47 protein-coding genes and 3 rRNA genes (2 of these 50 running past the window's edge) are annotated in these 57671 nt (G+C 69.5%); 38 read left to right on the top strand and 12 right to left on the bottom strand.

Translation table 11 applies throughout. The features are described 5' to 3' along the window. From pheT to ABC270_RS16835, 23 genes are all read left to right on the top strand, one after another. A protein-coding gene (gene pheT, locus ABC270_RS16945) for a phenylalanine--tRNA ligase subunit beta (protein ID WP_412881885.1) crosses the window boundary here: on the top strand, positions 1-1996 show its 3' portion. Its footprint begins 497 nt before the window's first position; only the last 1996 of its 2493 coding nucleotides appear in the window; its start codon lies beyond the left edge, outside the window; it ends in the stop codon at positions 1994-1996. A gap of 74 nt (positions 1997-2070) precedes the next feature. Then, positions 2071-3168: an N-acetyl-gamma-glutamyl-phosphate reductase gene (locus tag ABC270_RS16940; protein WP_412881884.1), complete on the top strand. Its 1098-nt coding sequence runs from the start codon at positions 2071-2073 to the stop codon at positions 3166-3168. Between the two features lie 62 nt (positions 3169-3230). Continuing rightward, complete coding sequence (gene argJ, locus ABC270_RS16935) at positions 3231-4397, top strand: bifunctional glutamate N-acetyltransferase/amino-acid acetyltransferase ArgJ (RefSeq protein ID WP_412882114.1); 1167 nt, start codon at positions 3231-3233, stop codon at positions 4395-4397. Next, the gene (gene argB, locus ABC270_RS16930) at positions 4397-5470 is read left to right on the top strand and encodes an acetylglutamate kinase (protein WP_412881883.1); all 1074 of its coding nucleotides are present in this window, start codon (positions 4397-4399) and stop codon (positions 5468-5470) included. The genes argJ and argB overlap by 1 nt, the downstream gene beginning before the upstream one ends. After that, positions 5467-6690: an acetylornithine transaminase gene (locus ABC270_RS16925; RefSeq protein ID WP_459562656.1), complete on the top strand. Its 1224-nt coding sequence runs from the start codon at positions 5467-5469 to the stop codon at positions 6688-6690. Before argB ends, ABC270_RS16925 begins: the two co-directional genes overlap by 4 nt. Then, on the top strand, positions 6687-7703 hold the full coding sequence (gene argF / locus ABC270_RS16920; protein ID WP_412881882.1) for an ornithine carbamoyltransferase: 1017 nt from the start codon (positions 6687-6689) through the stop codon (positions 7701-7703). The genes ABC270_RS16925 and argF overlap by 4 nt, the downstream gene beginning before the upstream one ends. 24 nt (positions 7704-7727) lie before the next feature. Continuing rightward, positions 7728-8924 (top strand): argininosuccinate synthase, encoded by a 1197-nt coding sequence (locus ABC270_RS16915; RefSeq protein WP_058726105.1) that lies wholly within the window; start codon positions 7728-7730, stop codon positions 8922-8924. A gap of 175 nt (positions 8925-9099) precedes the next feature. After that, positions 9100-10548: an argininosuccinate lyase gene (argH, locus tag ABC270_RS16910; protein ID WP_412881881.1), complete on the top strand. Its 1449-nt coding sequence runs from the start codon at positions 9100-9102 to the stop codon at positions 10546-10548. After that, positions 10545-11225 (top strand): DNA-3-methyladenine glycosylase, encoded by a 681-nt coding sequence (locus ABC270_RS16905; protein WP_412881880.1) that lies wholly within the window; start codon positions 10545-10547, stop codon positions 11223-11225. The genes argH and ABC270_RS16905 overlap by 4 nt, the downstream gene beginning before the upstream one ends. A 39-nt stretch (positions 11226-11264) precedes the next feature. Continuing rightward, positions 11265-12578 carry a tyrosine--tRNA ligase gene (gene tyrS / locus ABC270_RS16900; protein ID WP_412881879.1) on the top strand — a complete coding sequence of 438 codons (1314 nt, stop codon included), beginning with the start codon at positions 11265-11267 and terminating at the stop codon, positions 12576-12578. Positions 12579-13152: 574 nt separating this feature from the next. Continuing rightward, positions 13153-14674: ribosomal RNA gene (locus tag ABC270_RS16895) — 16S ribosomal RNA — on the top strand. Between the two features lie 477 nt (positions 14675-15151). Then, positions 15152-18279, top strand: a 23S ribosomal RNA gene (locus tag ABC270_RS16890). 155 nt (positions 18280-18434) lie between these two features. Beyond that, positions 18435-18551: ribosomal RNA gene (rrf, locus tag ABC270_RS16885) — 5S ribosomal RNA — on the top strand. The 16S, 23S and 5S rRNA genes sit together here, the layout of an rRNA operon. Positions 18552-18745: 194 nt before the next feature. Then, entirely contained in the window at positions 18746-19867 is a 1122-nt protein-coding gene (locus tag ABC270_RS16880; RefSeq protein WP_412881878.1) for a hypothetical protein, read from the top strand. Continuing rightward, positions 19825-20664, top strand: coding sequence for a tetratricopeptide repeat protein (locus ABC270_RS16875; protein ID WP_412881877.1), 840 nt, complete (start codon positions 19825-19827; stop codon positions 20662-20664). Before ABC270_RS16880 ends, ABC270_RS16875 begins: the two co-directional genes overlap by 43 nt. Before the next feature lie 22 nt (positions 20665-20686). Then, positions 20687-21709: an HAD-IIA family hydrolase gene (locus tag ABC270_RS16870; protein WP_412881876.1), complete on the top strand. Its 1023-nt coding sequence runs from the start codon at positions 20687-20689 to the stop codon at positions 21707-21709. Positions 21710-21719: 10 nt separating this feature from the next. Next, on the top strand, positions 21720-21947 hold the full coding sequence (locus ABC270_RS16865; protein WP_412881875.1) for a hypothetical protein: 228 nt from the start codon (positions 21720-21722) through the stop codon (positions 21945-21947). Then, positions 21940-22779 (top strand): TlyA family RNA methyltransferase, encoded by an 840-nt coding sequence (locus ABC270_RS16860; protein ID WP_412881874.1) that lies wholly within the window; start codon positions 21940-21942, stop codon positions 22777-22779. The genes ABC270_RS16865 and ABC270_RS16860 overlap by 8 nt, the downstream gene beginning before the upstream one ends. Continuing rightward, positions 22776-23702, top strand: coding sequence for an NAD kinase (locus ABC270_RS16855; RefSeq protein WP_412881873.1), 927 nt, complete (start codon positions 22776-22778; stop codon positions 23700-23702). Before ABC270_RS16860 ends, ABC270_RS16855 begins: the two co-directional genes overlap by 4 nt. Continuing rightward, a complete protein-coding gene (gene recN, locus ABC270_RS16850) occupies positions 23699-25393 on the top strand; it encodes a DNA repair protein RecN (protein WP_412881872.1) in 1695 nt (564 codons plus the stop codon). Before ABC270_RS16855 ends, recN begins: the two co-directional genes overlap by 4 nt. Positions 25394-26085: 692 nt before the next feature. Then, entirely contained in the window at positions 26086-27795 is a 1710-nt protein-coding gene (pyrG, locus tag ABC270_RS16845) for a CTP synthase (RefSeq protein WP_290133806.1), read from the top strand. 211 nt (positions 27796-28006) lie between these two features. After that, positions 28007-28576, top strand: a complete 570-nt coding sequence (locus ABC270_RS16840) for an NUDIX domain-containing protein (RefSeq protein ID WP_412881871.1) — start codon at positions 28007-28009, stop codon at positions 28574-28576. Positions 28577-28600: 24 nt separating this feature from the next. Next, positions 28601-29572, top strand: coding sequence for a site-specific tyrosine recombinase XerD (locus ABC270_RS16835; protein ID WP_412881870.1), 972 nt, complete (start codon positions 28601-28603; stop codon positions 29570-29572). 206 nt (positions 29573-29778) lie between these two features. Here ABC270_RS16835 and ABC270_RS16830 read toward each other — a convergent pair whose 3' ends face one another. Further along, on the bottom strand, positions 29779-30225 hold the full coding sequence (locus ABC270_RS16830; RefSeq protein ID WP_412881869.1) for a DUF2510 domain-containing protein: 447 nt from the start codon (positions 30223-30225) through the stop codon (positions 29779-29781). Between the two features lie 110 nt (positions 30226-30335). After that, entirely contained in the window at positions 30336-31367 is a 1032-nt protein-coding gene (locus ABC270_RS16825; RefSeq protein ID WP_412881868.1) for an LLM class flavin-dependent oxidoreductase, read from the bottom strand. Between the two features lie 80 nt (positions 31368-31447). Between ABC270_RS16825 and ABC270_RS16820 the strand changes: the two genes are divergently transcribed. Both ABC270_RS16820 and ABC270_RS16815 read left to right on the top strand, forming a co-directional pair. Beyond that, positions 31448-31780 carry a TraR/DksA family transcriptional regulator gene (locus tag ABC270_RS16820; protein ID WP_412881867.1) on the top strand — a complete coding sequence of 111 codons (333 nt, stop codon included), beginning with the start codon at positions 31448-31450 and terminating at the stop codon, positions 31778-31780. 227 nt (positions 31781-32007) lie between these two features. Beyond that, positions 32008-32469 carry a TIGR02611 family protein gene (locus ABC270_RS16815; RefSeq protein ID WP_412881866.1) on the top strand — a complete coding sequence of 154 codons (462 nt, stop codon included), beginning with the start codon at positions 32008-32010 and terminating at the stop codon, positions 32467-32469. Positions 32470-32512: 43 nt separating this feature from the next. On the opposite strand, the gene ABC270_RS16810 is transcribed toward ABC270_RS16815, so the two are convergent. After that, a complete protein-coding gene (locus tag ABC270_RS16810; protein ID WP_412881865.1) occupies positions 32513-33787 on the bottom strand; it encodes an MFS transporter in 1275 nt (424 codons plus the stop codon). 100 nt (positions 33788-33887) lie between these two features. Here ABC270_RS16810 and ABC270_RS16805 point away from each other — a divergent pair, with 100 nt between their 5' ends. Further along, positions 33888-34253: an ArsR/SmtB family transcription factor gene (locus ABC270_RS16805; protein WP_412881864.1), complete on the top strand. Its 366-nt coding sequence runs from the start codon at positions 33888-33890 to the stop codon at positions 34251-34253. After that, on the top strand, positions 34250-35866 hold the full coding sequence (locus ABC270_RS16800; protein ID WP_412881863.1) for a DUF7059 domain-containing protein: 1617 nt from the start codon (positions 34250-34252) through the stop codon (positions 35864-35866). The genes ABC270_RS16805 and ABC270_RS16800 overlap by 4 nt, the downstream gene beginning before the upstream one ends. 27 nt (positions 35867-35893) lie before the next feature. Here ABC270_RS16800 and ABC270_RS16795 read toward each other — a convergent pair whose 3' ends face one another. Continuing rightward, positions 35894-36757, bottom strand: coding sequence for an NAD-dependent epimerase/dehydratase family protein (locus tag ABC270_RS16795; protein WP_412881862.1), 864 nt, complete (start codon positions 36755-36757; stop codon positions 35894-35896). Between the two features lie 152 nt (positions 36758-36909). Here ABC270_RS16795 and ABC270_RS16790 point away from each other — a divergent pair, with 152 nt between their 5' ends. Continuing rightward, positions 36910-38622 (top strand): AMP-binding protein, encoded by a 1713-nt coding sequence (locus ABC270_RS16790; RefSeq protein ID WP_412881861.1) that lies wholly within the window; start codon positions 36910-36912, stop codon positions 38620-38622. 53 nt (positions 38623-38675) lie between these two features. Here the strand turns inward: ABC270_RS16790 and ABC270_RS16785 are convergent, their stop codons facing one another. Further along, positions 38676-39272 carry a TetR/AcrR family transcriptional regulator gene (locus ABC270_RS16785; protein WP_412881860.1) on the bottom strand — a complete coding sequence of 199 codons (597 nt, stop codon included), beginning with the start codon at positions 39270-39272 and terminating at the stop codon, positions 38676-38678. Positions 39273-39404: 132 nt separating this feature from the next. Between ABC270_RS16785 and ABC270_RS16780 the strand changes: the two genes are divergently transcribed. Together ABC270_RS16780 and ABC270_RS16775 are read left to right on the top strand one after the other, a co-directional pair. Beyond that, a complete protein-coding gene (locus ABC270_RS16780; RefSeq protein ID WP_412881859.1) occupies positions 39405-40673 on the top strand; it encodes an MFS transporter in 1269 nt (422 codons plus the stop codon). A gap of 29 nt (positions 40674-40702) precedes the next feature. Further along, a complete protein-coding gene (locus tag ABC270_RS16775; RefSeq protein ID WP_412881858.1) occupies positions 40703-43177 on the top strand; it encodes a glycoside hydrolase family 3 protein in 2475 nt (824 codons plus the stop codon). Between the two features lie 457 nt (positions 43178-43634). On the opposite strand, the gene ABC270_RS16770 is transcribed toward ABC270_RS16775, so the two are convergent. Next, complete coding sequence (locus tag ABC270_RS16770; RefSeq protein ID WP_412881857.1) at positions 43635-44648, bottom strand: LLM class flavin-dependent oxidoreductase; 1014 nt, start codon at positions 44646-44648, stop codon at positions 43635-43637. A 129-nt stretch (positions 44649-44777) separates the two neighbouring features. Here ABC270_RS16770 and ABC270_RS16765 point away from each other — a divergent pair, with 129 nt between their 5' ends. Both ABC270_RS16765 and ABC270_RS16760 read left to right on the top strand, forming a co-directional pair. Continuing rightward, positions 44778-47339: a DEAD/DEAH box helicase gene (locus ABC270_RS16765; RefSeq protein ID WP_412881856.1), complete on the top strand. Its 2562-nt coding sequence runs from the start codon at positions 44778-44780 to the stop codon at positions 47337-47339. 124 nt (positions 47340-47463) lie between these two features. After that, positions 47464-47715: a DUF6458 family protein gene (locus ABC270_RS16760; RefSeq protein ID WP_412881855.1), complete on the top strand. Its 252-nt coding sequence runs from the start codon at positions 47464-47466 to the stop codon at positions 47713-47715. Between the two features lie 28 nt (positions 47716-47743). Here the strand turns inward: ABC270_RS16760 and ABC270_RS16755 are convergent, their stop codons facing one another. Genes ABC270_RS16755 through ABC270_RS16745 form a run of 3 tightly spaced genes read right to left on the bottom strand, consistent with a single transcriptional unit; the run spans position 47744 to position 49741 of the window. Next, positions 47744-48328, bottom strand: a complete 585-nt coding sequence (locus ABC270_RS16755) for a hypothetical protein (RefSeq protein WP_412881854.1) — start codon at positions 48326-48328, stop codon at positions 47744-47746. Next, positions 48328-48849 (bottom strand): ribonuclease H family protein, encoded by a 522-nt coding sequence (locus ABC270_RS16750; RefSeq protein WP_290133825.1) that lies wholly within the window; start codon positions 48847-48849, stop codon positions 48328-48330. The genes ABC270_RS16755 and ABC270_RS16750 overlap by 1 nt, the downstream gene beginning before the upstream one ends. A 55-nt stretch (positions 48850-48904) precedes the next feature. After that, positions 48905-49741, bottom strand: a complete 837-nt coding sequence (locus tag ABC270_RS16745) for a hypothetical protein (protein ID WP_412881853.1) — start codon at positions 49739-49741, stop codon at positions 48905-48907. 119 nt (positions 49742-49860) lie between these two features. Between ABC270_RS16745 and ABC270_RS16740 the strand changes: the two genes are divergently transcribed. Next, a complete protein-coding gene (locus ABC270_RS16740; protein WP_412881852.1) occupies positions 49861-50199 on the top strand; it encodes a hypothetical protein in 339 nt (112 codons plus the stop codon). Between the two features lie 7 nt (positions 50200-50206). On the opposite strand, the gene ABC270_RS16735 is transcribed toward ABC270_RS16740, so the two are convergent. Next, on the bottom strand, positions 50207-50779 hold the full coding sequence (locus ABC270_RS16735; protein WP_412881851.1) for a hypothetical protein: 573 nt from the start codon (positions 50777-50779) through the stop codon (positions 50207-50209). Positions 50780-50915: 136 nt separating this feature from the next. On the opposite strand from ABC270_RS16735, the gene ABC270_RS16730 reads away from it, so the two are divergent. Beyond that, positions 50916-51368 carry an acetyltransferase gene (locus ABC270_RS16730; RefSeq protein ID WP_412881850.1) on the top strand — a complete coding sequence of 151 codons (453 nt, stop codon included), beginning with the start codon at positions 50916-50918 and terminating at the stop codon, positions 51366-51368. Between the two features lie 33 nt (positions 51369-51401). Here the strand turns inward: ABC270_RS16730 and ABC270_RS16725 are convergent, their stop codons facing one another. Beyond that, positions 51402-52220: an aldo/keto reductase gene (locus ABC270_RS16725; RefSeq protein ID WP_412881849.1), complete on the bottom strand. Its 819-nt coding sequence runs from the start codon at positions 52218-52220 to the stop codon at positions 51402-51404. A gap of 125 nt (positions 52221-52345) precedes the next feature. Then, positions 52346-53551: an MFS transporter gene (locus tag ABC270_RS16720; protein WP_412881848.1), complete on the bottom strand. Its 1206-nt coding sequence runs from the start codon at positions 53549-53551 to the stop codon at positions 52346-52348. A gap of 412 nt (positions 53552-53963) precedes the next feature. Between ABC270_RS16720 and nrdH the strand changes: the two genes are divergently transcribed. From nrdH to nrdF, 4 genes are all read left to right on the top strand, one after another. Beyond that, complete coding sequence (gene nrdH / locus ABC270_RS16715) at positions 53964-54197, top strand: glutaredoxin-like protein NrdH (RefSeq protein WP_022904483.1); 234 nt, start codon at positions 53964-53966, stop codon at positions 54195-54197. A gap of 108 nt (positions 54198-54305) precedes the next feature. Then, positions 54306-54722: a class Ib ribonucleoside-diphosphate reductase assembly flavoprotein NrdI gene (nrdI, locus tag ABC270_RS16710; protein ID WP_412881847.1), complete on the top strand. Its 417-nt coding sequence runs from the start codon at positions 54306-54308 to the stop codon at positions 54720-54722. Positions 54723-54739: 17 nt separating this feature from the next. Beyond that, positions 54740-56845 carry a class 1b ribonucleoside-diphosphate reductase subunit alpha gene (gene nrdE, locus ABC270_RS16705; protein ID WP_412881846.1) on the top strand — a complete coding sequence of 702 codons (2106 nt, stop codon included), beginning with the start codon at positions 54740-54742 and terminating at the stop codon, positions 56843-56845. Positions 56846-56946: 101 nt separating this feature from the next. Continuing rightward, positions 56947-57671 carry the 5' portion of a class 1b ribonucleoside-diphosphate reductase subunit beta gene (gene nrdF, locus ABC270_RS16700; protein ID WP_058725585.1) on the top strand. Its footprint extends 277 nt past the window's final position, so the window shows 725 of its 1002 coding nt (coding positions 1-725); the start codon lies at positions 56947-56949; its stop codon lies beyond the right edge, outside the window.

Here is a 57671-nt window from a genome sequence, read left to right as displayed (position 1 = left end):
CAACGTCACGCCGGACCGCGGCTACGCGATGAGCATGCGCGGGGTCGCCCGCGAGTACGCGCACGCCACCGGCGCCTCGTTCCACGACCCGGTCGACCGCGTGACGCCCCGCACCGCAGAGGGCTTCCCGGTGACCATCGACGACCAGGCGCCGATCCGTGGCCGCCAGGGTGCGACGACCTTCGTCACCCGGGTCGTCCGGGGCATCGACCCGAGCGTGAAGACACCGGCGTGGATGGTGTCGCGCCTGGCGCTCGCCGGCGTGCGTTCGATCTCGCTCCCAGTCGACATCACCAACTACGTCATGTTCGAGCTCGGTCAGCCGCTCCACGGGTACGACCTCGCGAAGGTCGTCGGTGGCCTCGGCGTCCGCCGTGCGCACATGGGGGAGACCCTCGTCACGCTGGACGACGTCACCCGGAAGCTCGATCCGGAAGACCTCGTGATCACCGACGGCGAGGGCCCGGTCGGCCTCGCCGGCGTGATGGGTGGTGCCCGGACGGAGATCTCCGCCTCGACCACCGACGTCCTCATCGAGGCCGCCGTGTTCGACCAGGTCTCGATCGCCCGGACCGCCAGGCGGCACAAGCTCCCGAGCGAGGCGTCCCGTCGGTTCGAGCGCGGCGTCGACCCGCTCGTGTCCGAGGCAGCGGCCAACCGCGCCGTGGGACTCCTCGTCGAACTCGCCGGGGGCACCGCGGACCCGCTCGGCTCGACCCTCGTCGACACGGCACCCCGCCCGACCATCGCCATGCGGATCGCTCGCCCCGCCGAGCTGATCGGCGTCGAGTACACCGACGCCGAGGTCATCGACACGCTCCGCGCGATCGGCGCCACGGTCGAGGTCGACGGCGAGCTGCTGTCGGTCACGCCGCCCACGTGGCGCCCGGACCTCGGCGACGACACCACCCTGGTCGAGGAGATCGCACGGATCGTCGGCTACGGCCGCATCCCGAGCGTCCTCCCCGTCGCACCACCCGGACGCGGGCTCACCGTCCACCAGCAGGCTCGTCGTCGGGTCGCGAACGCCCTCGCCGCCGCCGGGCTGGTCGAGGTCGTCACCGCGCCGTTCGTGTCCGCCGCCACGCAGGACGCCTACCCGGGCATCGACGGCGACGGCGGCCCGAGCGTCGTCCTCGCGAACGCCCTCGACAGCGAGCAGAACCGGCTGCGACGCAGCGGCGTGCCCGCGCTCGTCGACGTCGCGCGGCGCAACGTGTCGCGCGGCCTCGTCGACGTCGCGGTGTACGAGACCTCGCGCGTCTTCCTCCCGGAGGACGGACACGAGCTCGGCACCGACGTCGTCCCCGCCGGTGCAGCCCTGCCCGACCGCGAGACCCTTGCCGCCCTCGACGCCTCCCTGCCGGCCCAGCCGTTCCACGTCTCGGCGCTCCTGACGGGCAACCGGGTCCCGAAGCAGCCGGGCACCGCGGCGGAGCCGTACGGCATCGCGGACGCGCTCGACGCCGCGCGCGAGGTCGCCTGGGCCGTCGGCGTGGAACTGACGGTGGCCCAGACGACCCACCCGTCCCTGCACCCGGGCCGCGCGGCGTCGCTCCTCGTCCGTGGCACCGTCGTCGGCGTCGCGGGCGAGCTGCTGCCGGAGCTGAGCGAGGCCGCGGTGCTGCCGCGCGTGGTCGCCGTGCTCGAGCTCGACCTCGACGCCCTCGTCGCGGCCGCGCCGGAGCTCGTGTCGGTCGCCCCGATCGAGTCGTACCCGGCGGCGACGCAGGACCTCTCGCTCGTGGTGGACGCGGACGTGGCGGCGGGTGACGTCCTCGACGCCGTCCGCTCTGGTGCCGGAGAGCTGTTGGAGTATGCTCGCCTCGTGGACGACTACCGGGGCACCGGCGTGAGCGAGGGACAGAAGTCCCTGACGTTCGCGCTGCGCTTCCGTGCCACGGACCGCACGCTGACCGCTGCCGAGGCCTCCGAGGCCCGTGACGGCGCTGTCCGACGTGCCGGCGAGCGATTCGGGGCGACCCTGCGCGACTGATCCCACAGGATCACCGCCCGGGGCCGCCGCCTCCGACTCTCTCGACGACCAGTCCGACCCAAAGGTGGAATCCCATGTCCGTATCCGTCGCCGTGGCGGGAGCCTCCGGCTACGCGGGCGGTGAGCTCCTGCGCGTGCTCTCCGCCCACCCCGAGTTCGAGGTCAGGACGGTGACGGCGTTCTCGAACGCCGGACAACCGCTCATCGCCACGCAGCCGCACCTCCGGTCGTTGGCGCACCTGACCCTCGTGGAGACGACGGCAGAGAACCTCCGCGGACACGACGTGGTGTTCCTCGCCCTCCCGCACGGGCAGTCCGGGGCGATCACCGCCGAGCTCGACGACGACACCCTCGTGGTCGACTGCGGGGCGGACCACCGGCTGACGGACCCGGCGGCGTGGGAGTCCTTCTACGGGGGCGACTGGTTCGGAGCATGGACCTACGGGCTCCCGGAACTCCTGCACGCCGCGCCCGCGCCGGGCTCCGCGGAGGAGTGGCGCGACGAGGAGGACATCGCCTCCCAGGGTCGGCAGCGGTCCGAGCTGGCCGGCACGAAGCGGATCGCGGTGCCGGGGTGCAACGTCACCGCCGTCACGCTCGGCATCCAGCCGGGCATCCAGGCCGGGCTCGTCGAGGCGGACGACATCGTCGCGGTGCTCGCGGTCGGGCCGAGCGGGGCCGGCAAGAAGCTCGCGACGACGTACCTCGCCTCCGAGATCATGGGGTCCGCGAGCGCCTACCAGGTCGGCGGCAAGCACCGGCACATCCCGGAGATCCAGCAGAACCTCCAGGTCGCCGGCGCCGCGGACGTCACGATCTCGTTCACGCCGGTGCTCGTCCCGATGTCGCGCGGGATCCTCGCGACCACGACCGCGAAGCTCGCACCAGGGGTGAGCGCCCGCGACGTCCGGCTGGCATGGGAGCAGGCCTACGCGGACGAGCCCTTCGTGCACCTCCTGCCCGAGGGCGAGTTCCCGCGCGTCGCCGACACGATCGGGGCGAACACGTGCCTGGTCGGCATCGCCGTCGACGAAGCCGCCGGCCGCGTGGTGGCCGTGAGCGCGCTCGACAACCTCGTGAAGGGCACCGCCGGGGCTGCGGTCCAGTCCACCAACATCGCCCTGGGTTTCCCCGAGACCCTCGGCCTCAGCGTGGACGGAGTCGCCCCGTGACCGAGACGAACCAGCCCGGGACGAGCCAGCCTGCCGGAGCCGAGCGGGGCCTCCGATCAGGGGTGACCGGCAAGGGGGTGACCGCAGCGGCGGGGTTCCGCGCCGCGGGCGTGACCGCCGGACTCAAGGCGAGCGGCAAGCCGGACGTGGCGCTCGTCGTCAACGACGGACCGGAGGCAGCGGTCGCCGCGGTCTTCACGAGCAACCGTGCACAGGCGCACCCCGTGATCTGGTCCCGCCAGGCCGTGGGTGACGGCACCGCCCGCGCAGTGGTCCTGAACTCGGGGGGTGCGAACTGCTTCACGGGTCCCTTCGGGTTCCAGACCACGCACATGACGGCGGAGGCCGTCGCCGCCGCGCTCGGGATCGGGGCCGGCGACGTCGTCGTGTGCTCGACGGGCCTCATCGGCGTCGGCGACCAGACCTTCCGCGACAACGTGCTGAAGGGCGTCGACCTCGCGACGGACGCCCTGTCCGCCGACGGCGGCGCCGACGCCGCCACGGCGATCATGACGACCGACACGAAGCCGAAGCAGTCCGTCGTGACCGAGGACGGCTGGACGGTCGGCGGCATGGCGAAGGGCGCGGGCATGCTCGCACCGGGCCTCGCGACGATGCTCGTCGTGATCACGACCGACGCACTGCTGTCCTCCGACGAGCTCGACCAGGCACTCCGCGCGGCCACCCGCGTGACGTTCGACCGTGTCGACTCCGACGGCTGCATGTCGACGAACGACACGGTCGTCCTGATGTCGTCGGGTGCGAGCGGGACGACGCCGGAGGTCGGCGACTTCCAGGAAGCCCTGACCGCGGTCTGTGCCGACCTCGCCAAGCAGCTGCAGCAGGACGCCGAGGGCGCGAGCCACGACATCGCCATCGAGGTCGTCGGTGCCGCGAGCGAGGACGACGCCGTGACCGTCGGCCGGAGCGTCGCACGGAACAACCTCTTCAAGGCGGCCGTGTTCGGCAACGACCCCAACTGGGGCAGGGTGCTGGCGGCGATCGGCACCACCGACGCCGACTTCGACCCGTACGCGGTCGACGTCAGCATGAACGGCGTCCGGGTGTGCCACGCGGGCGCGCCCGACGAGCCGAGCGACACCGTCGACCTGACCGGTCGCGAGACCCACGTGCTCATCGACCTCGGGGTGGGGCCGCACGCGGCGACGATCCTGACGAACGACCTGACGCACGACTACGTCCACGAGAACAGCGCGTACTCCAGCTGATGAGCGACCACGACCTCACCAAGGAAGAAGAGCACGAGCTCGCCGCCGTCAAGGCCGCGACGCTCATCGAGTCCCTGCCCTGGCTGAAGCGGTTCTCGGGCAAGGTCGTCGTCGTCAAGTTCGGCGGCAACGCGATGATCAACGAGGACCTCAAGCGGGCCTTCGCGGAGGACATGGTGTACCTGCGCTACGCGGGGCTGCACCCGGTCGTCGTGCACGGCGGTGGGCCGCAGATCTCGGCTGCGCTCAAGGAGCAGGGCATCGAGTCCGAGTTCCGGGGCGGGTACCGCGTCACCACGACCGAGGCGATCACGGTCGTCCGCGACGTCCTGGCCGGCGAGGTCAACCGCGAGATCGTCGAGCTGGTGAACGAGCACGGCGACGGGCTCGCGGTCGGCGTCTTCGGCGACGGCGGTTCGCTCTTCACCGGCGAGAAGAAGGGCGTCGTCGTCGACGGCGAGCACTTCGACCTCGGCCACGTGGGCGACATCACGCACGTCGATCCGTCCGGCGTGCTCGCCGCGATCGAGGCCGGCCGGATCCCGGTCGTCTCGAGCATCGCGATCGACGACGCCCACCCGGACCAAGCCCTGAACGTGAACGCCGACGCCGCCGCCGGTGCGCTCGCGATCGCACTCAAGGCCGCGAAGCTGATGATGCTGACCGACGTCCCGGGCCTGTACCGGAACTGGCCCGATCGCGACTCCATCGTCGACCTCATCGCGGTCGAGGAGCTCCGCGAGCTCCTGCCGTCGCTCGAGTCGGGGATGATCCCGAAGATGACCGCGTGCCTCGACGCCGTGGTCGGCGGCGTCGGCGGCGCGACCATCATCGACGGTCGGATCCCGCACTCGATCCTGCTCGAGGTCTTCACCCTCCGCGGCGCCGGCACCGAGGTCATCCCGGATCCGAGTCGACGCACCGAGAACCAGATGACCCACGCCGAGATCGGGCGCCGGGTCGCGGCGTCCGCGTCGTCGAGCGCGACGGACGACGGCACCACAACGTCCAGCGCCGCGGACCGCACCGCGGGCAAGCACGAAGCCACGACCGAGAAGGGGCACGAGCAGTGAGCACCGAGACGCAGACCCAGACCTGGAACGACCGGTTCGGGGCGTCGCTCATGCGATCCCTGACCCCGCCGAAGATCATGCTCGAGCGTGGTCAGGGCTGCCGGGTGTGGGACGTCGACGGCAACGAGTACCTCGACTTCCTCGCCGGCATCGCCGTGAACTCGCTCGGGCACGCGCACCCTGCGCTCGTGGAGGCCGTCGCCGACCAGGCGGCGAAGCTCGTGCACGTCTCCAACTACTTCGCGACGCCGCCGCAGCTGGAGCTCGCCGAACGCCTGAAGCGCATCACGGGTGCCGGTGACGCCGGTCGCGTGTACTTCGGCAACTCCGGCGCGGAGGCGAACGAGGCCGCGTTCAAGCTCGCTCGCCTGAACAAGGGCGCCGACGGGAGCAAGACCCGGATCCTCGCGCTGAAACAGGGGTTCCACGGCCGGACCATGGGCGCGCTCGCGCTCACCGGCAAGCCCGCGCTGCAGGAGGACTTCCTGCCGATGGTCCCCGGCGTCGAGCACGTCGACTCCACGGTCGAGGCGCTCGAGTCCGCGTTCGACGACCACGTCGCGGCGCTCATCCTCGAGCCGATCAAGGGCGAGGCCGGGGTGGTGGACCTGCCCGAGGGCTTCCTGCTCGCCGCACGTCGCCTGACCGAGGAGCACGGCGCGCTGCTCATCCTCGACGAGATCCAGACCGGGGTCGGCCGCACGGGCAACTGGTTCACCTACCAGGGGCACGGCTTCACCCCGGACGCGATCACCATCGCGAAGGGCATCGCCGGCGGCTTCCCGATCGGTGCCCTCGTCACGTTCGGCTGGGCGTCCGACCTGTTCTCGGCCGGCCAGCACGGGTCGACGTTCGGTGGCAACCCGCTCGGCACCCGTGTCGCGAACGCCGTCCTCGAGGAGATCGAGCGCGCCGACCTCGTCGCCGGAGCCGTGACGAAGGGCGAGCGGATCCGTGCGGGCATCGCCTCCATCGACTCGCCGCTCGTGCAGGAGGTGCGCGGCACCGGCCTGCTCATCGGCGTCGGCCTGACCGCGCCGGTCGGTCCCGCCGTCAACCAGGCCGCGCTCGAGCGGGGCCTCATCATCAACGCACCGAACGAGTCGAGCCTGCGCATCGCGCCCCCGCTCGTGGTGTCCGACACCGAGATCGACGAGTTCGTGTCGATCCTCGCCGAGAGCCTGGCGGCCGTCGCCAGCACCCAGGAGCCGTCCGCATGACCCGCCACTTCCTCCGCGACGACGACCTGAGCCAGGCCGAGCAGTCCGCGATCCTCGACCTCGCGGCGCAGATGAAGGCCGACCGCTGGGCCGCGAAGCCCCTCGCCGGGCCGCAGTCCGTCGCGGTCATCTTCGACAAGTCCTCCACCCGGACCCGGGTCTCGTTCCACGTCGGTATCTCCGACCTCGGCGGCAGCCCGCTCGTCATCACGACGGCGAACAGCCAGCTCGGCGGCAAGGAGACCCCGTCTGACACGGCGCGCGTGCTCGAGCGCATGGTGTCCGCGATCGTGTGGCGCACCTACGCCCAGTCCGGTCTCGAGGAGATGGCTGCGGGCACCCGGGTGCCCGTGGTGAACGCGCTGTCCGACGACTTCCACCCGTGCCAGCTCCTCGCCGACCTCCTCACCATCCGTGAGCACCGTGGGACGCTCGCGGGTCAGACCGTGGCGTTCGTCGGGGACGGCGCGAGCAACATGGCCCAGTCGTACCTGCTGGCCGGAGCGACCGCGGGCATGCACGTCCGCGTGGCCGCGCCGGAGTCCTTCGCACCCGCAGCGTCGGTCGTCTCGGACGCCGAGCAGCGCGCTGCCGTCACGGGCGGTTCGGTCCTCGTCGTCACCGACCCGGTCGCTGCCGTCGCCGGCGCGGACGTCGTCGTCACCGACACCTGGGTCTCGATGGGCAAGGAGGACGAGAAGCAGGCGCGGCTCGACACCTTCGCCGGCTACCGCGTGGACGACGCGCTGATGGCGCACGCCGTCGACGATGCCGTCTTCATGCACTGTCTGCCCGCCGACCGTGGCTTCGAGGTCACGGCCGAGGTCATCGACGGTCCGCGCAGCATCATCTGGGACGAGGCGGAGAACCGTCTCCACGCCCAGAAGGCCCTCCTCGCCTGGCTCCTGGCCGCGAACTCCGCCGGAGCGGCCGCGAACACGGCCGGAGCGGCCGCGAACACGGCCGAAGCGGCCGCGAACACGGCCGAAGCGGCCGCGAGCCCCACCAACTGACACCCCCACCCAAGGAGAAACCACATGGCAGACCGCGTCGTACTGGCGTACTCCGGAGGCCTCGACACCTCCGTCGGCATCGGCTGGCTCAAGGACGCCACCGGCAAGGACGTCGTCGCACTGGCGGTCGACGTCGGCCAGGGCGGCGAGGACATGGACGCCATCCGTCAGCGCGCGCTCGACTGCGGCGCGGTGGAGTCGGTCGTCGTGGACGCGAAGGACGAGTTCGCCGACGACTACCTGGTGCCCGCCCTCAAGGCGAACGCGCTGTACCAGAAGCGCTACCCGCTGGTGTCCGCGCTGAGCCGCCCGCTCATCGCGAAGCACCTCGCCCTCACCGCGAAGCAGCTCGGAGCCGACAGCGTCGCGCACGGCTGCACCGGCAAGGGCAACGACCAGGTCCGCTTCGAGGCCGCCGTCGCCGCCATCGCCCCCGACCTCACGAGCGTCGCCCCCGTCCGCGACCTCGCGCTCACCCGCGACAAGGCGATCGTCTACGCGAACGAGCACAACCTGCCGATCGAGCAGTCGAAGAAGTCGCCCTACTCGGTCGACCAGAACGTCTGGGGCCGCGCGGTCGAGACCGGCTTCCTCGAGGACCCGTGGAACGCGCCGATCGAGGACCTCTACTCGTACACGCAGGACCCGTCGGTCCCGCGCGACGCCGACGAGGTCACGATCACCTTCGAGCAGGGCGTCCCGGTCGCGATCGACGGCCAGCGCTTCAGCGTCCTCCGGATCGTGCAGGAGCTCAACGCCCTCGCCGGCAAGCACGGCGTCGGCCGCATCGACGTCGTCGAGGACCGCCTGGTCGGCATCAAGTCGCGCGAGGTGTACGAGGCTCCGGCCGCGATGGCGCTCATCGCCGCGCACGAGGAGCTCGAGAGCCTGACCCTCGAGCGCGACGTGAACCGCTACAAGCGCGGCATCGAGTCGGAGTGGGCCGACCTGGTCTACGACGGCCTGTGGTTCGGCGGCCTGAAGCGCAGCCTCGACGCGTTCATCGACCACACCCAGCAGCACGTGTCCGGCGACATCCGCCTGCAGCTGCACGGCGGCCGTGCGACGGTCACGGGCCGGAAGTCGGAGCAGAGCCTCTACGACTTCGACCTCGCGACCTACGACACCGGCGACACGTTCGACCAGTCGCTCTCGAAGGGCTTCATCGAGCTGTGGTCGCTGCCGTCGAAGATCTCGGCCCGGCGCGACGCCGCCAACTAGAGCACCCCGGTGGGACGGGACACGCCGGTCCCGTCCCACCACCGGCCGGCCCCGCCCCACCACCGCCGGCCGGTCCCGCCCCACCACCGGCCTGGAGGCACGACCCGACTCCGCCCCGCCGCCCGCGTCCGACCGACGGGGGCCCCGCACCACCCGCCACGACCAGCAGGACGACATGACCGACGCAGCCCCGCACGCCAAGACCGACGCCACCAACACCGGCGCCCTCTGGGGCGGCCGCTTCGCGGACGGCCCGAGCGCCGAGCTCGCCGCACTGTCGAAGTCGACGCACTTCGACTGGCAGCTCGCGCCGTACGACATCGCCGGCTCGCGCGCCCACGCACGGGCGCTGCACGCTGCGGGGTACCTGACCGAGGACGAGCTGGAGCGCATGCTCGCCGGCCTCGACCGCCTCGCCGACGCCCACGCGACCGGCGAGCTGCAGCCCGACGAATCCGACGAGGACGTCCACGGCGCGCTCGAACGCCTGCTCATCGCCGACCTCGGCCCGGAACTCGGCGGGAAGCTCCGCGCCGGCCGGAGCCGCAACGACCAGATCGCCACGCTCGGCCGCATGCACATGCTCGACCACGGTCGCCGCATCGGCCACCTCGTCATCGACCTCGTGGACGCGCTCAGCCAACAGGCGAACGAGCACCCCGGCGCGATCATGCCCGGTCGCACGCACCTGCAGCACGCGCAGCCGGTCCTCCTCGCACACCACCTGCTCGCCCACGCCTGGCCGCTCGTGCGCGACCTCGAGCGCCTGCGCGACTGGTCGGCCCGTGCGAGCGTGAGCCCGTACGGAGCCGGAGCCCTCGCGGGCAGCTCGCTCGGACTCGACCCGACGGCGATCGCCCACGAGCTCGGCTTCGCCCGGCCCGCCGAGAACTCGATCGACGCGACCGCCGGCCGTGACGTGGTGGCAGAGTTCGCGTTCGTCCTCGCGCAGATCGGCATCGATGTCTCGCGCCTGGCCGAAGAGATCATCCTCTGGAACACGAAGGAGTTCGGCTTCGTCCGGCTCCACGACGCGTTCTCGACCGGGTCGAGCATCATGCCGCAGAAGAAGAACCCGGACATCGCCGAGCTCGCTCGCGGCAAGTCCGGCCGCCTCCTCGGCAACCTCTCGGGCCTGCTCGCGACGTTCAAGGGCCTGCCGCTCGCGTACAACCGCGACCTGCAGGAGGACAAGGAACCCGTGTTCGACTCGGTCGAGCAACTCGAGGTCCTGCTCCCGGCGTTCACGGGCATGATCGCGACGCTGACGTTCGACACCGACCGGATGGCCGCGCTCGCACCGCAGGGGTTCTCGCTCGCGACCGACGTGGCCGAGTGGCTCGTCCGCCAGGGCGTGCCCTTCCGTGACGCCCACGAGGTCTCCGGCGCCCTCGTCCGGTACTGCGAGGAACGCGGCACGGAGCTCGACGACCCGACCGACGAGGAGTACCTCGCCGTCTCGGAGCACCTCACGCCCGAGGTCCGCTCGGTCCTCACGATCGGCGGCAGTGTCGCGTCCCGTGCCGGGGCCGGCGGTACCGCACCGGCCCGGGTCGCGGAGCAGCTCACGTCCCTGACCCAGCGCGTCCGCGAGCTGGCGGAGGGCGTGCCCTTCACCCGATGACCGATGTGCTGCGGGCGTTGCTCGCCGAGCCCGCTCCGACGTCAGCCCCGGCCCTGCTCGGCGCGACGATCGCCGGACGTGGCGTCGCGATCCGCATCACCGAGGTCGAGGCCTACCACGGCCCGACGGACCCGGGCTCGCACGGCCACCGCGGGATGACCCAGCGCAACCGCCACCTCTTCGGTCCACCGGGCACGCTCTACGCCTACCGCTCGTACGGCATCCACACGTGCGTCAACGTGGTCAGCGGCGCCGAGGGCACGTCGGCCGGGACGCTCCTCCGCGGCGGCGAGGTCGTGGCGGGCACGGCCGTGGCCCGTGAGCGCCGCGGCGCACGACCCGCCGACGTCGCGCTCGCCCGCGGACCGGGCAACCTCGGCGTCGCGCTCGGCGCCGTGCTCGGCACGGACGACGGCACGTCGCTCCTCGACGGATCGGGACCGTTCGTGCTCACCCTGGCACCCGGCCTGGAGGCGCGGCTCGCCGCCGCCCCGCCGGCTGCGGTCGTCGACGACCTCCTCGCGGAGACGGACGCCGCAGGCGTGCCCCGCATCTCGCGGGGACCGCGCACCGGCGTCGGTGGCGTCGCCGGCGGCGCGCGCTTCCCCTGGCGGTTCTGGCTGACGGCTGACCCGACGGTCTCGACGTACCGACGGCACAAGGGTGCCATCGACTAGCGGACCCGGCCCGCGCCTCCCGGCCGCTACGATTGCCGGGTGTCCAGTGATACCGCGCTCGATGTCCTGACGCGCCAGCAGAACGACCCCACCTTCGCCTCGGTGTGGGACGAACTGCGCTGGCGTGGTCTGGTGCACGTCTCGACCGACGAGACGGCACTCAAGGAGGCCCTCGACGGCGAGCCGATCACGTACTACTGCGGCTTCGACCCGACCGCACCGTCACTGCACTGCGGCAACCTGCTGCAGCTGCTGACCCTTCGGCGGATCCAGCTCGCCGGGCACAAGCCGTTGGCGCTGGTGGGCGGGTCGACCGGTCTGATCGGCGATCCGCGCCCGACCGCGGAGCGCACGCTGAACACCCCGGAGACCGTCGCCGACTGGGTCGAGCGCCTGCGCGCACAGGTGTCACGCTTCCTGAGTCCGGACGGTGACAACGGCGTCCGCCTGGTGAACAACCTCGACTGGACCGCGCCGCTCTCCGCCATCGACTTCCTGCGCGACATCGGCAAGTACTTCCGCGTGAACTCGATGCTCAAGAAGGACGCCGTCGCGGCGCGGCTGAACTCCGACGCCGGGATCAGCTACACCGAGTTCAGCTACCAGATCCTCCAGGGGCTCGACTACCGCGAGCTGTTCCTGCAGTACGGGTGCACGCTGCAGACCGGTGGGTCCGACCAGTGGGGCAACCTGACCTCGGGGACGGAGTTGATCCGACGCACCGAGGGGGCCACGGTCCACGCGCTCGGGACGCCCCTGATCGTGAACTCCGACGGCACGAAGTTCGGCAAGAGCGAGGGCAACGCGATCTGGCTCGACCCGGAGATGACCTCGCCGTACGCGTTCTACCAGTTCTGGCTCAACACCTCGGACGCCGACGTCGTCGAACGGCTGCGCCAGTTCACGTTCCTGTCGCGGGCGGAGATCGAGCGGCTCGAGCAGGCCGTCGCCGACGAACCGTTCCGCAGGGAGGCCCAGCGCGCCCTGGCCTTCGAGGTCACCGCGGTGGTCCACGGGGTCGAGGCGACGCAGGCTTCGATCGACGCGGCCGCAGCGCTGTTCGGCAACGGAGACCTCGGCTCGCTCGACGAGCACACCCTCCGGTCCGCGATCGCCGAGCTCCCGGGGTCGACCACGCTGCCCGGGGATGCCGACGTGGCGAAGGCCCTCGTCGAGACCGAGCTCGTCAAGTCCCTCGGAGAGGCCCGCCGTGCGATCGACCAGGGCGGCGTGTACGTGAACAACGCCCGGGCCGAGGACGCCTCCGCGCGCCTGGCAGACCTCGCGCTGCCCGGGGGAGTGGTCGTGCTCCGACGCGGCAAGAAGACCCTCGCCGGCGTGACGATCGCCTGATCGACGCCGACACCCGACGCCCGGTTCCCCCTCGTGGGAGCCGGGCGTCGCTGCGTTCCGGGCCGGTGTTGCAGAACGCGACACGCCCGGGAGGTGCGACCGGTTGGCGCTCCCGCCGGTCCGCACGTAGAGTTCTTACTCGTCACCCCAAAGGTGCGGCGGAGCGGCTGGAGCGAAAGCCCAGAGCCTGCCGGCCTCAAGCGGGACCATCCTCCACTGAAGTTCAGAATCGGCCTTGCGCTGGATTGCTTCGACGCCTAGGATGACTACTCCACCGGTTCTCTCCCGACAGGGATGAGCCACTGGACCTCCTGGTCCGACGACACACCGGTGGTCAAACCAAGATCGAAAGCCTCTCTGGCGAAGCCTCGTGTTCGGGGTGGAGTGGGGAGTGCGTCTGGTCCTTGAGAACTCAACAGCGTGCACATTGTCAATGCCAATTTATTGACCCCGTGCGTGATCAGCTTCGGCTGTGATCGTCGGAGACAATTCCTTTTGGATTGAAGATTGTCAGTAGACAGTCAACAGTCAAGATCAACTCGGCTGTGTTCTTCGGAGCATGGTTGGTAATTTTTTTACGGAGAGTTTGATCCTGGCTCAGGACGAACGCTGGCGGCGTGCTTAACACATGCAAGTCGAACGATGAAGCCCAGCTTGCTGGGTGGATTAGTGGCGAACGGGTGAGTAACACGTGAGTAACCTGCCCCTGACTCTGGGATAAGCGTTGGAAACGACGTCTAATACTGGATATGACTACTGGTCGCATGGCCTGGTGGTGGAAAGATTTTTTGGTTGGGGATGGACTCGCGGCCTATCAGCTTGTTGGTGAGGTAATGGCTCACCAAGGCGACGACGGGTAGCCGGCCTGAGAGGGTGACCGGCCACACTGGGACTGAGACACGGCCCAGACTCCTACGGGAGGCAGCAGTGGGGAATATTGCACAATGGGCGAAAGCCTGATGCAGCAACGCCGCGTGAGGGATGACGGCCTTCGGGTTGTAAACCTCTTTTAGTAGGGAAGAAGCGAAAGTGACGGTACCTGCAGAAAAAGCACCGGCTAACTACGTGCCAGCAGCCGCGGTAATACGTAGGGTGCAAGCGTTGTCCGGAATTATTGGGCGTAAAGAGCTCGTAGGCGGTTTGTCGCGTCTGCTGTGAAATCCCGAGGCTCAACCTCGGGCTTGCAGTGGGTACGGGCAGACTAGAGTGCGGTAGGGGAGATTGGAATTCCTGGTGTAGCGGTGGAATGCGCAGATATCAGGAGGAACACCGATGGCGAAGGCAGATCTCTGGGCCGTAACTGACGCTGAGGAGCGAAAGCGTGGGGAGCGAACAGGATTAGATACCCTGGTAGTCCACGCCGTAAACGTTGGGCGCTAGATGTAGGGACCTTTCCACGGTTTCTGTGTCGTAGCTAACGCATTAAGCGCCCCGCCTGGGGAGTACGGCCGCAAGGCTAAAACTCAAAGGAATTGACGGGGGCCCGCACAAGCGGCGGAGCATGCGGATTAATTCGATGCAACGCGAAGAACCTTACCAAGGCTTGACATACACCGGAAACGGCCAGAGATGGTCGCCCCCTTGTGGTCGGTGTACAGGTGGTGCATGGTTGTCGTCAGCTCGTGTCGTGAGATGTTGGGTTAAGTCCCGCAACGAGCGCAACCCTCGTTCTATGTTGCCAGCGCGTTATGGCGGGGACTCATAGGAGACTGCCGGGGTCAACTCGGAGGAAGGTGGGGATGACGTCAAATCATCATGCCCCTTATGTCTTGGGCTTCACGCATGCTACAATGGCCGGTACAAAGGGCTGCGATACCGTAAGGTGGAGCGAATCCCAAAAAGCCGGTCTCAGTTCGGATTGAGGTCTGCAACTCGACCTCATGAAGTCGGAGTCGCTAGTAATCGCAGATCAGCAACGCTGCGGTGAATACGTTCCCGGGCCTTGTACACACCGCCCGTCAAGTCATGAAAGTCGGTAACACCCGAAGCCGGTGGCCTAACCCTTGTGGAAGGAGCCGTCGAAGGTGGGATCGGTGATTAGGACTAAGTCGTAACAAGGTAGCCGTACCGGAAGGTGCGGCTGGATCACCTCCTTTCTAAGGAGCATCTGACCACTGTGTTGATTCAACGCAGGCTGGTTCAGGCGCCGATGCAACCCGAGTGTGGTTGCCGGTAGCTCATGGGTGGAACATTGACAGTGCAGTCGTCGGCGCGTCTGCCGACCCTAGTACGGCTGGTCCTTCGGGGCTGGTCGGGAACGGGTTGGTGGGAAGCGCAGGTGGCTGGTGCACGTTGTTGGGTCCTGAGGGACCAGGCTTCCCATGCCTCATCCGGTGTTTGCTGGTGGGTGTGGGGGTTGAGCCGTGACAGTCGGTTCCCTGTATGGGGTGGCTGGGTGTTGCTGGTTCTTCGGTGGGCCACATGAAGCGAGCGGGTTGTCTGCTCGGGGAGTGTGGTGCCGATCGTATGTTGAGAACTACACAGTGGACGCGAGCATCTTAGATCGCTCGTGACGATGACGAGGCTTTCGGGCTGATGTTGTTGTTCGAGTCGATCGCAATTTTAATCTTTGTGGTCAAGTTTCTAAGAGCAAACGGTGGATGCCTTGGCATCTGGAGCCGAAGAAGGACGTAGAAATCTGCGATAAGCCTCGGGGAGCTGATAATCGAGCTGTGAGCCGAGGATTTCCGAATGGGGAAACCCCGCCAGGCGACTTGTCGACCTGGTGACTCCCGCCTGAATATATAGGGCGGGTAGAGGGAACGTGGGGAAGTGAAACATCTCAGTACCCACAGGAAGAGAAAACAACATGTGATTCCGTGAGTAGTGGCGAGCGAAAGCGGATGAGGCTAAACCGATCATGTGTGATAGCCGGCGGGCGTTGCATGGTCGGGGTTGTGGGACACGTCGCTCAGTTCTGCCGGACTGGGGCGGTTACAGCGCATCATAGTCGAACCGGTTTGAAAGCCGGGCCGTAGTGGGTGCCAGCCCCGTAGACGAAATGGTGTTATGGCCGGATGTGTATCCCAAGTAGCACGGGGCCCGAGAAATCCCGTGTGAATCTGTCAGGACCACCTGATAAGCCTAAATACTCCCAGATGACCGATAGCGGACAAGTACCGTGAGGGAAAGGTGAAAAGTACCCCGGGAGGGGAGTGAAATAGTACCTGAAACCGTTTGCTTACAAACCGTCGGAGCCTCCTTGTAGGGGTGACGGCGTGCCTTTTGAAGAATGAGCCTGCGAGTTAGTGATATGTGGCGAGGTTAACCCGTGTGGGGTAGCCGTAGCGAAAGCGAGTCTGAATAGGGCGGTTCAGTCGCATGTCCTAGACCCGAAGCGAAGTGATCTATCCATGGCCAGGTTGAAGCGACGGTAAGACGTCGTGGAGGACCGAACCCACTTCAGTTGAAAATGGAGGGGATGAGCTGTGGATAGGGGTGAAAGGCCAATCAAACTTCGTGATAGCTGGTTCTCTCCGAAATGCATTTAGGTGCAGCGTTGCGTGTTTCTCGCCGGAGGTAGAGCTACTGGATGGCCGATGGGCCTCAACAGGTTACTGACGTCAGCCAAACTCCGAATGCCGGTGAGTGAGAGCGCAGCAGTGAGACGGTGGGGGATAAGCTTCATCGTCGAGAGGGAAACAACCCAGACTACCAACTAAGGCCCCTAAGCGTGTGCTAAGTGGGAAAGGATGTGGAGTTGCACAGACAACCAGGAGGTTGGCTTAGAAGCAGCCACCCTTGAAAGAGTGCGTAATAGCTCACTGGTCAAGTGATTCCGCGCCGACAATGTAACGGGGCTCAAGCACACCGCCGAAGTTGTAGATTTCGCACACTCGATAAGCCTTCGTGGTTCAGTCGTGCGGAGTGGTAGGAGAGCGTCGTGTGGCGAGTGAAGCGGCGGAGGAATCCAGCCGTGGACGCTACACGAGTGAGAATGCAGGCATGAGTAGCGAAAGACGGGTGAGAAACCCGTCCTCCGAAAGACCAAGGGTTCCAGGGCCAGGTTAATCCGCCCTGGGTAAGTCGGGACCTAAGGCGAGGCCGACAGGCGTAGTCGATGGACAACGGGTTGATATTCCCGTACCGGCGAACAACCGCCCAAGCTAATCCAGTGGTGCTAAGAGTCCTAACCCGGACCAGCGGATCCCTTCGGGGTGATGCGGGCCGGTCTAACGCTCGACCCCATGCTGGTGCGGCTAGCGTATGAACAGGTGTGACGCAGGAAGGTAGCTGAGCCAGGCGATGGTATCCGTAAGGTGAACCTGGTGTAAGGATGTAGGGCTGACGATAGGCAAATCCGTCGTCTGCATGCCTGAGATCCGACGCGTACCCGTTTTGGGGAAATCAGTGATCCTATGCTGCCGAGAAAAGCATCGACGCGAGGTTGCAGCCGCCCGTACCCGAAACCGACTCAGGTGGTCAGGTAGAGAATACCAAGGAGATCGAGAGAATCGTGGTTAAGGAACTCGGCAAAATGCCCCCGTAACTTCGGGAGAAGGGGGGCCGGAACCGTGACCGGACTTGCTCCGTGAGCGGTGAAGGCCGCAGAGACCAGTGGGAAGCGACTGTTTACTAAAAACACAGGTCCGTGCGAAGTCGCAAGACGATGTATACGGACTGACGCCTGCCCGGTGCTGGAAGGTTAAGAGGAAGGGTTAGCCTTTGGGCGAAGCTCTGAATTTAAGCCCCAGTAAACGGCGGTGGTAACTATAACCATCCTAAGGTAGCGAAATTCCTTGTCGGGTAAGTTCCGACCTGCACGAATGGCGTAACGACTTCCCAGCTGTCTCAACCGCGAACTCGGCGAAATTGCACTACGAGTAAAGATGCTCGTTACGCGCAGCAGGACGGAAAGACCCCGTGACCTTTACTACAGCTTGGTATTGGTGTTCGGTGTGGCTTGTGTAGGATAGGTGGGAGACTGTGAAGCGGGCACGCTAGTGTTCGTGGAGTCATTGTTGAAATACCACTCTGGTCACTCTGGATGTCTAACGTAGGACCCTGATCGGGTTCATGGACAGTGCCTGGTGGGTAGTTTAACTGGGGCGGTTGCCTCCCAAAGAGTAACGGAGGCGCCCAAAGGTTCCCTCAACCTGGTTGGCAATCAGGTGGCGAGTGTAAGTGCACAAGGGAGCTTGACTGTGAGACTGACAGGTCGAGCAGGGACGAAAGTCGGGACTAGTGATCCGGCAGTGGCTTGTGGAAGCGCTGTCGCTCAACGGATAAAAGGTACCTCGGGGATAACAGGCTGATCTTGCCCAAGAGTCCATATCGACGGCATGGTTTGGCACCTCGATGTCGGCTCGTCGCATCCTGGGGCTGGAGTAGGTCCCAAGGGTTGGGCTGTTCGCCCATTAAAGCGGTACGCGAGCTGGGTTTAGAACGTCGTGAGACAGTTCGGTCCCTATCCGCTGCGCGCGTTGGAAATTTGAGAAGATCTATCCCTAGTACGAGAGGACCGGGATGGACGAACCTCTGGTGTGTCAGTTGTTCTGCCAAGGGCACCGCTGATTAGCTACGTTCGGACCGGATAACCGCTGAAAGCATCTAAGCGGGAAGCCGTCTTCGAGATGAGATTTCCATGCACCTTGAGTGTGAGAGGCTCCCAGCAGACTACTGGGTTGATAGGCCGGATGTGGAAGCGGGGACCAACGACCCGTGGAGCTGACCGGTACTAATAAGCCGAAGACTTGACAACACACTGATTTCCCACACCTTCACGGGTGTGGGGCTCGCGTCCACTTTGTGGTTCCCGACAGACGATCGGGAACACGAAACTGAACACCGCGCTGTGCTCGATACGGGCACCCGCGGAACAGCTTTCGAGATTTCCCTTGATTGGGTCGAGAGTGTTCCGGTGGTCATAGCGAGAGGGAAACGCCCGGTCACATTCCGAACCCGGAAGCTAAGCCTCTCAGCGCCGATGGTACTGCAAGGGGGACCTTGTGGGAGAGTAGGACGCCGCCGGACTTATTTTGCAAGAAGACGTGGCCATCGGCCCTCCGTCGAGAGTTGGGGAAACCCAACGCTCGGCCGGGGCCGGTGGCCATTTCTGTTTGTGGTGGTCGCTCGCCTCGACGCGCGGCGCGGTTCGTGATGGACTGGGCGTGTGTCGTGATCGAGGCCGGCACGCAACGACAACGACACAGCGGACGACAGCTCGGGTGACCGGGCGCGCAGACGAGGAGCGACGGTGGCGAACGACGACGAACAGCGACGAGACGGCGAGGGCCGGTCGGGCCGCCCGCGTCGGGATGGAGACCGCGGCCCGCGTCGTGATGGCGGCCAAGGTGGTCGCTGGTCGTCCGGGCCGCGCGACTTCGAGCGTCGTGAAGGTGATCGTCGTGGTGACGGGGCTCGTCGCGAGGGTGGTCGTCCGTTCCGCGACGGTTCCCAACGTGGCGACCGACCCGCGTGGCGCGGCGATCGTCCCGACAGCGGGCGCCCGGCCCGCGGTGACGGTCCGCGCGGTGCGGATCGTTCGGCGCGTGACGGTGTTCGTCCGTTCCGCGGTGGCGCCGATCGTCCGCGGCGTGATGGCGACCGTCCGTTCCGGTCAGATCGCCCGGCCCGTGATGGTGATCGCCCGTTCCGCGGTGGCGCCGATCGTCCGCGGCGTGATGGCGACCGTCCGTTCCGGTCGGGTCGTCCTGCACGTGATGGTGACCGCCCGTACCGGTCGGATCGTCCGGCGCGTGATGGTGACCGTCCGTACCGTTCTGACCGTCCGGCGCGTGATGGTGACCGTCCGTACCGCTCTGACCGTCCGGCGCGGGATGGTGATCGCCCGTTCCGCGGTGGCGCCGATCGTCCGCGTCGTGACGGTGATCGTCCGTTCCGGTCGGATCGTCCTGCGCGCGATGGGGATCGTCCGTTCCGGTCTGATCGTCCTGCGCGGGATGGCGACCGTCCGTACCGTGGTGGCGCGGACCGCCCTCGACGGGATGGGGATCGGTCGTACCGGTCGGATCGTCCTGCGCGTGACGGCGACCGTCCGTACCGTTCCGATGGAGCGGCGCGCGACGGCGGTCGTGCCGAGCGCCGCGACGGCAACCGGCCGTTCCGCGGAGACGCCGACCGTTCGCGTCGTGACGGTGGCGACGAGCGTCGTCGCTTCGGTGACGGCTCCCGTCATGCCGGTGCGCGTTTCGGTGAGGCCGCCCGGGACGACTGGGAGGACCGCGACCCCTACGGCACGAAGTCGATCCGGCCCCGCCACGACGACCCGGAGATCCCGGACGGCGTGCAGGCGCGCGACCTCGACCCTGCTGCCCGCGCGGAACTGAAGACCCTCAGCAAGGACAACGCCGACTGGGTGGCGAAGCACCTCGTCTCGGCGGCGCTCCTCGTGGACGTCGACCCCGAGACGGCGAACCAGCACGCGCTGAGCGCTGCGCGTCGCGCCGGTCGCGTGGCCGTGGTCCGGGAGACCGCTGCGATCACCGCGTACCGCCTCGGCGACTTCGCCACGGCGCTGCGTGAACTGCGGACCTACCGGCGCATCGCCGGCAAGAACGACCAGCTGCCGATGATGGTCGATTGCGAGCGCGGCCTCGGCCGGCCCGAGCGTGCGCTCGAGCTCGGTCGTTCGGTCGATCGTGCCGCCCTCGACACCCCCGTCCAGGTCGAGCTCGCCATCGCGATGTCCGGTGCGCGTCTCGACCTCGGCAATCCACAGGCGGCGCTCGGTGAGCTGGAGATTCCACAGCTCGACCCCTCCACTGCCTACAGCTGGTCCCCGGCGCTCTACAGTGCTTACGCGGCCACGCTCGAGGAGCTGGGTCGCCAGGACGAGGCCGACGAGTGGTGGGCCCGTGTCGATCACGCGACCGCGGCGCTGGCCGAGGCCGCTGATGAGGATGCTTGGGAGACGGTTGATGTGGTCGAGGAAGCGATCGAGGACGAAGGACACCGAGGGGACGACGCCGAGCAGCTCGACGAGCCCGCAGTCGAGCAGGACGCCGACGACGAACTCGAGCCTGCCGACGAGCCCGCGCCCCTCGACGAACCCGGCCCCGCCGACGAGCCCGGAGAGATCGACGACGACAACCCCGTCGACGTCGACGGCTCCGCAGCCGACTGACGCGCCTGCGCAGTCGTTTGGCGTGTCGGCGCAGCCGTCCGACGCTCCGGTCCCGCCGACACACGGCGTCGACCTCGTCCTGACGGACCTCGACGGTGTTGTGTACCGCGGACGCAACGCGATCCCGCACGCCGTCGAGTCCCTCACACGAGCGTCGCTCGGCGCCCGCGTCGGCTACATCACGAACAACGCGTCCCGCCGTCCGGTGGACGTGGCCGACCACCTCGAGGCATTCGGCCTCGAGGTGCGCGCGGACGACGTGGTGACCTCCTCGCAGGCCGGCGTGCGGTTGCTGTCGACGCTCGTGCCGGCCGGGTCCACGGTCCTGGTGACCGGCGGGCTCGGTCTCACGAGCATCGTCGAGGAAGCCGGCTTCACGGTCACGAACAGCGCCGAGGACTCCCCGGCGGCGGTCATCCAGGGCTTCTCACCCGACCTCGGATGGAAGGAACTCGCGGAGGCGTCCTTCGCCCTCGCCGACCCGGACGTGCCGTGGGTGGCCACGAACATGGACTGGTCGATCCCGGTCGAGCGTGGGATCGCGCCCGGCAACGGCACCCTCGTGTCGGCCGTGCACCAGGCGGTCGGCCGCATGCCGGTCGTCGCGGGCAAGCCCGAACGCCCGATCTTCGACGCGGCACTCGCCCGCTTCGGCGGTGAGCACCCGCTGTTCATCGGCGACCGACTCGACACCGACATCAAGGGGGCGAACGACGCCGGCATCCCGAGCGTCCTCGTCCTGACGGGGATCGACCAGGCGAAGCAGGTCCTCGCGGCCGATCCGAAGTCGCGCCCGACCTTCATCCTCGGTGACCTCCGCGGCCTGTCGACCCCGTACCCGGTGGCGGTCCGGCGCGAGGACGAGGACGGCACCCGCTACGTCACGGTCGGCGACTCAACGGTCGCGATGCGCGGGCACGTCGTCCGGGTGCTCGACGCCGGTGACGACCTCGACCGACTGCGCGCGGGTGCGACGATCATCTGGGAGTCCGGCCTGGCCATCTACGGTCTGGACGTGGACCCGAAGCTGTACGGCGGCGAGTAGCGTGACGGACGTGCCGAACGAGGACCGCCCGACGCCGCCGCAGCCCGGCGTCGTCCCGGCGCGTCCGAAGCCGGGCGGTGTTCCCGGTGGTCCCGTGTCCGGTCAGGACCACGACGACTTCGCGGCGCGGACCGCAGCGGCCGAGGCCCTCGACCTCGCGGACCGGGCAGACGCCTTCTCGGCACTGCACGACGAACTCCGGACCCGACTCGAGAGCGGCGGCACGGCGAGTGCCTGAGTCCGCCGGAGCACCCGAGGGCGCTCGCGGCGGTCCCGTCCGTCTCGATGCGCTCGTCGCCGAACGCGGACTCGCGCGGTCACGCACAGCGGCGGCGAAGCTCATCCAGGACGGGCGCGTCACCGTCGCCGGGATCACGATCGTCAAGCCGTCGCACCCGACTCGAGCGGACGCGGCGATCGTCGTCGACGCCGGCGACGAGTGGGTCTCGCGTGCTGCGGTGAAGCTCGTCGGCGCCCTCGACGCCTTCGGCATCGACCCGACCGGTCGCGTGGCGCTCGACGTCGGCGCGAGCACGGGCGGCTTCACGCAGGTGCTCCTGGCCCGCGGTGCCCGTCGGGTCGTCGCGCTCGACGTCGGCCACGGGCAGCTCGACCCCGTGGTCGCCCTCGACGACCGCGTCGCCGTGGTCGAAGGGTGCAACGCGCGCAACCTCACGGCCGAGTCGTACGCCGCGCTCGATCCGGCAGCAGCCGAGACGTCGCTGGTGGTCGGCGATCTGTCGTTCATCTCCCTCCGGATCGTGCTGCCCGTGCTCGCCTCCGCGGTGCCGTCCGACGACTTCGTCCTCCTGGTGAAGCCGCAGTTCGAGGTCGGCCGCGGCGGGGTCCGCGAGGGCATCGTGCGTGACCCAGGGCTCCGCAACGACGCACTGATGAACGTGCTGTGGTCGGCATGGGACGCGGGGCTCGGCACCTCCGGACTCGCGTCCTCGCCCATCGTCGGCACGCACGGGAACCACGAGTACCTCGCGCGCTTCCAGCGTGGTGTCGAAACCAATCCGACAGAATGGATCGACCGGGCGACGAGCCTGGCGGAAGGGGTGGCATGAGCGACGAACGGCACATCCTGCTCGTCTCGCACACCGGGCGGCAAGACTCCATCGACGCCGCGGTCGAGGTCTGCGACATCCTGCACGCCGCAGGGGTGACCCCGGTGATGCCATTCGACGAGTACGCCGACGTCCGGCGGGCGGAAGCGTCCGTGGGCAAGGTCGACATCCTCGGGGTCGACGTCCAGGCGGACCAGCTCGAGATCGTCATCGTGCTCGGCGGCGACGGGACGATCCTCCGCGCGGCGGAGCTCGTCCGAGGGACCCGCGCGGCGCTCGTCGGCGTGAACCTCGGCCACGTCGGGTTCCTCGCCGAGAGCGAGCGCCCCGACCTCGAGGAGACCGTCCAGCGCACGCTGCGTGGTGAGTACCACGTCGAGGAGCGCGTGGCCCTGCAGGTCGACGTCGTGGTCGGACAGGAGACCGTGTACTCGTCGTGGGCACTCAACGAGGCCACCATCGAGAAGGCCTCGCGCGAACGCATGCTCGAGGTCGTCACCGAGGTCGACGGTCGCCCCCTGTCGTCCTTCGGTTGTGACGGGGTGGTCGTCTCGACCCCGACCGGGTCCACGGCGTACTCGTTCTCCGGCGGTGGGCCGATCGTGTGGCCCGACGTCGACGCGATCCTCATGGTGCCGCTCAGCGCACACGCGCTGTTCTCCCGCCCGATCGTCGTCGGCCCTGACTGCACGCTCGCGGTCGAGGTGCTCCGTCGGACGAGCGGCGTCGGCGTGCTGTGGTGCGACGGACGGCGGGCGCACGACCTGCCGCCGGGCGCACGGGTCGAGGTGCACCGGTCGTCCGAGCCCGTCCGGGTGGCGCGGCTCAAGGACGCCCCGTTCACCGACCGGCTGGTGGCGAAGTTCCGCCTGCCCGTCACCGGGTGGCGCGGACCGCAGCGAGACGACGAGGTCGATCAGTGATCGAGGAGATCTCGATCGCCGACCTCGGGGTCATCGGCGAAGCCACGCTCGAACTCGGTCCGGGCTTCACCGTCGTGACCGGGGAGACCGGTGCGGGCAAGACGATGATCGTCACCGCGCTCGGTCTCCTGCTCGGAGCGCGCGCGGACGCCGGTGCCGTCCGCCGCGGCGCATCCTCGGCCGTCGTCGAGGGGCGCTGGCACGTGCCCGACCACGACGCCGTCGCCGAGCGCGTCGAGGACGCCGGGGGAGCGGTCGAGGACGGCGAGCTGATCCTCACCCGTACCGTGTCTGCAGAGGGCCGCAGCCGCGCGACGGTCGGCGGTCGCAGCGCGCCGGTCGCGGTGCTCGGCGAGCTCGCCGACCAGCTCGTCACCGTGCACGGGCAGTCCGACCAGATCCGGCTCACGTCGGCCGCGGCGCAGCGAGCTGCCCTCGACGGCTTCGGTGGAACGAAGCTGCAGAAGGCGTTCGACGCCTACGTCGCCGCGTACGACAGGTGGCAGCAGCACGCCGGCGAGCTCGAGACGCTCACACGCGACCGGGACGACCGCATCGCCGAAGCGGAGCGGATCCGCGCGGCCTCGGACGAGATCGAGGCCGCCGACCCCCAGCCGGGCGAAGACGTCGAACTCGCCGAACGCGCCGAACGGCTCGGCAACCTCGAGGAGCTGCGGCTGTCCGCCGGGCTCGCGCACGAAGCGCTGTCGAGCGAGTCGCTCGAGGGCGCTCCGGACGTCGTCGGTCTCGTCGAGTCGGCCCGCCGCGCGATCGAACGAGTCGCGGGCTCGGACGCCGCACTGCAGCCGATGCTCGAGCAGCTGACGGAGTTGAGCATCCAGGCGACGGAGGCTTCGGCGAGTCTGTCGAGCTACCTCGGCTCGCTCGAACCGGACGCCGGTCACGACCTCGAGCTCATCAACGAACGACGCGCCCTGCTCGCGGGACTCACACGGAAGTACGGCGAGACCGTCGACGACGTCATCGCGTACGGTCAGCGGGCCGGTGAACGGCTCCTGGAACTCGACGGCGACGACGACCGGATCGCCGCGCTGCAGCAGGCCGTCGAGCAGGACGAACGGACCCTGGCGGACGCTGCCGCTGCCTTGACCGCTGCCCGGACCAAGGCTGCTGGCGACCTCGCGAAGCGCGTCACCGCGGAGCTGAAGTCGCTCGCGATGGCGGGCGCCACCCTCGTGGTCGAGGTCACCGACGCGGGGGAGTACCGGCGGCACGGCCGCGACCAGGTGGCGATCCTCCTGCAGCCGCACTCGGGCACCGACCCGCGTCCGATCGGCAAGGGCGCCTCCGGGGGTGAGCTCTCGCGGGTGATGCTCGCGATCGAAGTCGTGATGGCCGGCAGCACCACCGTCCCGACGTTCGTCTTCGACGAGGTCGACGCCGGCGTGGGCGGTGCGGCGGCGATCGAGATCGGGCGGCGGCTCGCGCAGCTCGCGGAGCGGACGCAGGTCATCGTCGTGACACACCTCGCGCAGGTCGCGGCCTTCGCGAACAACCACCTCAACGTCGTGAAGGACGCCAGCGGCGCGGTCACGTCGTCGAGCGTGCGGCGGCTGGACGGCGAGGAGCGGCTGCAGGAGATGGCCCGGCTGCTCTCCGGCCTCGGCGACAGTGCGAGCGGCATCGAGCACGCTCGCGAGCTGCTCGAGGTGGCCGGCCAGTCGGTCTGAGGACGCTCCGCCCGGGAGGCGCGACCCGCGCCCGCCTTGTCGGTCGCCCGTCACGTCGGGTTCGTCCGTGACCCACGCTGCGACCGCGTTACGGGCGCTCCTGCGCGCGATGGCGCGCGATGGCGCGCCAGCGCGGTCTCGCGGACCATCCGGTCTCGTCCGCCGTGCGGCTTCTGTCGGCAGTGTCCGCCGTGCGGCTTCTGTCGGCAGTGTCGGACGTGGGGCTTCTGTCGGCCGCGTCGGACGTGCGGATCCACGCTGGTGGACGTGCTGGTTGTGTCTGCCAGGCGGCTTCGGCGGGACGTGCTGGCTGTGACGGGCGTGTGCCGTCGGTTGGACGGACCCGCGCGGGTGGACGTGCCCGGTTGTGTCGGACGTGCCGGTTGTGTCGGACGTGCCGGTTGTGTCGGACGTGTGGCATCGATTGGACGCGTCCGCGCGGGCGGGCGTGCCGTCTCTGTCGGGCGTGCCGTCTCTGTCCGGCGTTCCGGTTCCGTCGGGCGTGCCGTCTCTGTCGGGCGTTCCGGTTCCGTCGGGCGTGCCGGCTCCGTTGGACGTGCCGGCTCCGTTGGACGCGCTGGCTCCGTCGGACGCGCCACGGGGCGGAGCACACACCGACCACGCACCTGCCGCAACGCCCGCGGCGAACGCGGGTCGCGCCTCCCGTCCGATCTGACGTAGGATGGAAGCCCGTGGCGGACACTTACAGCGGCGGAACACAAACTTCGAACGAGACCCCGAAGGTGACGAAGCAGATCTTCGTGACCGGCGGGGTCGTCTCGTCTCTCGGCAAGGGCCTGACGGCGGCCAGCCTCGGCAACCTGCTCACGGCCCGTGGCCTCAAGGTCGTCATGCAGAAGCTCGACCCGTACCTCAACGTGGACCCGGGCACGATGAACCCGTTCCAGCACGGCGAGGTCTTCGTGACCGACGACGGCGCCGAGACCGACCTCGACATCGGCCACTACGAGCGCTTCCTCGACATCAACCTGTCGCAGGCGGCGAACGTCACGACCGGGCAGGTCTACTCGAGCGTGATCGCCAAGGAGCGCCGGGGGGAGTACCTCGGCGACACGGTCCAGGTCATCCCGCACATCACCGACGAGATCAAGCGTCGGATGCGTGAGCAGGCCGAGAACGACCCGCAGCCCGACGTCATCATCACCGAGGTCGGCGGCACGGTCGGCGACATCGAGTCGCAGCCGTTCATCGAGTCGGCGCGCCAGGTGCGGCACGAGCTCGGCCGCAACAACGTCTTCTTCGTGCACGTCTCCCTCGTGCCGTTCATGAACGCGTCCGGCGAGCAGAAGACCAAGCCGACGCAGCACTCCGTCGCTGCCCTGCGCTCGATCGGTATCCAGCCGGACGCGCTCGTCCTCCGCAGCGACCGCCCGGTGTCGGACTCGAACAAGCGCAAGATCGCCCTGATGTGCGACGTCGACGAGGACGCCGTGGTGAACGCCGTCGACGTCCCGTCGATCTACGACCTCCCGGGGCTGCTGCACGACCAGGGCCTCGACCAGGTCATCATCGACGCCCTCCGCCTCGAGGCGCACGACGTCGACTGGTCGGCGTGGAAGCCCGTCCTCGACGCGGTGCACGAGCCGAAGAAGGAGGTCACGATCGCCCTCGTCGGCAAGTACATCGACCTCCCGGACGCGTACCTCTCGGTCACCGAGGCCCTCCGCGCCGGTGGGTTCGCCCACAACGCCCGGGTGAAGCTCAAGTGGGTCGTGTCGGACGACTGCACCACGCCCGAGGGTGCCGCGAAGCACCTCGGCGACGTGGACGGCATCTGCGTCCCCGGCGGGTTCGGTGTGCGCGGCATCGAGGGCAAGCTCGGTGCGCTCCGCTTCGCCCGTGAGCAAGGCATCCCGACGCTCGGCCTGTGCCTCGGCCTGCAGTGCATGGTCATCGAGTACGCCCGCCACGAGGCCGGGCTGACCGACGCGTCGAGCACCGAGTTCGACCCCGAGACGACGACGCCGGTCATCGCGACCATGGCGGAGCAGGTGGACATCATCGCCGGCGGTGACCTCGGCGGGACGATGCGCCTCGGTCTGTACCCGGCGCACTTCACCGACGGGTCGCTCGCGGCGGAGCTGTACGGCGCCCCGGAGGCGTCGGAGCGTCACCGCCACCGCTACGAGGTGAACAACCACTACCGCCAGCAGATCGCGGACGCCGGCCTGGTGTTCTCGGGCACCTCGCCCGACGGCACGCTCGTCGAGTACGTGGAGCTGCCGCGCGAGGTGCACCCGTTCTACATCGCCACGCAGGCGCACCCGGAGCTCCGGTCGCGTCCGACGAACGCGCACCCGCTGTTCGCCGGGCTCGTCGGTGCGGCGATCGAGCGTGCGGGTGCCTCGAGCCTGTTCGACCCGCAGGAGTCGGCTGCCTGACGCGACCGAGACGCGGACGGGAGGCACGGTGCCAGCTGGCACCGCGCCTCCCGTCCGTTACATGGTCGCGTTCCGCTGCTTGCGGTCGGGTTCCGCCCCTTGCGGTCGGGTTCCATCGAGCGGAACCAGGTTCCGGACCTAGCACCACGGAAAAGCGCGGTGCTGTGTCCGGAACCTGGTTCCGGCGAGCGGGCGTGCTTGGATTGACCACGTGACCGACGCACCCATCGCAGACGAGCCCACCTCCTTCGACGTCACCGACTCCGAGGTCGTGTACGAGGGCGTCGTGTGGAACGTCAAGCGGGACACCGTCGCGTACGGCGACGGCTCCATGGTCCGCGAGTACATCGACCACACGGGCGCCGTCGCGGTCTACGCCGAGGACGACGAGGGGCGTGTCCTCGTCATCCAGCAGTACCGGCACCCGGTCCGGGTGCGCGACTGGGAGCTGCCCGCGGGTCTCCTCGACCACCCGGGTGAGGACCACCTCGTGGCCGCGAAGCGCGAGCTGGCCGAAGAAGCCGACGTCGAGGCCGACGAGTGGGAGCACCTCGTCACGTACAACACGTCGTCCGGGGGGAGCGACGAGTTCCTCGAGATCTACCGTGCACGCGGCATCCGGGCCGCCGAGTCGGCGTTCGAGCGTGAGGCCGAGGAAGCCGACATCGTGAAGCGGTGGGTGCCCCGTGCCGAGTTGGTGGAGGCGATCCTCGACGGTCGGCTGCACAACTCCGGGTTGGTCGTCGCGGTCCTCGCCGCCGATGCCGCTGCCCGTCGGTAGCGTGCCGGCCGTCACGGTGACCAGGTGACCGCGCTCGACCGGGCCACGGAGACCTACCTGCGGCACGTCGCGATCGAGCGCGGGTTGTCGCAGCACACGGTGGCGGCGTACCGTCGCGACCTCGCGGTGTTCGCGACGTGGTTGGCGGACGCTCCCGTCGTCGACTCCGCGGGCGCCGACCGAGCCGGCGGTGCCGCGGCGGTCGAGGACGTGGGCCGCCTGGCGCGGGCAGACGTCGCCGGCTTCGTGGAGCACCTCGCCACCCGACCGGAGCCGCTCGCACCGCGGTCGATCGCCCGGATGCTCAGCTCCGTGCGGTCCTTCACGGCGTTCGCTGCGGGGGAGGGGTGGCTGCCGCTCGACCCCGGCACCGCGGTCCGGCCGCCGAAGGCCCCGATGCGGCTGCCGAAGGCGATCTCCGTGGACGACATGGAGCGGCTGCTCGGCGCGGTCGTCGGGGACGATCCCGTGCAACTGCGGGACCGGGCGCTGCTCGAACTGCTCTACGCCACGGGGGCGCGCATCTCCGAGGCTGTGGGCCTGTCGGTGGACGACGTGCTGTCCGAGGACGAGTCCGGCGTGTCCGTCGTGCGGGTGACGGGCAAGGGGAACAAACAGCGGATCGTGCCGCTCGGCAGCTTCGCCCGGGCAGCGATCGACGCCTACCTCGTCCGGGCCAGGCCGGTGTTCGCTGCGCGGGGGCCGTCGACGCCGGCGCTGTTCCTCGGTGCGCGCGGGGCACGGCTGTCACGGCAGAGCGCGTGGCTCGTGATCCAGGCAGCGGCATCGGCGGCTGGTCTCGAGGCGCACGTTTCGCCGCACACCTTCCGGCACTCGTTCGCCACGCACCTGCTCGAGGGCGGGGCGGACGTCCGGGTCGTGCAGGAGTTGCTCGGGCACGCGAGCGTCGCGACGACGCAGATCTACACGATGGTCACGGCGGACATGCTGCGGGACGTGTACCAGACGGCGCACCCGCGGGCGCGGCGGGGGTAGGTTCGCGCGGCGTCGCGGGCGCCAGCGGAGCGCCCTGTCGCACCGCGGCAGCGGTGTCGGACCGGCCGTGGGTGTTCGCACAACCAAAGACGATCGGCGCCACGGTTGCACCCCAGTGCGATCGGACTTCGGTTGTGCGAACGGAAGCCGCGCCACGACCGCGCCGATGTCGCACACGGGCGAGCGTCGGTGGGCGGACGCCGGGGTCAGAACAGGTGGAACTGCGCCGAGGCGGCGACGGCCGCCGTGGCGACCGCCACCACGAGGGCGCTCGCGGCGATGCTCCGTGAGAGCACCCGCCAGCGTCCGGTCGCCCGCGGAGCGATCACTGCCGCCGCTCCGACCGCCAGGGCGGCCGCACTGACGAGCCCGAGCGGGTTCCAGACCGCCGAGAGCGCCGCAGCCAGGGCAGCGACGACGGTCAGTGCGCAGAGCCGGCGGACGGCCCCGGCGTCGGACGCCCACGGACGGGTCCGGACCGCCGCGGTGCCGACCGAGAACGAGGGTCCCACCGGCGCGACCACCACGGGCACGACCGGCTCCGTCCGGGTCGGCAGGGCGCGGGTTGCTTCCGCCCAGGTACGACCGTCCCACCAGCGCAGTCGCGTCGCGTCCTGCGGATCGGGGAACCAGCCGGCGGCCGGGAGCGTCACGGGGTCCTCCTCGAGGAGACGGAGTTCGGTCGGTACCCCTCGACGCTATGCGAGCGCGCGGACCCTGGGCATGCCCAGACCGGGTGTCGGCAACAAGGGGGACCAGCGCATCAGGCGGGCACCGGAGCGGCGTCCACCTCCGCGAAGACGTCCTTCACCGCGGCGAGGAGCCTGGCGTTGAAGTCGACGCCCAGCTGGTTCGGCACGGTGACGAGCACGGTGTCGGCAGCGCGGACGGCCCGGTCGGCGGCGAGCTCCGCGACGAGGTCCTCCGGCGTCCCGATGTACGAGCGGCCGAACCGTGCGAGGCCGCCGTCGAGGTGTCCGACCTGGTCCTGTCCCTCGACCTGGGCCCGGACACCGAAGTAGTGGCGGGACTCGTCGTCGATGATCGGGATGATGCTCCGCGAGACCGAGACCCGCGGCGTGCGCTCCCACCCCATCTGCTCCCAGGTCGTCCGGAACCGCTCGATCTGCTCGGCCTGGAGCTCGTCGAACGGCACGCCGGTGTCCTCGGTCAGCAGGGTCGACGACATGAGGTTCATGCCCTGCTCGGCGGTCCACTCGGCGGTGGCGCGGGTGCCGGCGCCCCACCAGATGCGGTCGGACAGGGTGTCGGAGAGCGGGAACACCGGCAGCGAGCCGGTCGTCCCCGTCATCTGCGGGTTCGCGTTCGCCATCGGCTCGCCGGCGATCGCCCGACGGAAGACGCTCGTGTGCGAGCGCGCGAGGTCGGCACCGTTCGGGTCGCCGGCGTCCGGCACGTAGCCGAACTGCTGGTACCCCGCGAGGGCGGTCTCGGGTGATCCACGCGAGACGCCGAGCTGCAGCCGGCCACCCGAGATGAGGTCGGTGGCGGCTGCTTCCTCGGCCATGTAGAGCGGGTTCTCGTACCGCATGTCGATGACGCCGGTGCCGATCTCGATGCGGCTGGTCCGGGCGGCGATCGCGGAGAGCAGCGGGAACGGTGCGGCCTGCTGCGGCGCGAAGTGGTGCACGCGGAAGTAGGCGCCGTCGACACCCGCCTCCTCGGCGGCGACGGCGAGGTCGACCGCCTGCACGAGGGCCTCGCGCGCACTGCGCACCTTGGACCCCGGCACGTCGCGCCAGTGTCCGAACGACAGGAACCCGATCTTGGTCATGTCGATGCGAACGCATCCGAGCGGGCGTCCATTCCGGGGGGGGGGGGGAGCCGAGCAGGCCCGGACTACCGTGGTGAGTCATGGACGACTCCCGCGCCGCGCTCACCGCCGAGCGCCTCCGGAACGAGCGCCTGCTGGCCGGTGTCGAGCAGAGCATGCGCGACGTCAGCGACGCCCGGCAGGACGCGAACGCCGACGACGAGCACGACCCCGAGGGCGCGACGCTCGCGTGGGAGCGCGGCTCGCTCGGTGCGGTCCGCGACGACGCCCGCGAGCGGATCCGACTGGTGGACGCCGCGCTGGCGCGGCTCGACGCGGGGACGTACGGCCGCTGCGCGGTCGGTGGGGAGCCGATCCCGGAGGCCCGCCTGGCCGCCGTCCCGTGGGCGGCGACGTGCGTCGCCCACGCGTGACGAGCCTCCAGGCAGTCCCGCGTCGGTGCTGTGGACCGACGCGACGCCCCGGGAGCCGCGTTCGGATCGACGCGACGCCGCGGAAGGCACGTCCGGTTCGACGCGACGCCCCGGAACGAGCGTCCGGATCGACACGACCCGACCGGGAGGAGGCGCGGTGCACGCCGTCCAGGCCACTGCCGTCCACCACGGCGCAGTTTCCCAGCCGCGGCCCCTACCGTGCCGACATGGACCGCACACCCGACGAGCGACCCGACGCCGCGGAGCAGAACGGCGCCGTCGAGCCCTCCGAGGCGGGGCGTCACCGTTTCCAGTGGTTCCGTGACCTCCGCGCGTGGATCCACGCGCGTCCGCACGTGCACCTCGTCTACAAGGTGCTCGTCGGGGTCGTCGGCGGGCTGGTCGTCGTGGTCGGTCTGATCCTCGTCCCGCTGCCGGGGCCGGGCTGGCTCGTGGTCTTCATCGGCCTGACGATCCTCGCGAGCGAGTTCCACTTCTTCCACCGGATCATCACGTGGCTGCGGGCACAGCTCCACCGCTTCTGGGACTGGGCGAAGACCCGCGGTCCGAAGTGGCTGCGCAACATCGCGGACCGGGGCAAGGCGGACGTGGACGCCGCGCACGCCGACGCGCACCGCAACATGGGGATGCAGGCCCGCGCGCCGAAGCACCCGCGCCCCGGCCACTGAACCGGCTTCGCTGCCGGGGTGGCTCGGGGCACGCGGTGCGCCCTCAGTCGGTGGCCGCGGCTCGCCGCTCGGCGCAGGTCCGGGCGGATCCGGTGGCGGTGCGCTCGACGACCTCGGCCGCCTGCTCCTCGACCGCGGCCCGCCGGGTCGACGCGAGCTGCAGGACGAGGGCGGTGGCGGCTGCGAGGACGATGAACGCCCCGTAGCCGGCGAGCACCGGGACGAAGCCGAACGCCGGTTCGACCAGGCCTGCCACGACGGCGGGGACGCCGAAGGCCAGGTAGCTGACGATGTAGATCGTCGACAGGAGCCCGGCGCGGTGGGTCGGGGCGGCGGTCGCGAGGAGCATCCGGAGCGGTGCCTGGAACCCGGCGCCGAACCCGACGCCGGCGATCGCGCTGCCGACGACGAGGCCGGGCAGCGAGTGCGCGAAGACGAACGAGACGGTGACGACCGGACCGACGATGAGCGCGACGAGCCCGAGCAGGAGGCTGCGGCGGGTGTCGAAGCGCTGGATCGCGAGCCCGGTGAGCCCGCCGACCCCGGTCACGACGGCGATGAGCGCTCCCGCGGCGAAGTGGTCCTGGATACCGAACACCGCGTTCAGCGCCGAGGGCACGAGCGAGAGGAAGAGGCCGCCGAGGGCCCAGCTCGCCACGAGGGCGCCGGCGACGCTGCGGAACAGCACGCGGGACGCGCGCGGGACCGACACGGTCGGTCGGAGCGATCGGAGTGCTCCCGGTCGGCGGGTGACCCGCTCGGGGACCACGACGAGGGCGATCACCAGGACGAGCAGCAGCGCACCGAAGACCACGTAGACGAGCTGCTCGGGCGCGGGACCCCACTCGACGAGGGCGCCGCTGGACAGTGCACCGGTCGCGAGGGCGAACGGTGGGACGGCGCCGTTGAGGACCCCGGCGAGGGACGGGAACCGCTCGAGCGAGTGGTCGATGAGTGCCGCACCGAGCGCGCCGATCAACAGCCCGACCGCGACGCCCTGGACGATCCGGTCGAGGATCAGCGCTCCGAGGCCGTCAGCGCGCGTGAAGAGCACGAGGGATGCGACGAGCAGCAGGCCGCCGGCGAAGAGGACGGGCTTCCGGCCGACGTGGTCCGACAGACGTCCGGCGACGAGCATCGTGACGAGCAGTCCGGCGACGTAGATCGCGAACACCGCCGTGAGCATGAGCGGCGTGAGGTGCCACTCGGCCGCGTAGACGGGGTAGATGGGCGACGGCACCGAGGAGGACGCCATCGCGGCGAGGAGCACCGCGGCCAGGATCCAGAACCCGGCGACCGAGCGAGCTGACTGCTGCATGAGCACCCTTCCGAGGAGGTCTTGTACGACTGCATTCGTACCGTAGATGACTGTACGACGCAAGTCGTACAGCGAGGTGAACGGTGCTACCGTCTCGTGCATGCCCGCCAACGTCGATGCCCCGGAACGGCTGCCCCAGCCGACCGTCGCCGAGATGGACCTGCCCGTCGTCCTCGACGCCCTGAGCGACCCGATCCGTCTCGCGATCCTGCACCGGTACCTGATCGACGCCGCGGGAGGCGTGCGGAGTTGCGGGTGGGTCGGCATCGACCGGCCGAAGTCGACGCTGACGCACCACTTCCGCGTCCTGCGCGAGGCCGGGCTGCTCGAGCAGCACCAGGAGGGCCTCGTCCGCTCGAGCCGCGTGCGGACCGACGAGGTGCAGCAGCGCTTCCCCGGGCTGCTCGACCTGGTCGCGGCGTGGGAGGTCCCGGCGGCCCTCATGCGCGAGGACGTCGCCCCGTGAGCCCGGCCGCTCGTCCGGCGCACGTGCTCCCGACGATCAGCACCGATCCCGGCGCGGTGGCCGCGATCGCCGCCGACCTGGACGCCGCGGGCTTCACCGTCGAACGACTCGACGCGCTGTGGGGGACCGAGGCCGCGGCGTCCCTGCACCGCGGATCGCGGGTGGCCGCGCTGCGTGCGCTCGCGTCGCGGGAGCCGTCGCCGCTCGCCACGCTCGCCACCCTCTTCGTCCTCGGGCTGCCGGTGTCGCGTGCCCATGCGGACACCGCGTTCCCGACGGCCGGCGTCGACCGGGTCGTCGCCGCGGGACTCCTGCGGCACGACACCACGAGCACCGACGACTCCGGGCTCCCGCTCGACCCCGCCGACGCGCTCGTGCACCCCACCGTCGACCTCCGCCCGTACGCCTTCGTCGACGACCTCGGTGCCGGCAGCTGGTGGATCGTCTCGGACCTCGGCGAGCTCGCCCTCGGCACGGCCCTGGGGGAGGAACACGTGCTCGGCATCGGCGGTGCCACCACGACGCTCTCCGGCCTGCAGGTGCCCGTGCCCGTCGGCCGGGTGCTCGACCTCGGTACCGGGTGCGGCATCCAGGCGATGCACGCCCGACGGTTCGCCGACGAGGTCGTCGCCACCGACATCTCCCGTCGTGCGCTCGACATCGCCCGCTTCAACACCGCGCTGAACGGCCTGGACGGCATCGAGTTCCGGCTCGGCTCGCTGTTCGAACCCGTCGCCGGCGAGCGCTTCGACCGGATCGTCTCGAACCCGCCGTTCGTGATCACACCCCGCCGCGAGGGTGTCCCGTCGGACGAGTACCGCGACGGCGGCATGGTCGGAGACGCCCTCGTCGAGACCGTCCTGCGCGGCCTGGGCGAGCACCTCGAACCCGGCGGGACGGCACAGCTCCTCGGCAACTGGGAGTACCGCTGGGGCTCCGACGGCCTCGACCGGGTGCGCTCCTGGTTCGCGGACTCCGACCTCGACGTCTGGGTGGTCGAGCGGGAGCGCGAGGACCCGCCCGCCTACGCGGAGACGTGGATCCGCGACGGCGGGACGAAGCCCGGGACGCCCGAGTTCGACCACCTCGTCGACGCCTGGCTCGACGACTTCCGCGACCGCCGCGTCACGGGCGTCGGGTTCGGCTACGCCGTCGTGCGTCGACCGGCGGCTGACAACGGGCGACCGGGAGGCACGACCCGCCTCCGCCGGTTCGAGCGCGTTCCCGAGACGCTCGGGTCGAACCCCGCGGGGGTCGGCGCCACGGTCGCGCGCGGCCTCGACGCGGCCACCTGGCTCGCCGACCACGACGACGACGCGCTCGCCGCCGCCCACCTGCGCGTCGCCGGCGACGTCACCGAGGAACGGTACTACTGGCCGGGCAACGACGACCCGACCGTGATGACGCTCGTGCAGGGCGGCGGGTTCGGTCGACGGGTGGACGCGGACACGGCGCTCGCCGCGTTCGTCGGCGCGTGCGACGGCGAGCTCTCCGTGCGGGCCATCGCCGGGGCGATCGCGCAGATCACCGGCGTGGACGAGGACGTGCTCGTGGCCGACCTGCTGCCACGAGCGCGCGACCTCGTCCTCGACGGACTCCTGCTGCCCGCCTGATCGGTCGTCGTTCGACCGAGGCGCGGCTCAGGCGCGGTGGTCGCGCCAGCTGTGCTCGGGTGCGTAGCCGAGCAGTTCGCGCGCCTTCTCGCTCGAGAGCAGCGAGCTGACACCGTCGATGTCGCTCCGGCGCTCGATGTCGGGCACGAACTGCTCGACCAACTCGATCGTCGGGGTGTCCATCACGGTGTCCGGGCTGGCGATCACGAACGCCTCGAACCCGGTGAGGTCGGCTTCGAGGGCCCGCCGGACCGCCTGGGCACCGTCGCGGGAGTCGATGTAGGACCACAGGTTGAAGGTCTTCGCCTCCGGGGTGGCGTCCCACGGGAACGACGGGTAGTCGGTCTCGTCCATGACGTTCGAGAACCGCAGGCCGATCATCTTCAGCTCCGGGTCCCACCGGGTGAAGTGGCGCGCCATCTCCTCCTCGACGGCCTTGCCCAGGGAGTACGACGACTGCGGACGGACCGGGAACTCCTCGTCGACGGGCAGGTAGGGCGGGTGGTGCTCGCCCATCGGGATGCCGAGGAGGGTCTCGCTCGACGCCCACACCAGGTTCTTGATGCCCGCCTGGCGAGCGGCGTGGAAGACGTTGATCGACGACGTCACGTTGTTCGTGATGAGCGCCACGTCCGGCACCTGGCCGGGAGCGGGGACGGCGGCGAGGTGCACCACGGCGTCGACGTGGTCGTAGCGGTCGTCCACACCGAGCAGCACGTTCAGGACCTGTCCGTGGTCGGTGAGGTCGGTTCGGATGAACGGCACCCGCTCGGGCTTGTCCGGTGAGGGAACCCGGTCGACGAGCACGACGTCGTACCCGTGCTCGTCCAGGTGCCGGACCACGGCCCGTCCGAGCTTCCCGCTGCCTCCGGTGACCACCACGCGCGTCATCGCGTCTCCTCTTCGTCGAGTGTTGCGTACCCGACCATCCTGCCCGGTACGGGGTGGACGGAACCAGGCACGGGCGGTACCTGTCCGGCGGACGCTGCACGGGCCTCCCGGCCGACGGGCGTGCGCGCAGCAGCATCGGGCATGATCGTCTGGTGTCCTCCCCCGACGTGACCGCCGCCTTCCGTGCCGCGCGCGACCAGCTCCTCGACGCGGCCTCTGCCGAACAGGCCCGTGCCGACTTCACCTGGCCCGACGTCGGCGAGACGTTCAACTGGGCGGACGACTGGTTCGACGTCGTCGCGCGCGGCAACGACCGCACGGCGCTGCACCTCGTCGACGCGGAGCGCGACCGGCGGTTCAGCTACGCCGAGATGGCGGCGCGGTCCGACCGGCTCGCAGCCTTCCTGCACGCCCACGGCGTCCGGAAGGGCGACCACGTGCTCCTCATGCTCGGCAACCAGCTCGAGATCTGGGAGACGATGCTCGCGGTGATGAAGGTCGGCGCTGTGATCCTGCCGACGACCACCATGCTCGACACCGCGGACCTGCAGGACCGCGTCGACCGCGGTGCCGTGGCGCACGTCGTGACGAACTCGAGCGAGACCACGAAGTTCGACGGCGTGCACGGCGACTTCTCGCGCATCGCCGTCGGCGGCGCGGTCGACGGCTGGACGGCCTACCCGACCGACCTCGGCGAGCCCGCTCCGGCGGACGAGCAGCGCCCGGTCGTCCGGACCCTGGCGACCGACCCGTGCTTGGTGTACTTCACGTCCGGCACGACCTCGAAGCCGAAGATGGTCGTGCACTCGCAGACCTCGTACCCGGTCGGGCACCTCAGCACCATGCACTGGATCGGCGTCCGACCGGGCGACGTCCACCTCGCGATCAGCTCGCCGGGCTGGGGCAAGCACGCGTGGAGCTGTTTCTTCGCGCCGTGGATCGCCGAGGCCACGATCTTCGTGCACGACACCCCGCGGTTCGACCCCGTGGCGCTGCTCGCCGCGCTCGACCGGCACGAGGTGACCTCGTTCTGCGCCCCGCCGACCGCCTGGCGGATGATGCTGCAGGGCGACCTCGGAGCCCGGCCGAGGGCGCTCCGTGAGGTCGTCTCCGCGGGGGAGCCGCTCAACCCCGAGGTGATCGACCGGGTCGCCGACGCGTGGGGCATGACGATCCGCGACGGCTACGGCCAGACCGAGACCACGGCGATCATCGGCAACCCGCCCGGCGCTCCCGTCACCCCCGGTGCGATGGGCACGCCACTGCCCGGTGTCGACGTCGTGCTGCTCGACCCGGTCACCGGCGAGCGGACCGACGAGGGCGAGGTCTGCCTCGACCTGACGCGCCGCCCGTTGAACCTCATGTCCGGCTACCTCGGGGACCCCGACCGCACCGAGGACGCGATGCGCGACGGGTTCTTTCACACCGGCGACATCGCCTCACGCGACGCCGACGGGCAGCTCACGTTCATCGGCCGGACCGACGACGTCTTCAAGTCCTCCGACTACAAGGTGTCGCCGTTCGAGGTCGAGAGTGCCCTGCTGCAGCACCCCGCCGTCGCCGAGAGCGCCGTCGTGCCCGCTCCGGACGCCGCGCGGCTCAACATCGTGAAGGCCTACGTGACGCTCGCCGCGGGGTGGGTCGGGGACGCGGACACCGCCCTGCAGGTCCTGCAGCACGCCCGTGCTGCACTGCCGGCCTACGCCCGGGTCCGCCGGGTGGAGTTCGCGGAGCTGCCGAAGACGATCTCGGGCAAGATCCGCCGGGTCGAGCTGCGGGAGCGTGAGGAGCGGGCGGCCGCGGCCGGGGTCCCGGTCGAGGGGGAGTGGCGCGAGGACGGGTTCCCGGAGCTCCGGCGCAGCTGACGCGCGCGGCGCGCGGTGAGCGACGCCGCGGCGTGCGCAGCATCCGCTGCTCGTCAGTGGGTGACCCCGGCCTCGGCTTGCGTGACCGCGAGCTGCGCGATGAGCTCGACGTGCGCGGCCATGTCCCGCGACGGGTCGTACAGCCACTGGATCTGCATGCCGTCGGACACCGCGAGCATGATGCTCGCCAGGGCCTCGGTGTCGATGCCGGCTCGGAGGCGTCCGGCGTCCTGCATCTCGCGGAGCTGCCGGGCCATCGTCGTCCGGCCGTTCTCGTAGCGCTGCTGGAAGTAGTCGTGCGCCGCGTGTTCCGGATCGGTCGCGGCCGCAGCGGACAGGTTGACGAACATCTGCACGAGCCCGGGGACCTCGGCGTTGTGCCGCACCACGGCGGCGAGGAGCTGGGCCGGGTCCGACGCCTGCCAGTCGTGCGCGTCGTCGATCGCGTCACGGCGCTTGAGGACCTCGACCCAGAGCTCGTCCTTGGAGTCGAAGTAGTGCAGCAGCCCGGCCTGGGTGAGCCCGACCGCGTCGGCGATGTCCTTGATGCTGGTGCGGCGGAACCCGTTCACGGCGACGAGGTCGAGCGCGATCGAGAGGATCTCCTCGCGCTTCGCGATGCCCTTTGCGTACGAACCCCGTCGTGCCATGCGGTGACGATACCGCTCGCAGCGCACCGGATAAACCAAGCGTAAGTAGGTTTTGGGTGCTACCGTGGACGCAGCCGCCGAGGAAGGCGTGCGAGTCACCGGCGCTGGTGGCGTACCCGGAAGAAGGACCCAGTGGCCAACGACGCCCTGACCATGGCCGACACCCCGACCGCAGTCGCCCCCACGCACGGCCGCGGCAACCCGCTGATGTACACGCTCGGCATGCCGATCGCGATGTTCGGCCTGTTCATCGCCCTCCTGCCGCCCGTGCTCGTCGCGATGGCGCTCAAGGTCGCCGAGATCGCGCCGCAGGACCAGGCCGGCGTGCTCGGCACCGCACTCGGCATCGGCGCCTTCGCGGCGATGGTCGCCAACCCCCTGGCCGGTCGCCTGAGCGACCGGACCGCCGGGAGGCTCGGCATGCGCCGTCCGTGGATCATCGGTGGCACCCTGGTCGGCTTCGCAGCCCTCGTGGTCGTCGCGACGACGTCCTCCGTCGTCGTCCTCGTGGTCGCCTGGGGCGTCGCGCAGATCGCGTACAACGCGACGATCGCCGCACTCACGGCGGTCATGCCCGACCACGTCACCCGCTCGCAACGCGGCCGCGTCGCCGCGCTCCTCGGGCTGGCGCAGAACCTGGCGCTCGTCGGCGGCACCTTCCTCGTGCAGCTGTTCTCGACCTCGGCCACGCAGATGATCGTCCCCGGGGCGATCGGGTCGGCGCTCGTCGTGCTCTACGCCGTGCTCTTCCGCGACCGCGTGCTCGTGAACCGGCCGACGTCGAAGCTCGGCGTCGGGCAGCTCTTCGGGTCGTTCGTCTTCAACCCGGTCAAGCACCCGGACCTCGGCTGGGCCTGGCTCACCCGCTTCATGATGGTGGCCGCGCAGTACACGGCGGTGTCCTACCTGACGTACTTCCTCCGCGACGACATCGGGGTGGGTGACGCGGACCTCGCGAACGCGGTCTTCCAGGGCACGCTGTGGAACGTCGTCGGTATCGTCCTGACCTCGCTCGTCGCCGGCTGGCTGTCCGACCGGCTCGGACGCCGCAAGCTCTTCGTCGCGGTCGCCGGTGTCGTCGGGGTCGTCGGTCTCGTGCTCATCGCGCTCGCCCCGTCGCTGTCGATGGTGCTCGTCGGCGAGTTCGTCATGGGCGCCGGCATGGGGGTCTTCTACGCGGTCGACCTCGCGCTCATCACCGACGTGCTGCCCTCGGACCAGGACAACGCGAAGGATCTCGGCGTCGTGAACATCGCCCAGGCCCTCCCGCAGTCGATCGTCCCGGCCGCCGCCCCCGGCGTGATCGCCCTCACCGGCGGCTACAGCGGCTTCTTCATCACCGGAGCGGTGGTCGGCCTGCTCGGCATCGCCTCCGTCTCCCGCATCCGCGGCGTGCGCTGACGCCCGCCCCCACGAAAGGACCGACCACCGTGACCATCGTGAACGAGACGACCCGTGCCTCCAGTCCGCTGGCCGAGCGCATCGACGCGCTCGTCGACCAGCTGACCACCGAGGAGAAGGTGCAGCTGCTCACCGGACGTGACTTCTGGACCACCTGGCCCGTGGAGAAGATCGGGCTCCGCCGCATCCTCATGTCGGACGGCCCCTCGGGCGTCCGCGGCGAGGTGTGGGACGAGCGAGACCCGTCGCTGAACCTACCGTCGGCCACGGCGCTGTCCGCGAGCTGGGACCGGGCGATCGCCAAGCGCTACGGCGCGGCCGCCGCCGTCGAGGCCCGACGCAAGGGCGTCGACGTGGTCCTCGGCCCGACGATCAACCTGCACCGCTCGCCCCTCGGCGGCCGGCACTTCGAGGCGTTCAGCGAGGACCCCGTGCTCACCGCCGACCTCGCGGCCAGCTACGTCGAGGGCGTGCAGGAGAACGGCGTCGCCGCGACCCCGAAGCACTACATCGCCAACGACTACGAGACCGACCGCTTCACCGCCTCGACCGAGGTGTCCGACCGGGCCCTGCGCGAGCTCTACCTGCTCGCGTTCGAGAAGGCCGTCACCGAGGCGCACGCATGGGCGATCATGTCGTCCTACAACTCGATCAACGGGGTGACCGCGTCGGAGCACGACCTGCTCGAGACGCCGCTGAACTCGGAGTGGGGCTTCGACGGCATCGTCGTCTCCGACTGGACCGGCGTCCGCTCGGTCGACTCGGCGAAGGCGTCGCAGGACGTCGCGATGCCCGGGCCGAACCCGTGGTGGAGCGAGGGGCCGCTGCTGTCGGCCGTCGAGTCCGGCGACGTGCCGATGGACGCGATCGACCGGAAGGTCCGCCGCATCCTGGTACTCGCCGCCCGGGTCGGCGCCCTCGAGGGCTTCGAGCCCGTGGCCGTGAAGCCCACGCACGTCGAGGACGGCGTCGCGTTCGTCCGCGAGGCCGAGGCGGAGGGCACCGTCCTCGTCCGCAACACCGGGATCCTGCCGCTCGACGCGGGCGCGGTGTCTCGCGTCGCGCTGCTCGGGCACAACGCCGACCAGGCCCGCAGTCAGGGCGGCGGCTCCGCGACCGTCGTGCCGTCGCACGTCGTGACGCCCGTCGAGGGGATCCGTGCCGCGTTCCCGAGCGCGACGGTGGACTACGCGATCGGCGCGGTCGTGCAGGAGGGCATCGCCGAGTTCCCGCTGTCGACCATCACCAACCCGTCGACCGGCGAGCCCGGTGCCCGCGTCGCGTTCGTCCGCGACGGCGCCGAGCTGTACGTCGAGGACCGCCGGGCGACCGCGCTCTTCTGGTTCGGCGGCGACGCCCCGACCCGCGAGGCCGACCGGCTCGACATCACCACCACCTACACCGCACCGACGACCGGCACCGTCCGCATCGGCATCGGCGCGGCCGGACACTCCCGGATGTGGATCGACGGCGAGCTCCTCCTCGACGAGGAGGTCGGCTTCGAGGGCGACCAGCTCGGTGCCGCGTTCCTCAACCCGCCGGCGCGGTCGGTCCCGGTCGAGGTCGAGGCCGGCCAGCAGGTCGCGATCCGCATCGAGTACGACGTCATCCAGGACGAGACGCTCGGTGGCGTCCTCGCGTACCAGTTCGGCACCGAGCCGAGCGACGAGGACCCGGCCGTCCTGATCGAGGAAGCCGTCAGGACCGCGACCGGCGCGGACGTCGCCGTGGTCGTCGTGGGCACGAACAGCAAGGTCGAGTCCGAGGGCTACGACCGCGACTCCCTCGCGCTGCCCGGGCACCAGGACGACCTCGTCCGGGCCGTGGCCGCCGCCAACCCGAACACCGTCGTGGTGGTCAACTCCGGCTCCCCGGTCGAGATGCCCTGGCGGGACGACGTCGCCGCGGTCCTCCTGACGTGGTTCGGCGGGCAGGAGTACGGCAACGCCCTCGCCGACGTGCTCACCGGTGCCGCAGAGCCCGGCGGGCGCCTGCCCACCACCTGGCCTGCGACGCTCGAGGACGTCCCCGTGTCGAACGTCACCCCGGTGGACGGCAAGGTCGCCTACGACGAGGGCGTGCACATCGGCTACCGGGCGTGGCTCCGTGCCGGCACCGAGCCGGCGTACCCGTTCGGTCACGGCCTCGGCTACACGACCTGGACCATCGACGGTGTCGCGGCGACCCCGACGGTCCGCGAGGGCGACGCCGTGATCGTCACCGCGACGGTCACGAACACCGGCGCCCGGCACGGCAAGCACGTCGTGCAGGTCTACGCCTCGCGGGCCGACTCCGCGGTCGACCGGCCGGTCCGCTGGCTCGTGGGGTTCGCCCCAGTACGCCTCGACGCCGGCGCCTCCACCGAGGTGTCGATCGAGGTGTCTGCCCGTGCGTTCGCGCACTGGGACGGTGCGTGGGCGTACGAGCCCGGGACCTTCACGCTGCACGTCGGGGCGTCGGTCACGGACGAGGCCGGCACCACGACCCTCGAACTGGAGCAGTGATCACATCCGGTTTCCGCGCGGGCGCGCGGTGCATTCAGTAACATGAATCCGCGCGTTCCGGCTGGTTACCGGTCGCGTACACACCACCAACGGCGTCGTCGTGTGTGCGAGCCGATCTCCTGATCCGATCGGTCAGCCCGGATGACGCTGGTGTGTCCAGGATGCGCCCCCACGCTCTGCGCGGGGGCGCATTCGTCGTTCCGCCTCCGCCATGCCCGCAATCGATGTCGGAATTCGATGACGAACGTTCACCTTGACGCGCCGAATCCCGCAGTCTCCGTGTGACAACGCCGTGGCGAAGTGCAACTATGGACCCACCATCCCGTACGGATCAGGGACGGGATGGTCATCCGGTTCGGGGCCCGGGGGAACTCACCAGCCCGGTCGCGGGCCCCGCCGGATGCCATCCGGTCGTGCGGTCCCAGCCAGCGCGGGGTGCGGACGCGACCTGCCAGGCTCAGCCCGCTCGGAGCGCCGGGGCGACCTGCTCGGCGACGATCTGCAGGATGCGCTCGTGCGCGGCCGCGTCGCCGTTCGCCGGCAGGGTGATCACGAGCTCGTCCGTCGCCGACACTGCCGGGTCCGCGAGGAGCGTCTCGGTGATCTGCTCGACGGACCCCTGGACCACCGTGCTGAAGCGGAACGGCGGTCCGGAGAGCGGGCGGCCCTCGTCGTCCATGCCCGCCGCGTACCCGGTCAGGAACTCCTCGTGCACCGCGCGGTCGTGATCGTCGAGCAGCGGCACGACGATCCGACCGACGGCGACCTTCGGCGTCCGGTCGGGGTGGAGCTCCGCGAAGCGCTCCCGGTAGGCCGCGACCTGGTCCGCCTGCGCCACCGCGAACGGCGCACCCGTGTCCTCGGTGTTCAGCGTCGAGCAGTGCAGCAGCAGGCCCTTCTCGGCCGTCCGGACCGCCGTGCCCATGCTGCCGCCGCCCCACCAGACCCGGTCGCGCAGCCCGGTGCTCAGCGGCTGCAGGGTCAGGTCCGCCCCGGCCGGGATGCTCTCGTAGCCCGTCCCCGCCGTGCCGAGCGGTTCACCCTGCAGGACCTCGAGGAGTCGCGCGGCGCGAGCCTCGGCCTCGTCGCGGAAGCTCCGTTCGACCGAGCCGAACACCGGGTCGAGGATCGGCCCGTAGCCGGCGATGCCGGTGCTGATCCCGAGCTGCACCCGGCCGCCGCTCAGGAGGTCGACGGTGCTGGCGTCCTCCGCCAGTCGCACCGGGTCCTCGTACCGCATACCGAGGACCGCGGTGCCGAAGCCGATCGTCGACGTGCGCTGCGCCGCGGCTGCGAAGAACGTCATCGGGCTCGTCAGGAACGGTTCGAAGTGCCGTCCGCGCACCCAACCGGTGCCGTAGCCGAACGACTCGGCCGCGGTGAAGAGCCGCAAGCCGTCCTCCAGCGCTGCCGCGGCACCTGCGGTGCCACCGTGGTTCGGGACGAAGGAGAGGAAGCCGAGTTCGCGCATGTCGCGAGTCTATGCGCGCGTATGAAGTGGCGTCTGCGGCTCGGTCGATCCGGACTGGAGGCGCAGGGCGGGCCCGCGCCGCGCCTCCAGTCCGTCTCGTCGTCACCACCCACCTGGGAGGATGGACGCATGACCGACGTCACCACCCAGCCCCCGCTCGTCGCCGCCCTGCCGGCGGCGGTCGACGGTGTCGTCGACCCGGACGCCGTCTACGAGGCGTTCGCCACATGGGCCGCCGAGGGCGGCCGACCGCTCTACCCGGCGCAGGACGAAGCGGTCATCGAACTCGTCTCCGGAGCGAACGTCGTCCTCTCGACGCCGACCGGCACCGGCAAGTCACTGGTCGCCGCCGGCGCACACTTCACGGCGCTCGCCGAGGGCAAGCGGAGCTACTACACGGCGCCGATCAAGGCCCTCGTGTCCGAGAAGTTCTTCCAGCTCGTCGACCTGTTCGGCGCGGAGAACGTCGGCATGGTGACGGGCGACTCGAGTGTCAACGGTGACGCGCCGATCGTGTGCTGCACGGCGGAGATCCTCGCCAACCTCGCGCTGCGCCAGGGGCCGGACGCCGAGGTGGACGTCGTCGTCATGGACGAGTTCCACTTCTACGGCGACCCCGACCGCGGCTGGGCGTGGCAGGTGCCGCTGCTCGTGCTCGAACGCGCCCAGTTCCTCCTCATGTCTGCGACCCTCGGCGACGTCACCACCATCGCGGACGACCTGTCCCGCCGCACCGGACGACCGACGGCGCGGGTGACCGGTGTCTCCCGGCCGGTGCCGCTGTCGTACGACTACGTCATGACGCCCGTGCAGGAGACGGTCGAACGGCTGCTCGACGAGGGCAAGGCGCCGATCTACATCGTGCACTTCGCGCAGGCCGCGGCGCTCGAGCGTGCGCAGGCGCTCATGTCGGTGAAGGTCGCGTCACGCGAACGCCGTGACCAGATCGCGGAGGCGGTCGCGGGCTTCCGGTTCAGCGCCGGCTTCGGGCAGACCCTCTCGAAGCTCATCCGCGCGGGCATCGGCGTCCACCACGCCGGGATGCTCCCCAAGTACCGGCGGCTCGTCGAACAGCTCGCACAGCGCGGGCTCCTGCCGGTCATCTGCGGGACCGACACCCTCGGCGTCGGGATCAACGTCCCCATCCGATCGGTGCTGCTCACCGGCCTGACGAAGTTCGACGGCTCGAGGATGCGGCAGCTGTCGGCACGTGAGTTCCACCAGATCGCCGGCCGGGCCGGACGCGCCGGGTACGACACCGAGGGCGACGTCGTGGCGGAGGCGCCCGAGCACGAGATCGAGAACGCCCGCGCCCTCGCGAAGGCCGGCGACGACCCGAAGAAGAAGGGGAAGATCAAGAAGAAGAAGGCCCCCGACGGGTTCGTCTCCTGGGGGCAGGCCTCCTTCGAGAAGCTGATCGCCGCCGAGCCCGAGCCGATGGTGTCGCGGATGCGGATCACGCACGCGATGGTGCTCTCCGTCGTCGCCCGCGGTGGATCGGCGTTCGAGTCGGTGCGGAGCCTGGTGTTCGACAACCACGAGCCGCGCGCCCGGCAGCTCGCGATGGCTCGGCGGGCCCTCGTCATCGCCAGGACCCTCATCAACGCGCGGGTCATCGAGAAGGTCGACGGCGAGTACCGGCTGACCGTCGACGTCGCGCCGAACTTCGCGCTCAACCAGCCGCTGTCGCCGTTCGCGCTCGCCGCGTTCGAGCTGCTCGACCCGTCCTCGCCGACGTACGCGCTGGACATGGTCTCGATCGTCGAATCCACGCTCGACGACCCGCGCGCGATCCTCGCGCAGCAGCAGTTCAAGGAGCGCGGCGAAGAGGTCGAGCGGATGAAGCGCGAGGGCATCGAGTACGAGGAGCGGATGGAGCTGCTCGAGGAGGTCACCTGGCCGAAGCCGCTCGACGAACTGCTGACGGCCGCGTACGAGGCCTACGCCGCCGAGCAGCCGTGGGTCCTCGACTTCACGCTCTCACCCAAGGCCGTCGTCCGGGACATGTACGAGCGGGCGATGACCTTCGGCGACTTCGTGCGGTTCTACCAGCTCACCCGCTCCGAGGGACTCGTCCTCCGGTACCTCTCCGACGCCTACCGCACCATGCGCCAGACCATCACCGAGGAACAGCGCACCCCCGAGCTCGACGACCTCATCGAGTGGCTCGGCGAGGTCGTCAAGCAGACCGACTACTCGCTCGTCGACGAGTGGGAGGCGCTGCTCAACGGGGACGTCGCGCTCGCCGAGGCGGAGCACGACGAGATCGCGCCGCCGCAGCCCGCCCGCCTCACCGGGAACGTCCGCGCCTTCCGGGTGCTCGTCCGCAACGCCTTGTTCCAGCGGGTGCTGCTCGCCGCCGCCGACGACCCGGACGGCCTCGGGCAGCTCGACGCGACCAGCGGGTTCGACCGATCGGCGTGGGACAACGTGCTCGAGGAGTACTACGAGGCGCACGACTCGATCGGGACCGACGCGGACGCGCGGTCGATGCAGTACCTGGTCCTCGACGAGCACGGTGCCGGGCGGACGTGGCGGGCGCGGCAGATCTTCGCGGACCCGTCCGGCGACAAGGACTTCGGGTTCTCGGCGACGATCGACCTCGACGCGTCCGACGAGGCCGGTGAGGCGGTGGTCCGGGTGACCGAGATCGGCCGATTCGACGGGTGGGCCGAGGTGGACGTCGACTGACGGCTTCCGTGGCCCGGCAGCGCGACGTCTCCGAGCAGTCCGTGGGAACGCCCACGCCGGCGTCCGGGTACCTTCGACGACAGCCCGCCCCGTCCGGCGGCCGGGACCGTCGAGAGGAACCGCCATGCGCATCGGATCGAGCATCGCCCTGATCGTGATCGGCGCCATCGTGGCGTTCGCCCTGAACATCCAGCTCGCCGGGGTCGACCTCCGCTTGATCGGCTACATCCTGATGGCCGCCGGCGTCGTCCTGCTCATCATCAGTCTCGCGGTGGCGTTCGGTGGACGCCGCACGACGACCACCACCCGGAGCGGGATCGACCCGGCGTCCGGTGAGCAGATCACCCGGCAGGACCGTCGGGACGGGACCTACTGACGGCGCAGCCTGACCGACCGACTCGACTTCACCGGCTGCGGGTCCGGTGCAGGGCGGCGAGCAGGGCTTCGCCGTCCGCAACGTCGTAGAGCGCGAAGTTCCCGCGTCCGGGCGTGAGGTCGAGACCGGTGTTCGCGTACTGCCGCACCGCCTCGCTCCCGCCCGGGAACAGCGTGTCGAGGTGACGGGAGTCGTCCCACTCGACGGTGACGTGGCTGCCGGAGCGGTCGACGTACCAGTCGGTCCGGCTCGCGGATGTCTCCCGCACCCGACGCTCGTTCACCACGAGCACACGGCGGTCGGTGACCGCGTAGACGTCGGTCCGCTTGCGGTGCCGCTTCACGAGGAACCGGCCCGCGAGCACGTGCGCGGCAGCGACCGACAGCGCCACGAGGACGATGGCGGTCACGGGGTCAGCGCCCGACCGGAGCACCGCGACGTCGGCGACCGCGATGCCCGCCAAGAACAGCACGCTGAGCGGGATCAGCCACCGATCGGCGTCGACGAAGACGCGGGCCGGGTCGCTCCCGCCGACCCACAGGAGTTCCTCGCCGTCGTCGAGCCGAGACTCGACGAGGGACCGCGCGGCCCTGCCGTCCGGCACCGGACGCATCAGAACAGGGTCGCGGGCGGGGTCGCCTCGGGCAGGGGCTCCGGCTCGGTGACCTCGACGCCGGGCCAGCCCGGGCCGTGCGGCACGTCGGTGCCGTTCTGGTACGCGGTCGCCGCACCCCGGGCCCGCACGTCCGCGGCCTCGTTCATCTCGTGCCCGACGTGACCCCGGACCCACTCGAAGGTGACCTTCCGGCCCTGCAGTTCGGCGTCGAGTTCCTTGATGATCTCAACGTTGAGCACGGGCTTGCCGTCGGCCTTCCGCCAGCCCTTCCGCTTCCACCCCGCGAGCCATTCGGTGCAGGCCTTGATCGCGTACTGGCTGTCGCACAGGATGTGCAGCGGCTCGCCGGTGTCCTTCGTGGCGCGGAGCAGCTGCAGCACGGCGGTGAGTTCGCCCTGGTTGTTCGTCGCCTTCGGCCACCCGCCCGCCGCCCACCGGTCGTCGTCGACGTACCAGGCCCAGCCGGCGGGGCCGGGGTTGCCGAGGGCGGAGCCGTCTGCGGCGGCGACGATCGTCACGATGGGACCTCCAGGTGGTGCGGGTGCTGGACCACCGTAACGGAGGGCGGTGACCTCAGCGGTTCGCGGGGTCGAGGTTGAGTGTCGTGCCCTCGATCAACCACTCCTCGGCGCCGCGCGTCTCGAGGTAGGGGTTCAGCCAGCGCAGCTGCGCGGGGGTCACGCCGAAGCGTTCGGTCACGGTCGTCAGCTCGTCGCCGTGGGACACACCGTAGGAGGTGGGTGTGCCGTTGCTGTCCCGCACCCAGCCGTACGCGCCGGGCCGAGCCTTCCCGACCGTGACCCGGAGGCCCGGGTACGGGTTCGGGAGTGTCCAGTCGAGGCTGCCGACCGCCAGCACCGAGCCGACCCACGGGCGGTCGTCGGACTCGGAGCCGTCCTCGTTCGGCATCGGGACCAGCACCGCACTGGAGAGGTAGTCCGGTGTCCTGCCCGCGTCGTCGAGCGGTACCGTCGCAGGCGCCGACGTCCCGCTCCACTGCACCTGGCTCCGGACCACCGTGTCGTACCCGTCGGCGTAGTCGGCCGGGCGGTGGCGGAACTGCAGGGCGATGGGCTGCGGGTTGGTGGTCCGGTAGTCGGACAGCTCAGCGTCGAACAGCCCGTCCGCCCGTTGCACGATCCGGACGTGGAGGCTGGTCTCACCCGACTTCGAGACGACGTCGGTCTCGGCGGCGACGCTGCCCGGCGCGAGCACCGGCGTGGCGCTCGGGGTGGGAGCCGGTGTCGCCGTACGGGAACCGCCGCCGTCGGGCCCCGCGGCGGCCGTCCTCGTCGGTGCCGGCGCGGAGTCGTCCCCGCCGAACAACGAGCAGCTGCTCAGCACGAGCATCGTCATCGCTGCCACCGCCGTCGCCCCGAGCGCCACGATCGTCCTGGTCCTGCGTTCCACGTCGTTCCCCCTCGCCACGACCCTAGTGCGATGCCGCCGCGCGGCCAGGGCAACGGGAACCGGACGACGGCGGTCGTGACCGAACCGTTGCCGGAGGCCACCGGCCTACTGTGCAGACCATGAGCGACAGCATCCCCCAGGCCCCCGGTCCCGACGAGTCCGACGACCGCGCCCGCAACGACGAGCTGCGTGACGCCGCGCACCACGAGGGCGCCGACGGCCTCGACGACCGCGCCCAGCGCGCGGCGGACACCTCCTACAGCCCGTCGAGCGAGCGCGAGACCGTCGCTTCGCAGACGCAGCAGCGTGACGACGCCGACCTCCGCGAGGACGGCATCGACCCGTCCCGCATCGTGGCGGCTCCCGGCACCGGGGGAGCGGACGACGCCGGCGACGTCGAGCCGGAGCCGGGCGACCTGAACCTGCCCTGGCAGTCCGAGGCGGACCGGCAGGGCTGATCGAGCCTCAGCGGGTGGCGAGCTCGAGCGACCGGACGAGCTCGTCGCCGTCACGCACGTCCCAGAACGCGAACGACTGCGGACCGAACAACCCGTCGAGCCCGGTGTTCGCGTAGATCCGTGCGACGCCGCCGCCCATCGACAGCGAGCGGACGTCCGAGCGGTCGCCCTCGTTCCACTCGACCGTGCAGTGGCGTCGCTCGCGGTCCCAGGTCGTCGAACGATCCGTCCGCCCGACGGGGACCTCACGCGTCGACCTCGGCGTGAGGATGAGCGCGCGCCGGTTCGTGACCGCGTAGGTCGTCGTGCGCTTGCGGTGTCGCTTGACGAGGAACCGGCCGACGACGATGTGGAGGCCGATCACGACGAACACGCCGCCGAACAACACGGGGAACCACGGCGCCCCGCTGTCGACCGCCTGCGACTCCCAGAACACCGCGAACCCGCACCACAGGAGCGAGAACGGCACGAGGAACGCGTCGCGTGGGGCGAAGACCTTCGCCGGGTCGCTCGTGCCGGCCCAGAGCAGCTGCTCGTCGGCCCGGAGGTGTTCGCGAGCAGTCTGCTGAGGATCGGTCATGCTGTAGAACCTACGGCGCGCTCCCGCGGTCGGTTCGTGAAGGTGTACCCCGAGGCCGCCGAGCGGGGGCACTCGACGTGACGCTCCCGACACCCGCTGCGATCATGGGCGGATGTCCTCATCAGGGAACTCGACCGTGCCACCTCTGAGGCTGCGGCCGTCGACCGGCTCTGCAGAACACCCGTCACTCGTCGGGATCTGGCGCAGCGCCGTGGACGTCAGCCACGACTTCCTCGCGCGGGCTCACCGCGACGAGATCGAGAGCCACCTGGAGTCGGACTACTTCCCAGGAGTGGTCCTCTCGGTCGCGGAGCGCTCTGATCGGCCGGTGGGGTTCTCCGGCGTCCTCGACGGGAACCTGGAGATGCTGTTCATCGAGGCGACAGAACGCGGAACCGGGGTCGGAACGGCGCTCCTCGAGCACGCGATCACGGAGCACGGTGTCACCACGGTCGACGTCAACGAGCACAACTCCGCCGCCCTGCGCTTCTACGCTCGTCGAGGGTTCGAGGTCGTCGGTCGGAGCGAGACGGACGAGGCCGGTCGGCCGTACCCGTTGCTCCACCTGCGACTCGCTGTCCGATCCTGACCCGGGGCGTGCGAGGCGCCTCGGCCGCCCGCCCTACGACACCGAGTCCGGGTGCGACCCGGTCCGCTGCCCGGACTCGAGCGTCGCGATCGCCGCGAGGTCGTCCTCGGTCAGCTCGAAATCGTCGATGTCGATGTTCGAGCGGATCCGCTCGGGCGTCACCGACTTCGGCAGCACCACCACGCCCTGCTGCACGTTCCACCGCACGAGCACCTGCGCGACGCTCACACCGTGCGTCTCCGCGATCCCGCTGAGCACCGGTTCGTCCACGAGACGCCCACGGCCGAGCGGCGACCACGCCTCGGTCACGATGCCGTGCTCGGCGTGGAACGCCATCAGCTCGTGCTGCGGCAGCCACGGGTGCCGTTCGACCTGGTTCACCGTGGGCACCTCGCCCGTCTCGTCGATGATCCGCTCGAGGTGCGGCACCTGGAAGTTCGAGACACCCACGCTCCGCGCCCGACCCGACGCACGCAGCTCGACGAGCGTGCGCCACGTCTCCACGTACTGGTCACGGGCCGCTGCCGGCCAGTGGATGAGGTAGAGGTCGACGGCGTCGAGCCCCAGGCGGTCGAGGCTCGCGTCGAACGCGCGCAGGGTCGCGTCGCGACCCTGGTGGTCGTTCCACACCTTGGTCGTCACGAAGACGTCGTCACGGTCCAACCTGGAGGCACGGATCGCCTCCCCGACGCCACGCTCGTTCCCGTACATCTCGGCGGTGTCGACGTGGCGGTACCCGGCGTCGAGTGCCGTGCCGACGGCGACGGCGGCCTCGGCGTCGTCGACCTTGTAGACGCCGAAGCCGACGGCGGGGATGCTCCGGCCGTCACGGAGGGGGATGGAGGTGACCATGCACCCATCCTGCCGATCGTGGCGGGCGTGCGTCGTGCCTCCCGGGCGTTGCTCGCACCACGTGATCGACGTCACGCGCGTTGATCGACGCGCGCAGTGTCGGAACGTGCGCGTTTCGTGATGACCTACGTCGGGAGGTTGACCGGCTCGGTGTCGGGGATCGGGCTCGCGTCGCGGCCGCGCAGGTCGGGCAGCCACTGCTTCGCGGCCAGGGGGAGCAGCACCCCGACCAGCGCCATGCCCGCGCCGACCATCAGCCCGCCGGTGGGGCCGTGCAGGTCGATGAGGAACCCGGCCACCGCGGAACCTCCGGCCGCGCCGATGAGCTGGCCGGTGCCCATCCAGCCGTACGCCTCGGCGGTGTCGGAGAACTTCACCGTCGCAGACACCGAGCCGAACATCACGGCGAGGGCCGGCGCGATGCCCGCACCCGCCACGAGGAGTGCCAAGCAGAGCCACCAGAAGTCCGTGCCGCCGACTGCGAGGGCGAGACCGACGAAGACGATCGCCATGCGGGTCCAGAGGGTGTTCGGTGAGATCGGGCGGTGGCCGAACGCGAGGCCGCCGAGCAGGGATCCGATCGCGAAGACCGCCAGGACGATGCCGGCGTTCGGGCTGCCCTCGCCGAAGACGCTCGTGACGCTGGCCTCGACCGCGGCGCAGGCACCGATGAGGAGCAGGCCGGTGAGGGTGGCGATGACGACCGAGGGGCGGCGCAGGACGACGCCGAAGGCCCGCTTCGACCGCGGGATGCGCACCCGGCCGAGTTCGGGGGAGGCGATGAACCACACGCCGCCGATGACGAGGAACGCCATCGCGACGACGATCGCCTCGACGGTGCCGATCTGCGTCGCGACGAAGGTCGTGATGACCGGTCCGGCGACCCAGATGAGCTCCTGCGCGCTCGCGTCGAGGGAGAAGAGCGGTGTGAGCTGCGCCGACGTCACCATCTTCGGGTAGATCGTGCGCACGGCCGGCTGGACCGGGGGCACCGCCAGGCCGCCGATGAACCCGACGACGACGTAGCCCCAGAGCGGCATCACCACGAAGCCGACGACGCCCATGCTCGCGAGCGCGACGATGCTCGTCAGGATCAGCACGGGACGCATGCCCCAGCTGCCCATCCACCGACTGGTGAGGGGCCCGGCGATCGCCTGCCCGATGCTGGTCGTCGCGAGGACGAGGCCGGCCGCGCCGTACGAGTCGAAGACGTGCTCGACGTGGAGCAGGTACGCGAGCGAGAGCATCCCGAACGGGAAGCGGGCGGTGAGCTGCGCGGCGATGACGCGACCGACGCCAGGGGTCTTCAGCAGGGGCCCGTACGTACTCACAAGAGGAGTGTACGGACCGGACGGACGGCGTGTCCCCCGGTCGGGGAGGTGTGCACGAGCGGCTCCTGTGCACCGTCCGTCGCCGGACTCCGCGACACGCCGATCGCGTTCCGCCCACAGGCGTGGAGGGATGTGTCCACAAGGTGTGGAGGAGTGTCGGTGGCGGGGGTCAGACTGGCGGAATCACGGGCCTCTCGCGACTGTTCACACTGTGGAGGGCGTTGTGGAGAACTACACGGCTGTAACACTTTCTCTTGTGGTCGGTCCCGGTGTCGGCCACTAGATGTAGTATCGAGTCACCGGGTCGCACCCGCTCTCTGCGGGCCCCGGAAGGCTTCAGAAGCACCACAGCAGTACAACCACCAGCACCACTGAACGACCCGCTCGACGGGCCGAGAACACAGGGGAGATCATGGCCGTCACCGTCTACACCAAGCCGTCCTGCGTCCAGTGCACCGCGACGTACCGAGCCCTCGACAACAAGGGCATCCAGTACGAGGTGCACGACGTCTCCACGGACGAGGCAGCCCTCGAACACGTCAAGAGCCTCGGCTACCTGCAGGCCCCGGTCGTCGTGACCGACGACGACCACTGGTCGGGCTTCCGCCCGGACAAGATCGCGACGCTCAGCGCCGAACTCGCGTGACCGCCGTGCGGGCCCGAACGGGCCCGCACGCACCCGGCCTGGAGGCGCCACCCGTCTCCGCCAGGCCGCCCCTGATCCGCTGTCCGCACCTCTGACCAAGGAGCGCACATGAGCAACCTCGTCTACTTCTCGAGCGTGTCCGGCTACACGGCCCGCTTCATCGAGAAGCTGGGGCTGCCGGCAGACCGGATCCCGCTCCTCCCGAGCGACCCGTTCCTCCACGCGGACGAGCCGTACGTGCTCGTGCTGCCGACCTACGGGGGCGGCAACGGGCAGGGCGCGGTCCCGAAGCAGGTCATCAAGTTCCTCAACGACGAACGCAACCGCTCCTTGATCCGCGGTGTGGTCGTCGGCGGCAACACGAACTTCGGCGAGGCCTACGGCCTCGCGGGGGACGTCATCGCGCAGAAGTGCGGCGTCCCCATCCTCTACCGTTTCGAGCTCTTCGGCACGCCTGACGACGTGCACGCAGTCACCACTGGATTGGAAGCATTTTGGACGCAGCAGTTGCAGACGTCGATCTGACGTCGCCGCAGACGGGGATGGACTACCACTCCCTCAACGCGATGCTCAACCTCTACGACGCGAACGGGAACATCCAGTTCGACAAGGACCGTGAGGCCGCCAAGCAGTTCTTCCTGCAGCACGTCAACCAGAACACCGTCTTCTTCCACAACCTGAAGGAGCGGCTCGACTACCTGGTCGAGAACGAGTACTACGAGCGCGAGACGATCGACCAGTACTCGCTCGAGTTCATTCAGAAGCTCAACGACCTGGCGTACTCGAAGAAGTTCCGGTTCCAGACGTTCCTCGGTGCGTTCAAGTACTACACGAGCTACACGCTCAAGACGTTCGACGGCAAGCGCTACCTCGAGCGCTTCGAGGACCGCGTCGTGATGACCGCCCTCGGCCTGGCGCAGGGCAACGAGCAGCTCGCGATCGACCTGGTGGAAGAGATCATCGCCGGTCGCTTCCAGCCCGCGACCCCGACGTTCCTCAACACCGCGAAGGCCCAGCGCGGCGAACTCGTCTCCTGCTTCCTCCTCCGCATCGAGGACAACATGGAGTCGATCTCGCGCGGCATCAACTCCTCGCTGCAGCTCTCGAAGCGCGGCGGCGGCGTGGCGCTGCTGCTCTCCAACATCCGCGAGGCCGGCGCCCCGATCAAGCAGATCGAGAACCAGTCCTCGGGCATCATCCCCGTGATGAAGCTGCTGGAAGACTCGTTCTCCTACGCGAACCAGCTCGGTGCGCGTCAGGGTGCCGGTGCCGTCTACCTGTCCGCGCACCACCCGGACATCATGAAGTTCCTCGACACCAAGCGCGAGAACGCCGACGAGAAGATCCGCATCAAGACGCTGTCGCTCGGTGTCGTCGTGCCGGACATCACGTTCGAGCTCGCGAAGAACAACGAGGACATGTACCTCTTCTCGCCGTACGACGTCGAGAAGGTCTACGGCATGCCGTTCGGTGACGTCCCGATCTCCGAGAACTACCGCGCGATGGTCGACGACTCGCGCATCAAGAAGACGAAGATCAAGGCGCGTGACTTCTTCACGACGATCGCCGAGATCCAGTTCGAGTCGGGCTACCCGTACATCGTGTTCGAGGACACGGTGAACAAGGCCAACCCGATCAAGGGTCGGATCAACATGTCCAACCTGTGCTCGGAGATCCTGCAGGTCAACACCCCGACCACCTTCAACAAGGACCTCTCGTACAAGGAGATCGGCAAGGACATCTCCTGCAACCTCGGCTCGCTCAACATCGCGCTGACGATGGACTCGCCGGACTTCGGCAAGACCATCGAGACCGCCATCCGCGGCCTCACCTCGGTGTCGCAGATGTCGCACATCTCGTCGGTGCGTTCCGTCGAGGACGGCAACGACAAGTCGCACGCCATCGGCCTCGGTCAGATGAACCTGCACGGCTACCTCGCTCGTGAGCGCGTGTACTACGGCTCGGAAGAGGGCATCGACTTCACGAACATCTACTTCTACACGGTGCTGTTCCACGCCCTGCGTGCCTCGAACAACATCGCGATCGAGACGGGGGAGACCTTCGACGGCTTCCGCGACTCGAAGTACGCGTCGGGTGAGTTCTTCGACAAGTACACCGACCAGGCGTGGACGCCGGCGACCGCCCGCGTCGCGGAGCTCTTCGCGAACGCGAACATCGCGATCCCGACGCAGGACGACTGGAAGGCGCTCAAGGCGTCCGTCCAGGAGCACGGCATCTACAACCAGAACCTCCAGGCCGTGCCGCCGACCGGTTCGATCTCGTACATCAACCACTCGACGTCGTCGATCCACCCGATCGCGTCGAAGATCGAGATCCGCAAGGAAGGCAAGCTCGGTCGCGTCTACTACCCGGCGCCGTTCATGACGAACGACAACCTGGACTACTACCAGGACGCGTACGAGATCGGCCCCGAGAAGATCATCGACACGTATGCCGCTGCCACGCAGCACGTCGACCAGGGTCTGTCGCTCACGCTGTTCTTCAAGGACACCGCGACCACGCGCGACATCAACAAGGCCCAGATCTACGCATGGCGCAAGGGCATCAAGACGATCTACTACATCCGTTTGCGCCAGCTCGCCCTCGAGGGCACCGAGGTCGAGGGCTGCGTCAGCTGCATGCTCTGATCGCTCACGCGATCACCCTTCGGACTGGAGGCGCGGGGCGGCCCCGCACCGCGCCTCCAGTCCGTCACCAGATCACCATCTCGAATCCGGAAGACAATCCCATGACCCTCACCGACCCGGTCCACGCCACGGGCAAGTCCATCCCGCTGATCAGCGCGGTCAGTGCCATCAACTGGAACCGCATCCAGGACGACAAGGACGTCGAGGTCTGGAACCGGCTGGTCAACAACTTCTGGCTGCCCGAGAAGGTGCCGCTGTCGAACGACGTGCAGTCGTGGAACACGCTCACGCCGGAGGAGCAGCAGCTCACCATGCGGGTCTTCACCGGCCTGACGCTGCTCGACACCATCCAGGGCACCGTCGGCGCGATCAGCCTCATCCCGGACGCGATCACCCCGCACGAAGAGGCCGTCTACACGAACATCGCGTTCATGGAGTCGGTGCACGCGAAGAGCTACTCGTCGATTTTCTCGACGCTCGCGTCGACGCCCGAGATCGACGACGCCTTCCGCTGGTCCACGGAGAACCCGAACCTGCAGAAGAAGGCCCAGATCGTCCTCGACTACTACACGGGTGACGACCCCCTGAAGCGCAAGGTCGCCTCGACGCTGCTCGAGTCGTTCCTGTTCTACTCCGGCTTCTACCTGCCGATGTACTGGTCTTCGCGGGCGAAGCTCACGAACACCGCTGACCTCATCCGTCTGATCATCCGCGACGAGGCCGTCCACGGGTACTACATCGGGTACAAGTTCCAGAAGGGTCTCGAGGGCGCTTCCGAGGAGCGCAAGCAGGAGATCAAGGACTACACGTTCAACCTGCTGTTCGA

It is taken from the genome of Curtobacterium phoenicis (assembly GCF_047238015.1).
Classification (GTDB): Bacteria; Actinomycetota; Actinomycetes; order Actinomycetales; family Microbacteriaceae; genus Curtobacterium.
Note: the sequence above shows the minus strand (reverse complement) of the source record. Positions and strands in the feature narration are given on the sequence as shown.

Excerpts from the sequence above, each read along its gene's own strand:
- ABC270_RS16785 (WP_412881860.1), bottom strand. The coding sequence starts at position 39,272 with ATGGCACGACGGGGTTCGTACGCAAAGGGCATCGCGAAGCGCGAGGAG.
- ABC270_RS16905 (WP_412881880.1), top strand. The coding sequence starts at position 10,545 with ATGACCGATGTGCTGCGGGCGTTGCTCGCCGAGCCCGCTCCGACGTCA.
- ABC270_RS16915 (WP_058726105.1), top strand. The coding sequence starts at position 7,728 with ATGGCAGACCGCGTCGTACTGGCGTACTCCGGAGGCCTCGACACCTCC.
- argH (WP_412881881.1), top strand. The coding sequence starts at position 9,100 with ATGACCGACGCAGCCCCGCACGCCAAGACCGACGCCACCAACACCGGC.
- ABC270_RS16940 (WP_412881884.1), top strand. The coding sequence starts at position 2,071 with ATGTCCGTATCCGTCGCCGTGGCGGGAGCCTCCGGCTACGCGGGCGGT.
- nrdH (WP_022904483.1), top strand. The coding sequence starts at position 53,964 with ATGGCCGTCACCGTCTACACCAAGCCGTCCTGCGTCCAGTGCACCGCG.
- ABC270_RS16795 (WP_412881862.1), bottom strand. The coding sequence starts at position 36,757 with ATGACGCGCGTGGTGGTCACCGGAGGCAGCGGGAAGCTCGGACGGGCC.
- ABC270_RS16735 (WP_412881851.1), bottom strand. The coding sequence starts at position 50,779 with ATGACCGATCCTCAGCAGACTGCTCGCGAACACCTCCGGGCCGACGAG.
- ABC270_RS16820 (WP_412881867.1), top strand. The coding sequence starts at position 31,448 with ATGGACGACTCCCGCGCCGCGCTCACCGCCGAGCGCCTCCGGAACGAG.
- ABC270_RS16770 (WP_412881857.1), bottom strand. The coding sequence starts at position 44,648 with ATGCGCGAACTCGGCTTCCTCTCCTTCGTCCCGAACCACGGTGGCACC.
- ABC270_RS16765 (WP_412881856.1), top strand. The coding sequence starts at position 44,778 with ATGACCGACGTCACCACCCAGCCCCCGCTCGTCGCCGCCCTGCCGGCG.
- nrdE (WP_412881846.1), top strand. The coding sequence starts at position 54,740 with ATGGACTACCACTCCCTCAACGCGATGCTCAACCTCTACGACGCGAAC.
- ABC270_RS16815 (WP_412881866.1), top strand. The coding sequence starts at position 32,008 with ATGGACCGCACACCCGACGAGCGACCCGACGCCGCGGAGCAGAACGGC.
- nrdI (WP_412881847.1), top strand. The coding sequence starts at position 54,306 with ATGAGCAACCTCGTCTACTTCTCGAGCGTGTCCGGCTACACGGCCCGC.
- ABC270_RS16755 (WP_412881854.1), bottom strand. The coding sequence starts at position 48,328 with ATGCGTCCGGTGCCGGACGGCAGGGCCGCGCGGTCCCTCGTCGAGTCT.
- ABC270_RS16760 (WP_412881855.1), top strand. The coding sequence starts at position 47,464 with ATGCGCATCGGATCGAGCATCGCCCTGATCGTGATCGGCGCCATCGTG.
- ABC270_RS16825 (WP_412881868.1), bottom strand. The coding sequence starts at position 31,367 with ATGACCAAGATCGGGTTCCTGTCGTTCGGACACTGGCGCGACGTGCCG.
- ABC270_RS16855 (WP_412881873.1), top strand. The coding sequence starts at position 22,776 with ATGAGCGACGAACGGCACATCCTGCTCGTCTCGCACACCGGGCGGCAA.
- argF (WP_412881882.1), top strand. The coding sequence starts at position 6,687 with ATGACCCGCCACTTCCTCCGCGACGACGACCTGAGCCAGGCCGAGCAG.
- ABC270_RS16810 (WP_412881865.1), bottom strand. The coding sequence starts at position 33,787 with ATGCAGCAGTCAGCTCGCTCGGTCGCCGGGTTCTGGATCCTGGCCGCG.
- argB (WP_412881883.1), top strand. The coding sequence starts at position 4,397 with ATGAGCGACCACGACCTCACCAAGGAAGAAGAGCACGAGCTCGCCGCC.
- ABC270_RS16725 (WP_412881849.1), bottom strand. The coding sequence starts at position 52,220 with ATGGTCACCTCCATCCCCCTCCGTGACGGCCGGAGCATCCCCGCCGTC.
- ABC270_RS16740 (WP_412881852.1), top strand. The coding sequence starts at position 49,861 with ATGAGCGACAGCATCCCCCAGGCCCCCGGTCCCGACGAGTCCGACGAC.
- ABC270_RS16805 (WP_412881864.1), top strand. The coding sequence starts at position 33,888 with ATGCCCGCCAACGTCGATGCCCCGGAACGGCTGCCCCAGCCGACCGTC.